Annotated in this window: 51 protein-coding genes and 1 tRNA gene (1 of these 52 cut by a window edge); 24 read left to right on the forward strand and 28 right to left on the reverse strand. The window is 67.6% G+C overall.

From position 1 onward, the window contains the following. Positions 1–75 precede the first annotated feature (75 nt). Positions 76–165 (forward strand) — tRNA-Ser (locus tag JNK84_RS10960). Between the two features lie 190 nt (positions 166–355). Here JNK84_RS10960 and JNK84_RS10965 read toward each other — a convergent pair. From JNK84_RS10965 to JNK84_RS10990, 6 genes are all read right to left on the reverse strand, one after another. After that, positions 356–1,978, reverse strand: a complete 1,623-nt coding sequence (locus tag JNK84_RS10965; protein WP_293423971.1) for an ABC-F family ATP-binding cassette domain-containing protein — start codon at positions 1,976–1,978, stop codon at positions 356–358. A 126-nt stretch (positions 1,979–2,104) separates the two neighbouring features. Further along, positions 2,105–2,872 (reverse strand): ABC transporter permease, encoded by a 768-nt coding sequence (locus JNK84_RS10970; RefSeq protein ID WP_293423973.1) that lies wholly within the window; start codon positions 2,870–2,872, stop codon positions 2,105–2,107. Next, positions 2,869–3,633 carry an ABC transporter permease gene (locus tag JNK84_RS10975; protein ID WP_367272342.1) on the reverse strand — a complete coding sequence of 255 codons (765 nt, stop codon included), beginning with the start codon at positions 3,631–3,633 and terminating at the stop codon, positions 2,869–2,871. Before JNK84_RS10975 ends, JNK84_RS10970 begins: the two co-directional genes overlap by 4 nt. Next, positions 3,633–4,430, reverse strand: a complete 798-nt coding sequence (locus JNK84_RS10980) for an ABC transporter ATP-binding protein (protein WP_293423977.1) — start codon at positions 4,428–4,430, stop codon at positions 3,633–3,635. The genes JNK84_RS10975 and JNK84_RS10980 overlap by 1 nt, the downstream gene beginning before the upstream one ends. Beyond that, a complete protein-coding gene (locus JNK84_RS10985) occupies positions 4,427–5,125 on the reverse strand; it encodes a GntR family transcriptional regulator (RefSeq protein WP_293423979.1) in 699 nt (232 codons plus the stop codon). The genes JNK84_RS10980 and JNK84_RS10985 overlap by 4 nt, the downstream gene beginning before the upstream one ends. Before the next feature lie 10 nt (positions 5,126–5,135). Then, the gene (locus JNK84_RS10990; protein WP_293423981.1) at positions 5,136–6,068 is read right to left on the reverse strand and encodes an ABC transporter substrate-binding protein; all 933 of its coding nucleotides are present in this window, start codon (positions 6,066–6,068) and stop codon (positions 5,136–5,138) included. An 81-nt stretch (positions 6,069–6,149) separates the two neighbouring features. On the opposite strand from JNK84_RS10990, the gene JNK84_RS10995 reads away from it, so the two are divergent. Next, entirely contained in the window at positions 6,150–7,139 is a 990-nt protein-coding gene (locus tag JNK84_RS10995) for a fumarylacetoacetate hydrolase family protein (protein WP_293423983.1), read from the forward strand. Between the two features lie 59 nt (positions 7,140–7,198). On the opposite strand, the gene JNK84_RS11000 is transcribed toward JNK84_RS10995, so the two are convergent. Next, positions 7,199–7,972, reverse strand: a complete 774-nt coding sequence (locus JNK84_RS11000; RefSeq protein WP_293423985.1) for a cyclase family protein — start codon at positions 7,970–7,972, stop codon at positions 7,199–7,201. A gap of 190 nt (positions 7,973–8,162) precedes the next feature. Here JNK84_RS11000 and JNK84_RS11005 point away from each other — a divergent pair, with 190 nt between their 5' ends. From JNK84_RS11005 to JNK84_RS11050, 10 genes are all read left to right on the forward strand, one after another. After that, on the forward strand, positions 8,163–8,846 hold the full coding sequence (locus tag JNK84_RS11005) for a TetR/AcrR family transcriptional regulator (RefSeq protein WP_293423987.1): 684 nt from the start codon (positions 8,163–8,165) through the stop codon (positions 8,844–8,846). Between the two features lie 314 nt (positions 8,847–9,160). Next, on the forward strand, positions 9,161–10,237 hold the full coding sequence (locus JNK84_RS11010; protein ID WP_293423989.1) for a septal ring lytic transglycosylase RlpA family protein: 1,077 nt from the start codon (positions 9,161–9,163) through the stop codon (positions 10,235–10,237). 67 nt (positions 10,238–10,304) lie between these two features. Further along, a complete protein-coding gene (locus tag JNK84_RS11015; RefSeq protein WP_293423991.1) occupies positions 10,305–11,492 on the forward strand; it encodes a D-alanyl-D-alanine carboxypeptidase family protein in 1,188 nt (395 codons plus the stop codon). Continuing rightward, complete coding sequence (gene tmk, locus JNK84_RS11020; RefSeq protein WP_441343229.1) at positions 11,450–12,154, forward strand: dTMP kinase; 705 nt, start codon at positions 11,450–11,452, stop codon at positions 12,152–12,154. Before JNK84_RS11015 ends, tmk begins: the two co-directional genes overlap by 43 nt. Continuing rightward, positions 12,151–13,200, forward strand: a complete 1,050-nt coding sequence (locus JNK84_RS11025) for a DNA polymerase III subunit delta' (RefSeq protein WP_293423995.1) — start codon at positions 12,151–12,153, stop codon at positions 13,198–13,200. Before tmk ends, JNK84_RS11025 begins: the two co-directional genes overlap by 4 nt. Positions 13,201–13,224: 24 nt before the next feature. Further along, the gene (gene metG / locus JNK84_RS11030) at positions 13,225–14,769 is read left to right on the forward strand and encodes a methionine--tRNA ligase (RefSeq protein WP_293423997.1); all 1,545 of its coding nucleotides are present in this window, start codon (positions 13,225–13,227) and stop codon (positions 14,767–14,769) included. Then, positions 14,769–15,563, forward strand: a complete 795-nt coding sequence (locus JNK84_RS11035; RefSeq protein WP_293423999.1) for a TatD family hydrolase — start codon at positions 14,769–14,771, stop codon at positions 15,561–15,563. The genes metG and JNK84_RS11035 overlap by 1 nt, the downstream gene beginning before the upstream one ends. A gap of 7 nt (positions 15,564–15,570) precedes the next feature. Continuing rightward, the gene (locus JNK84_RS11040; protein ID WP_293424001.1) at positions 15,571–16,371 is read left to right on the forward strand and encodes an MBL fold metallo-hydrolase; all 801 of its coding nucleotides are present in this window, start codon (positions 15,571–15,573) and stop codon (positions 16,369–16,371) included. Positions 16,372–16,593: 222 nt separating this feature from the next. Continuing rightward, a complete protein-coding gene (mazG, locus tag JNK84_RS11045; RefSeq protein WP_293424003.1) occupies positions 16,594–17,436 on the forward strand; it encodes a nucleoside triphosphate pyrophosphohydrolase in 843 nt (280 codons plus the stop codon). Between the two features lie 109 nt (positions 17,437–17,545). Next, on the forward strand, positions 17,546–17,950 hold the full coding sequence (locus JNK84_RS11050; protein ID WP_293424005.1) for a DoxX family protein: 405 nt from the start codon (positions 17,546–17,548) through the stop codon (positions 17,948–17,950). A 65-nt stretch (positions 17,951–18,015) separates the two neighbouring features. Here the strand turns inward: JNK84_RS11050 and hflX are convergent, their stop codons facing one another. The 8 genes from hflX to dusB form a co-directional block, all read right to left on the reverse strand. Beyond that, positions 18,016–19,386 carry a GTPase HflX gene (gene hflX / locus JNK84_RS11055; protein WP_441343230.1) on the reverse strand — a complete coding sequence of 457 codons (1,371 nt, stop codon included), beginning with the start codon at positions 19,384–19,386 and terminating at the stop codon, positions 18,016–18,018. Positions 19,387–19,418: 32 nt separating this feature from the next. Continuing rightward, a complete protein-coding gene (gene hfq / locus JNK84_RS11060; RefSeq protein WP_293424007.1) occupies positions 19,419–19,670 on the reverse strand; it encodes an RNA chaperone Hfq in 252 nt (83 codons plus the stop codon). A 160-nt stretch (positions 19,671–19,830) separates the two neighbouring features. After that, positions 19,831–20,688, reverse strand: a complete 858-nt coding sequence (locus JNK84_RS11065; RefSeq protein ID WP_293424009.1) for a D-amino-acid transaminase — start codon at positions 20,686–20,688, stop codon at positions 19,831–19,833. Between the two features lie 162 nt (positions 20,689–20,850). Beyond that, positions 20,851–22,218 carry a nitrogen assimilation response regulator NtrX gene (ntrX, locus tag JNK84_RS11070; RefSeq protein ID WP_293424011.1) on the reverse strand — a complete coding sequence of 456 codons (1,368 nt, stop codon included), beginning with the start codon at positions 22,216–22,218 and terminating at the stop codon, positions 20,851–20,853. A 14-nt stretch (positions 22,219–22,232) separates the two neighbouring features. Next, positions 22,233–24,476, reverse strand: a complete 2,244-nt coding sequence (locus tag JNK84_RS11075) for a sensor histidine kinase NtrY-like (RefSeq protein ID WP_293424013.1) — start codon at positions 24,474–24,476, stop codon at positions 22,233–22,235. Positions 24,477–24,610: 134 nt separating this feature from the next. After that, on the reverse strand, positions 24,611–26,050 hold the full coding sequence (ntrC, locus tag JNK84_RS11080) for a nitrogen regulation protein NR(I) (protein WP_293424015.1): 1,440 nt from the start codon (positions 26,048–26,050) through the stop codon (positions 24,611–24,613). An 11-nt stretch (positions 26,051–26,061) separates the two neighbouring features. After that, positions 26,062–27,186 carry a two-component system sensor histidine kinase NtrB gene (locus JNK84_RS11085; RefSeq protein ID WP_293424017.1) on the reverse strand — a complete coding sequence of 375 codons (1,125 nt, stop codon included), beginning with the start codon at positions 27,184–27,186 and terminating at the stop codon, positions 26,062–26,064. Beyond that, complete coding sequence (dusB, locus tag JNK84_RS11090; RefSeq protein ID WP_293424019.1) at positions 27,183–28,223, reverse strand: tRNA dihydrouridine synthase DusB; 1,041 nt, start codon at positions 28,221–28,223, stop codon at positions 27,183–27,185. The genes JNK84_RS11085 and dusB overlap by 4 nt, the downstream gene beginning before the upstream one ends. Before the next feature lie 148 nt (positions 28,224–28,371). On the opposite strand from dusB, the gene JNK84_RS11095 reads away from it, so the two are divergent. Both JNK84_RS11095 and JNK84_RS11100 read left to right on the forward strand, forming a co-directional pair. Continuing rightward, positions 28,372–29,565 (forward strand): bifunctional 2-C-methyl-D-erythritol 4-phosphate cytidylyltransferase/2-C-methyl-D-erythritol 2,4-cyclodiphosphate synthase, encoded by a 1,194-nt coding sequence (locus JNK84_RS11095; RefSeq protein ID WP_293424021.1) that lies wholly within the window; start codon positions 28,372–28,374, stop codon positions 29,563–29,565. Position 29,566: 1 nt separating this feature from the next. Beyond that, positions 29,567–30,076 carry a CinA family protein gene (locus JNK84_RS11100; RefSeq protein WP_441343231.1) on the forward strand — a complete coding sequence of 170 codons (510 nt, stop codon included), beginning with the start codon at positions 29,567–29,569 and terminating at the stop codon, positions 30,074–30,076. Here JNK84_RS11100 and JNK84_RS11105 read toward each other — a convergent pair. From JNK84_RS11105 to xdhA, 8 genes are all read right to left on the reverse strand, one after another. Then, entirely contained in the window at positions 30,073–30,546 is a 474-nt protein-coding gene (locus JNK84_RS11105) for a type II toxin-antitoxin system RatA family toxin (protein ID WP_293424023.1), read from the reverse strand. The two genes, JNK84_RS11100 and JNK84_RS11105, sit on opposite strands and share 4 nt — an antisense overlap. A 3-nt stretch (positions 30,547–30,549) precedes the next feature. Then, the gene (locus tag JNK84_RS11110) at positions 30,550–31,062 is read right to left on the reverse strand and encodes a DNA topology modulation protein (RefSeq protein WP_293424025.1); all 513 of its coding nucleotides are present in this window, start codon (positions 31,060–31,062) and stop codon (positions 30,550–30,552) included. 7 nt (positions 31,063–31,069) lie between these two features. Next, positions 31,070–32,029: a lipoyl synthase gene (lipA, locus tag JNK84_RS11115; protein WP_293424027.1), complete on the reverse strand. Its 960-nt coding sequence runs from the start codon at positions 32,027–32,029 to the stop codon at positions 31,070–31,072. A 117-nt stretch (positions 32,030–32,146) separates the two neighbouring features. Beyond that, positions 32,147–33,418 carry an allantoate amidohydrolase gene (locus JNK84_RS11120; protein WP_293424029.1) on the reverse strand — a complete coding sequence of 424 codons (1,272 nt, stop codon included), beginning with the start codon at positions 33,416–33,418 and terminating at the stop codon, positions 32,147–32,149. Next, positions 33,415–34,605 (reverse strand): urate hydroxylase PuuD, encoded by a 1,191-nt coding sequence (locus tag JNK84_RS11125; protein WP_293424031.1) that lies wholly within the window; start codon positions 34,603–34,605, stop codon positions 33,415–33,417. The genes JNK84_RS11120 and JNK84_RS11125 overlap by 4 nt, the downstream gene beginning before the upstream one ends. 24 nt (positions 34,606–34,629) lie before the next feature. Next, positions 34,630–35,595, reverse strand: a complete 966-nt coding sequence (gene xdhC, locus JNK84_RS11130) for a xanthine dehydrogenase accessory protein XdhC (RefSeq protein WP_293424033.1) — start codon at positions 35,593–35,595, stop codon at positions 34,630–34,632. 1 nt (position 35,596) lies between these two features. Beyond that, positions 35,597–37,912 carry a xanthine dehydrogenase molybdopterin binding subunit gene (gene xdhB / locus JNK84_RS11135; RefSeq protein ID WP_293424035.1) on the reverse strand — a complete coding sequence of 772 codons (2,316 nt, stop codon included), beginning with the start codon at positions 37,910–37,912 and terminating at the stop codon, positions 35,597–35,599. Further along, positions 37,902–39,395, reverse strand: a complete 1,494-nt coding sequence (gene xdhA / locus JNK84_RS11140) for a xanthine dehydrogenase small subunit (protein WP_293424037.1) — start codon at positions 39,393–39,395, stop codon at positions 37,902–37,904. The genes xdhB and xdhA overlap by 11 nt, the downstream gene beginning before the upstream one ends. Positions 39,396–39,604: 209 nt before the next feature. Between xdhA and JNK84_RS11145 the strand changes: the two genes are divergently transcribed. Both JNK84_RS11145 and JNK84_RS11150 read left to right on the forward strand, forming a co-directional pair. Further along, the gene (locus JNK84_RS11145; RefSeq protein ID WP_293424039.1) at positions 39,605–41,308 is read left to right on the forward strand and encodes a SulP family inorganic anion transporter; all 1,704 of its coding nucleotides are present in this window, start codon (positions 39,605–39,607) and stop codon (positions 41,306–41,308) included. 77 nt (positions 41,309–41,385) lie between these two features. After that, positions 41,386–42,609, forward strand: a complete 1,224-nt coding sequence (locus JNK84_RS11150) for a UbiH/UbiF family hydroxylase (RefSeq protein WP_293424041.1) — start codon at positions 41,386–41,388, stop codon at positions 42,607–42,609. A gap of 3 nt (positions 42,610–42,612) precedes the next feature. Here JNK84_RS11150 and JNK84_RS11155 read toward each other — a convergent pair whose 3' ends face one another. Together JNK84_RS11155 and hspQ are read right to left on the reverse strand one after the other, a co-directional pair. Then, entirely contained in the window at positions 42,613–43,602 is a 990-nt protein-coding gene (locus tag JNK84_RS11155) for an AEC family transporter (RefSeq protein WP_293424043.1), read from the reverse strand. Positions 43,603–43,672: 70 nt separating this feature from the next. After that, the gene (gene hspQ, locus JNK84_RS11160) at positions 43,673–44,005 is read right to left on the reverse strand and encodes a heat shock protein HspQ (protein ID WP_293424927.1); all 333 of its coding nucleotides are present in this window, start codon (positions 44,003–44,005) and stop codon (positions 43,673–43,675) included. 68 nt (positions 44,006–44,073) lie between these two features. Between hspQ and JNK84_RS11165 the strand changes: the two genes are divergently transcribed. Continuing rightward, positions 44,074–44,730: a cupredoxin domain-containing protein gene (locus tag JNK84_RS11165; protein WP_293424045.1), complete on the forward strand. Its 657-nt coding sequence runs from the start codon at positions 44,074–44,076 to the stop codon at positions 44,728–44,730. A gap of 4 nt (positions 44,731–44,734) precedes the next feature. Here JNK84_RS11165 and JNK84_RS11170 read toward each other — a convergent pair whose 3' ends face one another. Both JNK84_RS11170 and JNK84_RS11175 read right to left on the reverse strand, forming a co-directional pair. Then, a complete protein-coding gene (locus tag JNK84_RS11170) occupies positions 44,735–45,775 on the reverse strand; it encodes an HpcH/HpaI aldolase/citrate lyase family protein (protein WP_293424047.1) in 1,041 nt (346 codons plus the stop codon). A 167-nt stretch (positions 45,776–45,942) separates the two neighbouring features. Further along, a complete protein-coding gene (locus tag JNK84_RS11175) occupies positions 45,943–46,749 on the reverse strand; it encodes an invasion associated locus B family protein (protein WP_293424049.1) in 807 nt (268 codons plus the stop codon). 190 nt (positions 46,750–46,939) lie between these two features. On the opposite strand from JNK84_RS11175, the gene JNK84_RS11180 reads away from it, so the two are divergent. The 6 genes from JNK84_RS11180 (at position 46,940) to lexA (ending at position 53,666) form a co-directional block, all read left to right on the forward strand. Continuing rightward, positions 46,940–48,787, forward strand: coding sequence for an extracellular solute-binding protein (locus JNK84_RS11180; RefSeq protein ID WP_293424051.1), 1,848 nt, complete (start codon positions 46,940–46,942; stop codon positions 48,785–48,787). Further along, positions 48,751–50,421 (forward strand): AMP-binding protein, encoded by a 1,671-nt coding sequence (locus JNK84_RS11185; RefSeq protein WP_293424053.1) that lies wholly within the window; start codon positions 48,751–48,753, stop codon positions 50,419–50,421. Before JNK84_RS11180 ends, JNK84_RS11185 begins: the two co-directional genes overlap by 37 nt. Before the next feature lie 27 nt (positions 50,422–50,448). Continuing rightward, positions 50,449–51,114: a DsbA family oxidoreductase gene (locus JNK84_RS11190; protein ID WP_293424055.1), complete on the forward strand. Its 666-nt coding sequence runs from the start codon at positions 50,449–50,451 to the stop codon at positions 51,112–51,114. A 59-nt stretch (positions 51,115–51,173) separates the two neighbouring features. After that, positions 51,174–51,659 (forward strand): cyclic pyranopterin monophosphate synthase MoaC, encoded by a 486-nt coding sequence (gene moaC / locus JNK84_RS11195; protein ID WP_293424057.1) that lies wholly within the window; start codon positions 51,174–51,176, stop codon positions 51,657–51,659. Position 51,660: 1 nt separating this feature from the next. Next, on the forward strand, positions 51,661–52,863 hold the full coding sequence (locus JNK84_RS11200) for a molybdopterin molybdotransferase MoeA (protein ID WP_293424059.1): 1,203 nt from the start codon (positions 51,661–51,663) through the stop codon (positions 52,861–52,863). A gap of 110 nt (positions 52,864–52,973) precedes the next feature. Then, entirely contained in the window at positions 52,974–53,666 is a 693-nt protein-coding gene (gene lexA, locus JNK84_RS11205) for a transcriptional repressor LexA (protein WP_293424061.1), read from the forward strand. Here lexA and JNK84_RS11210 read toward each other — a convergent pair. Next, a complete protein-coding gene (locus JNK84_RS11210; protein ID WP_293424063.1) occupies positions 53,660–55,927 on the reverse strand; it encodes a ComEC/Rec2 family competence protein in 2,268 nt (755 codons plus the stop codon). The two genes, lexA and JNK84_RS11210, sit on opposite strands and share 7 nt — an antisense overlap. A 98-nt stretch (positions 55,928–56,025) precedes the next feature. Here JNK84_RS11210 and gltX point away from each other — a divergent pair, with 98 nt between their 5' ends. Beyond that, positions 56,026–56,857: the 5' portion of a glutamate--tRNA ligase gene (gltX, locus tag JNK84_RS11215; protein ID WP_293424065.1), read on the forward strand. The gene runs 587 nt beyond the window's last position; 832 of the gene's 1,419 nt are visible here — the first part of the coding sequence; it begins with the start codon at positions 56,026–56,028; the stop codon falls past the right edge of the window.

Raw genomic sequence — 56,857 nt, forward strand, 5'->3', positions numbered from 1 at the left:
ATCGGCGCGCGGCGACAAGCATTGCCGCTGGTTCCGCTTGTCTCCGGGCCCGAGCTTTGGCAGGAAGGCGGCACCGGAGAGGTGGCCGAGTGGTTTAAGGCAGCGGTCTTGAAAACCGCCGTGGGTTCACGCCCACCGTGAGTTCGAATCTCACCCTCTCCGCCATTTCTCTGATCTCACGCCAGTTCGCTTCGCTCACGGCTCCGATGGGGCGGCCTTTCGGCCGGTCGCGCAGTCGCGCTCCTGGCTCCGATTTCGAACTTCGGTTCGAATTCTCCGCCATTTCCTTTGTCTCACGCCAGTTCGCTTCGCTCACGGCTCCGATGGGGCGGTCGAAGCGCGGGCAGGGTGTGGGTCAGCTCCTGAGGCCGGGAGCCTCCTGCCCGGTGCGCTCGACATATTCGGTGTAGCCGCCACCATAGGCGTGAATGCCGTCCTCGGTCAGTTCTAGCACGCGGTTCGACAGCGCGGCGAGGAAATGCCGGTCGTGCGAGACGAACAGCATGGTGCCCTCGTAGTCCTTCAGCGCCTCGATCAGCATCTGCTTGGTGGCCATGTCGAGGTGGTTGGTCGGCTCGTCCAGCACGAGGAAGTTCGGGGGGTCGTAGAGCATGTGCGCCATGACGAGGCGCGCCTTCTCGCCGCCCGACAGCACGCGGCAGCGCTTTTCGACGTCGTCGCCGGAAAAGCCGAAACAGCCGGCGAGCGCGCGCAGCGAGCCCTGTCCGGCCTGCGGGAAGGAACTCTCCAGCCATTCGAACACGGTCTGCTCGCCGTCCAGAAGCTCCATGGCGTGCTGGGCGAAATAGCCGAGCTTGACGCTGGCGCCGACATTGACACTGCCAGCGTCGGCGGCGGTCGCCCCGGTGATCAGCTTCAGGAGGGTCGACTTGCCGGCGCCGTTGACGCCCATGACGCACCAGCGCTCCTTGCGGCGAATGCTGAAGTCCAGCTGGTCATAGATGGTGCGGCTACCGTAGCTCTTGCCGACGCCCTTCAGGCTGACGACGTCCTCGCCCGAGCGCGGTGCCGGCCGGAATTCGAACATCACGGTCTGGCGGCGGCGCGGCGGCTCGACGCGGTCGATCTTATCGAGCTTCTTCACCCGGCTCTGCACCTGCGCGGCGTGGGAGGCGCGCGCCTTGAACCGCTCGATGAAGGCGATCTCCTTGGCCAGCATGGCCTGCTGGCGTTCGAACTGCGCCTGCTGCTGCTTCTCGGCCAGCGCCCGCTGCTGCTCGTAGAAGGCGTAGTCGCCGGAATAGGAGGTGAGCGAACCGCCGTCGATCTCGATGATCTTGCCGACGATGCGGTTCATGAACTCGCGATCGTGCGAGGTCATCAGCAGCGCGCCCTCGTAGCCCTTCAGGAAGCTCTCGAGCCAGATCAGGCTCTCGATGTCGAGGTGGTTCGAGGGCTCGTCGAGCAGCATGGCGTCGGGGCGCATCAGCAGGATGCGGGCAAGCGCCACACGCATCTTCCAGCCACCGGAGAGAGCGCCGACATCACCTTCCATCATCTCGTGGGAGAAGCCGAGGCCGGCCAGGACCTCGCGCGCGCGGCCATCCAGCGCATAGCCGTCGAGTTCCTCGAACCGGCCCTGCACCTCGCCGTAGCGCGCGATGATTTCGTCCATCCGGTCGGCCTTATCGGGATCGGCCATGGCCGCTTCCAGCGCCTTCAGCTCGGCCGCGACCTCGCTGACGGGGCCGGCGCCCTCCATCACCTCGGCGACCGCGCTGCGGCCCGCCATGTCGCCGACATCCTGGCTGAAATAGCCGATGGTGATGCCGCGATCGACGGAAACCTGCCCCTCGTCCGGCTGTTCCTCGCCGGTGATCATGCGGAAGAGCGTGGTCTTGCCGGCGCCGTTGGGGCCGACGAGACCGATCTTCTCACCCCGCTGGAGGGCGGCCGAGGCCTCGATGAAGACGATCTGCTTGCCGTTCTGCTTACCGATGCTTTCGAGGCGAATCATAACGCGCGGGCTACCCGATGAGACTGTGTCACGGGGGGCAATACGCCATGCCGGGAGCGGGGGAAAGGGCGGGTGGGCGCCGGAATGGTGCGCCGCACCCAACAGGTCGCGGGTCAGTGATCCGTTCTAGTGCGTCTTCCTCCAGACAAGCAGCCTGCGCTCGACCTCGGCGATGATGGCCGCCGCGAGATAGCCGACCGCGCCCAGCAGGATGACGCCGGCGAAGAGATCGGGCGAGCGGAACATCCGGGCCGAGATCAGAATCCACTGACCGAGCCCGTCGAGCCCCGCGACGATCTCGCAGACGACCGACAGGATGAGCGCCACCGTCAGGCTGACGCGCATGCCGGCGAGAATGTCGGGCATGGCGGAGGGCAGGGAAATTTTCGTGACCGTTTCCAGCCGCGACAGGTTCAGGGCGCGCGCGACTTCAAGAAGGCGCGGCTCGACACCGGCATAGCCCTGGATGGTCGCCAGCAGCATGGGCCAGAGCGTACCGAAGGCGATGACGAAGATCGCCATGCCCTCGCTGAGCCCGTAGAGCGCGATCGCCACCGGAATGATGGCGGAGACGGGCAGGGGACGCAGGAATTCCAGCGACGGCGCAACGTAGAGGCGCGCACGCCGCGACGAGCCGATCAGCGAGCCGAGCACGATGGCGGCGATGGAGGCCGCGAGCCAGCCGAAGGTCATGTGCCGGAGCGTGCCGAGAAGCTTGCCGCCGAGCCCGCGATCGGTGAAGCCGTTGACCAGCGCGGCCCAGGCCCGGTCGGGTCCGGGCAGGAAGATCGGCGAGATCAGCTGTGCGTTGGCGACGAGCTGCCAGGCCATGACGAGGCTGGCCGCGAAGGCGAAACTGGCAATGCGCCAGGATATTTGCGCGAACGGCGTCATCGCATCGCCTCCGAGACAGCGGCACGGCCGAACAGGTGGCGCTGCGCGAGGAGCAAGGCGGCGTTCCAGGCGAAGCCGACAATGCCGATCCAGAGAAGGTAGCCGAGCATCACGTCCGGCCGCAGCGCCTGCTGCGCCGTCATCATGGCATGGCCGAGCCCTTGCGGGTTGATCGTGATCTCGACCGTCACGGCGACGATCAGGGCAGCGCCCGCCGCAAGCCGGAAGGCGACGAAGATCTGCGGCAGCGCCGCCGGCAGCACGATCTTGGTGACGCGCGCGAGCGGCGACAGGCGCAGCGCGCGGGCAACCTCCATGAGGCGCGGCTCGACTCCCCTGACAGCCGACCGCGTCAGGATCAGCGTCGCGAAGAGACAGGTCTTGGCGACGATCGAGAATTCCAGCGCATAGCCGAAGCCGAAGACCATCAGGCCGATGGGCAGCAGCGCGACCGACGGGATCGGCCGGATCGATTCGATCGACACTTCCAGCAGCCGGTCGAGCGGCGGCAGGAGGCCCGTCAGCACGCCGAGCAGCAGTCCGATCGACGATCCGATGCCGAGGCCGATGATCGCGCCGAGCAGGGTGTCGCGGGTCGCCAGCAGCACCGAACCGTCGGCAAGCCCCTGGACGAGAGCCATGACGGCCGCTGACGGAGGCGCCAGCGCATCGCTCGCGATCGGAAAGGCCCTGAGCCAGATCTCGAAGCCCAGCACTGCCAGAGCCGGTAGGATGAGCCCTTTCAGCCGATCCGAGGACATCACCGGTGGCCCTCCGACTTCTCGATGAAGTCGAACAGCTCGCGCCGCAGCCTGAGGAATTCGGGCTCCTCGCGGGTGGCGAGCTGGCTGCGCGGCCGCGGCAGGTCGACGTCGATCTCGATGCCGACACGGCCGGGATGCGGCAGAAGGCCGATGACCCGGTCGCCGAGATAGATCGCTTCCTCGAGGTCATGGGTGACGAAGATGATGGTGGCGCCGGAATCGGCATGCAGGGCCAATGTCTCGTCCTGCAGCGACTGGCGTGTCATGGCGTCCAGTGCGCCGAAGGGCTCGTCCATCAGCAGCGCCTTGGGCTCCTGTGCAAGACAACGTGCGATCTGCAGGCGCTGCTGCATGCCGCCGGACATCTCGGTTGGATATTTGTCGGCGTGATCGGAGAGCCCGACCTTGGCGAGGCAGGCCTCGATCCGGCCCTTGCGCTCGGCGGCCGGCACTTTGGCGGCCTCCAGAGCGAGCGCCACATTGCCGGTCGCGGTGCGCCAGGGCAGCAGCGCGCGGCCGTAGTCCTGAAAGATGATGGCGACGTCCTGGCGCGGCATGGTCATCGGCGCGCCATCGAACAGCACGGAACCCTCCGAGGGCCGGTAGAGCCCGCCGGCAAGGCGGAGCAGCGTGGTCTTGCCGCTGCCGGAGGCGCCGACGATGCACAGGATCTCGCCCTTGCGGACGGTGATCTCGATACCGTCGAGGATCGGCTTGCCGCCGAGGGTGAGGCCGACGTCGCGAAATTCGTAGAGCGACTGCCGGCCGGCCGAGTTCATTGCGCTGTCGGTCATTGGTTTCCCGTCTCGGGATAGACGTATTTGAGCGTCGAATGGATGTGGGCGACCAGTTCGGCGCGGGCCGCTTCGAAGCCGCGTTCGAGCACGCGGTCGGCGAGCCGCTGGTGGGACGCGATGAAGCGGTCGGGGTCGGAGAGCTGCTTCATCATGATCCGCCGGTAGCGATAGGCCTGGTCGTAGAGATCGGAGATTGCCTGCTTCAACCGCGCCGAGCCGGCAGCGCCGATCAACTCGGAATGAAAGGTCTTGTGGAGCTCGTCGAACTCCTCGGTGCCTTCGCCGAAGGCCGAGCCGTGGCGCGCCACGTAGCGCTTCAGCCGGTGGAAGCTTGCGAGGACCGCAGCCTCCCAGGCATCCGCGCCATTCTCGATGGACAGCCGCAGCGCCTCGGTTTCAAGGACGCAGCGGGTGTTGGTGATGTCGGCAAGATCGCTCCGCTCCAGCGGCGCGACGCGGAAGCCGCGCTGGCCGATGGCGATGATCAGATCGCGCGAGGCCAGCCGCGACAGCGCTTCCCGGACGGGCGTCGCCCCGATGCCGTAGCGCTGGACGAGGCCGACGACGCCGAGCCGCGACCCCGGTTGCAGCGATCCAGCGAGAATGTCCCGCTGGATCATCGCGATGGCCCGGTCGGTCAGCGTGTCCTGAACCGGCGCGGGATTGAGGTCGGCGGCGAGCGGACGCGCCATCGGCAGCCTCTCAGGGAAGGATGAGGGGCTCGGGGTTCGGCGTGCCCTGGAGCAGCTTCTGCTGCTTCATGACCTCGATCCACCAGCGCAGGTCGTTGGCGACGAGCGCCGGCTGCTGCCGGCTGCGCGGGACGGAGCGGACCAGCTCGATCTGCTGCTTGGTGAAATTGGCGATCGACTGGGTGGCCTTCGCGTCATCGGTATTGGCGATCTCGGCCGCCTCGCGGATCGCGGCCCGGAAGGCCGCGACGGCCTGGGGATTTTGCGTCGCCCAGGCGCGGGCCGCCGCATAGAAGATGATCGGATCGGTGCGGTTGAGTTCGGCGACGTAGCGGGCGCCAACCGTGCCGACGCCGGCCTGCACCATGCGCGCCACCGTCGGCTCGCCCGCCAGCACCACGTCCACCGCCTGCGAGCGAACGACATCCGCCATGGTCGGGAAACTGACCTCGACGAAGTTGACGCGGGCGGGATCGACGCCGCCTTCCATCAGCCACTTGACGAAGAGCACGTGCAGATAGGCGCCGAAGCCCGGCGCGCCGACCTTGCGGCCGACGAAATCGGCGGGCTTGGACAGCGTCAGACCGTTGCGAACGAAGGCGGCGACGACCGGATTGGTCACCGGCGACATGACCGAGGCGCCGGCCACTGCCACGATGGGCAGGCCGCCATCGGCCGCCTGCAGGAAGACGCTCGAGGTCGGGCCGCCGATCTGGATTGAGTTCGACAGCAGCGCCGCCGGAATGTTCGAATTGATGCCGATCAGCACCATCTCCGCCTCGATGCCGTGGCGGCGGAAAATACCCTGGTCGACCGCGATCATCGCCGAGGAGCAGTCGCTCGTCGCGGTGCAGCCGATCTTGATGCGGTGCTGGGCGCTGGCGGCGCCCGGCGCCATCAGCAGTGCGGCGGATGCCGCGAGAAAGAGTGCGAACTTCTTCATGTTGACCTCCCGAGTACGGTTGTTGACTTCAGTGTTTTATCGATATTTCATCCTTATATATTTTCCTGAGGGAGGCAAGCCGTGAAACTGGCGACCATCGTCCACCAGAATGCAGAGAAGCTCGCCGTCGTGCTTGGCGATGGCGCTGAATTTTTCGACATTGCCGCAGCGGCGCGGCGCAGCGGGCAGGGCGCCGAGTCCTTCGGGTCGATGCTCGACCTGATCGATGGCGGCGATCGCGCGCTGGACGCGGCGCGAGGCCTGATCGATGCGCGAGGCGGCGAGGCGGACCTGCGCTATCGTGCGGGCGACGTCACCCTGCTCGCCCCGCTGCCTCTTCCTCGCCAGATGCGCGACGGCATGTCCTTCCCGCAGCACATCCTCCAGAGCCCGAAGGGCAGCGCCAAGATGGCCGCCCGCGCGCGGGGCGACATGGCGGAACTGAAGCGGCTCGAAGCCGAGCCTCTGGGAGAACTGCCGGAGGTCTATCGGCAGGTGCCGATCTATTACATCACCAACCGCTTCACGGTGGGCGCGCCGGGCTCGACGGTGAACTGGCCGAAATACTCGAAGGTGATGGACTACGAGCTGGAGCTTGGCTGCATCACCAAGGGCAGGGGCGCCGATATCTCCGCGGCCAAGGCGAAGGACCACATTTTCGGCTTCACGATCTTCAACGACTTCTCGGCGCGCGACGCGCAGCGCATCGAGATGGCCGGGCGGCTCGGGCCGGCCAAGGGCAAGAGCTTCAACAACAGCAATGTCCTGGGGCCGTGGATCGTCACCTATGACGAGATCGGCGATCCCTATTCCCTGCGCATGCAGGCGCGGATCAACGGCGAGACGGTCTGCGACAATGTCAGCAAGGGCATGCTGTTCTCGTTCGAGCAGATCATCGCCCACATGTCGCAGGACGAGACGATCATGCCCGGCGAGTTCATCGGCTCCGGCACGGTCGGCAATGGCTGCGGGCTGGAGAACGGACGCCTGCTGAGCGACGGCGACCGGATCGAGCTTGAGATCGAGAAGATCGGCGTGCTCGCCAACTCGGTCCGGGTCCAGAAGGCCTGACCGGTCGTTGACGTGAACGGCGGCGGAGGTTCCGCCGCCGTTCCCGTGGCTGCAACCGTTCATTCGATGATCGCGACGGCACGGGTCCAGCCGGCCGAAGCCCGCTCGATCTTCACGGGGAAGCAGACGACCATGAAGCCGGTCGAGGGCAGCTGCTCCAGGTTGTGCAGCTTTTCGATATGGGAATAGCCGATGTGGCGGCCGGCCTTGTGGCCTTCCCAGATGAGGCTGGCATCGCCGGTCTCGGCATATTTCCGCGCCGTGTGGACGAAGGGCGCGTCCCAGCTCCAGCCATCCGTGCCGGTGACCCTGACGCCGCGTTCGAGCAGGTACATGGTGGCCTCGTAGCCCATGCCGCAGCCCGAGGCGACGTAGTCGGCCCGGCCGAACTTCTTGCCGGCGCTGGTGTTCACCACGACGATGTTGAGTGGTTTCAGCTCGTGGCCGATCCGCTTCAGCTCGGCCTCCACCTCGGCCGCGCTGACGACATGGCCGTCGGGCAGGTGACGGAAATCGAGCTTCACCGCCGGCTGGAAGCACCATTCGAGCGGCACCTCGTCGATGGTCCAGGACCGCTCGCCGCGATTCATGGTCGGGTGATAGTGCCAGGGCGCATCGAGATGGGTGCCGTTATGGGTGGACAGCGTCACGCGCTCGACCGCCCATGCCTGACCATCCGGCAGGTCCTCCGGCTTCATGCCGGGGAAGTTCGAGAGCATCCGCGCCATTCCGGCCTGATGGTCGGTGTACTCGATCGTGGGATGGCCGCCCGGCGGATCGGCCGGCACGTCGTTCTGCAGGGGAATCGAGATGTCGATCAGTTTGCGGCTCAACGCTTGTTTCCTCCGAATGCCGTGGAGCTTCATGCAGGCTCCGGTGGTGAAGAGTCGGAGGGCGTTCGCTCAAAGTCAAACGCGTGTTTGAAACATCTGTTGGCCGTCGAGCGGGCAGCCGGCCGGTCCGAGATTGTGCTGACGGGCTTCGTGGTGACAGATTGCGGCAGGCCATCACATCCGGACGGACATGCCCGCCAAGCAAACACCTGCCAACGACACCGATGCGGCCTCGCGGATGCTGCAGGCCGCGGCCGGGCTCTATGCGGAGAAGGGGATCGGCAAGGTGTCCCTGCGCGAGCTCACCGCGAGAGCCGGGGTCAACCTCGCCGCGGTCAGCTATCATTTCGGCTCGAAGGAGGGCCTCGCCGAGGCCGTCTTCGAAACCCTCTCCCGCCGGGTCAACGGCAAGCGCGTCGCCGATCTCGACGCCTATCTGGAGGCGCTCGGCACCCGCCGTCCAGCGCTCGACCGGGTCCTGTCCATCTTCGTCGCGCCCTATCTGGAGACAGGCAACGAACAGGAGGGCGTTCTCCTCGCGCGCTTCATCGTCCAGCACCGGCTTGAGCCCTCGGCGCTGACACGCAAGGTCATAAGCAAGCATTTCGACCCCATGGCCAAGCGCTTCATCGCGGCGCTCGCGCTGGCCTGTCCTCATCTCGAGGTCAGGGACATCTCCTGGCGCTACCTGTTCACGGTCAGCGCGGTGGTGCTGACGCTGACCGATACGACGAAGAACAACAGAATCGCCCGCCTGTCCGGCGGCAAGGCCGATACGTCGCGCACCGACGAGCTGCGCGTCGCGCTGCTGGATTTCCTGCGCAGCGGAATTTGGGGCGATGCGCCGAACGCCGACCGGGGCAGGCGGCGCTGACCGCGCGGCGGCCGGGTTTCCCGGGAGCGGGACGGGCGGGCGATCTTAAAGTCCGCTCAACCATGCGGGTCTTGGTGTTGGCGTCCGCCACGCTTTCGTCTCATTTGCACCGACACTGGAACGCTTCGTTAACGTCGGCTATGACAACCGGCACGAAGCGGGCCGCCGAGAGCCCGCGCTGGCATGCGGGACTTGGAGCGAGCGGCTTGACTTCAGCGGCGACGAGCGGCGGATCGCCTGCGCGCACAAGCGCAGCCACTTCCATCCATTGGCGGCGTCTCGCCACCTGCACCGCGCTGTGCGGCATCGGTGTCTTGCTCGCCGGCTGCGCCTCTCAGGACCGTGTTGCGCAGGGTTCGCCTTCCGTCGATCGCTACAATGCCCGCTACGGCGTCTCCTCCTCGCCGCGCGTTGTCGAAGAAGGCAGGCCCGTGCCGCGCGGCGGCGGCGTCTATCGCGTCGGGCGCTCCTATACCGTCGCCGGCCGCCGCTATACGCCCTACGAGAAGCGGGAAGGGCATACCGAGACCGGAATCGCCTCCTGGTACGGCCGCCAGTTCCACGGCCGCCTGACCGCCAATGGCGAAGTCTACGACATGCACACGCTGTCGGCCGCCCATCGCACCATGCCGATGCCGAGCTATGCGCGCGTCACCAATCTCACCAACGGCCATTCCCTGATCGTGCGCGTCAACGATCGCGGGCCGTTCCACGGCAACCGCGTGATCGACCTGTCGCAGCGTGCCTCCAACATGCTCGATTTCCGCGGCCGGGGCCTTGCCCGCGTGCGCGTCGAATATGTCGGCCGCGCGCCGCTGGAGGGGTCCGACGACCGCATGCTGCTGGCGACGCTGCGCACGGACGGTTCGGCCGCTCCGCGTCCGTCTATGGGCGCCGGCAACACGATGATCGCATCCGCAAGCCCGGCGGCGCCGCAGGCTGCCGCGCCGCAGGCGGCGAACGTTCCGGCTCCGGCACCCGTCCAGCAGGCCGAGGCGCCGGCCCAGGAAGCGCCGCGCGGCCTGTTCCAGCTGGCGAGCGCCACCTCGGCGCCGGCGCCGCAACCCCAGGCGGCCTCCCAGGCCATCACCATGGCGAGCGCGCCCATGCCGCAGAGCCGGCCGACCGGGATCGACGTTCTGCCGCAGACCACGGTCGTTGCCCGTGCCTCGCGCGACGTTCCGCAGGCGGCCAGCCAGAGCGTCACCGTCGTCGCCGCGCCCGCCACTCAGGCGAGCCCGCAGCCGGTCCTCGCGGCCGTGTCCTCGCGCCCGGTGGCCATGCCGACCGCGTCGGCCTATGCGCCGGCCCCGGCGCCTGCGCCCGCCATCGCGGCCATGCCGGCGAGCGGCCCCGTCCGCGCGTCGCTCGGTTTCGGCTCGCTCTACTGACCTTGCCGCGTCGCGCTTGATTTCGCCCGGCCCACGCCCCATCCATGGGGTCGAGGTGCTGCGAGTCATGATCCCTTCCGTCGCCCATCGCATCCGGACCGGCCTGATCGGCCTGCTGCTTGCCGCGGCGGCGTCGGGTGCCGGTGCGCAGGAGAATTTCCAGACGACCGTGCGCAGCGCCATCCTGTTCGACGTCGGCACGGAATCGGTGCTGTTCGAGAAGGCCGCGGACGACCTGCAACAGCCGGCCAGCCTCGCCAAGCTGATGACCCTCGCAGTGATATTCGAGGAAATGCGGCAGGGCCGGCTGACGCCCGAGCAGGAGATCGTCATCAGCGAGGATGCCTGGCGGCGCGGAGGCGCGCCCTCGCGCTCGACCTCCATGTATGCCGCGGTCAATTCGCGCGTGAAGGTGCAGGACCTCCTGCGCGGAATCATGATCCAGTCCGGCAACGACGCCGCCATCGCGCTAGCCGAGGCCGTTGCCGGCACCGAGGCCAATTTCGTGCCGCGCATGAACGACCGGGCCCGGGCGCTCGGCCTGTCGCGCTCGGTGTTCCGCAACGCCACCGGACTGCCGCACCCCGAACAGAAGATGACGGCCCGCGAGATCGCGCGGCTGACCGATCACATCATCCGCTCCTTTCCGGAGCAGTATGCGACCTATGGCGAACGCGAGTTCACCTGGGGCGGCATCCGCCAGCAGAACCGCAATCCGCTGCTCGGCACCTATTCGGGCGCCGACGGGCTGACGACGGGCTATATCGAGGAGGCGGGATTCGGCCTCGCCGGTTCGGCCGTGCAGAACAGCCAGCGGCTGGTCGTCGTGGTGCTCGGCGCGCGGTCGCTGCAGGAGCGCTCCAACGAGGCGCGCAAGCTGCTGGACTGGGGCTTCCGTTCCTTTGAACTGCGCGAACTGTTCGCCGCCGACGAGGCCCTCGGCAGCGTCCAGGTGTTCGGCGGGGCGGAGGGCTCGGTGCCGGTCAACGCCGGCAAGCTCGTCCGGCTGCTGCTGCCGCGCGGTCAGTCCGACCGCGTCTCGGCGCAAATCGTCTATCGCGGCCCGATCCGCGCGCCTGTCGCGAAGGGCGCGGAGATCGGCCGCCTGCGCGTGCTGCGCGGTTCGCAGGTCGCGCTGGAAGTGCCGGTCTATGCGGCCGCTGACGTCGCCAGTGGAACGCTGACACAACGGGCGATGCAGGGCGCGTGGGAATGGACTACGGGCTGGCTGCGCTCAGGGATCGCCCGGCCGTGAACGAGGTGAAGCCGCAGCGCGGCCGGTTCATCACGCTGGAAGGCGGGGAGGGGGCCGGCAAGTCGACACAGGCCCGCCGTCTCGCGGATTACCTGAAGTCGCGCGGGATCGACGTCGTGCTCACGCGCGAACCGGGCGGTTCACCCGGCGCGGAGATACTCCGCCACGTGCTGCTTGGCGGTGGCGCGGAAGCCTTCGGCCCCGAGACCGAGACGCTGCTGTTCGCCGCCGCGCGGCGCGACCACCTGAACGTCACCATCCTGCCGGCGCTTGCGCGCGGCGCCTGGGTCATCTGCGACCGCTTCGCCGACTCGACCCGCGTCTATCAGGGCCATGCGGGACGGGTGCCGAACGACTTCGTACTCGCCGTCGAGCGTGTCACCGTCGGCGACGACCGGCCGGACCTGACGCTGGTGCTCGACCTGCCGGCCAAGGTCGGGCTCGCGCGGGTCGCAAGCCGGGGAGGGGCGACCGACCGGTTCGAGAAGGAGGACATCGCCTTCCACAACAAGTTGCGGCAGGGCTTTCGCGCGCTGGTGCGGGCCGAACCCGACCGCTGCAAGCTGATCGACGCGTCGCAGGACGCCGACATCGTCGCCGATGAGATCCGGGCCGTCGTCGCCGGGCATTTCGGCTTCGCTGCACGGCTGGTGACCTCATGATCGAGGAAAATGCCGCAGACCGGCTGGAAGGCGCGCCGCATCCGCGCGAGCGCGAGATCCTCATCGGCCAGCAAGCCGCCGAACAGCAATTGCTCGATGCCTATCGGGGCCCGCGCATGCCCCATGCCTGGCTGATCGGCGGCCCGGGGGGGATCGGCAAGGCGACGCTGGCCTACCGTTTCGCGCGTTTCGTGCTGGCCAATCCGCGCCCCGCCGCGGTGTCGCCCGGCACGACCGATCTGTTCCTGCCGCCGGACCATCCGGTGTTCAGGCGGATGGTTGCCGGCGCCCATCCCGACCTGCTCGCACTGCGGCGCATCGCCGAGGCCGGCAAGGACAAGGTGCCGCAGGACATCCCGGTCAAGCTCGTGCGCGACATCGTCAGGTTCTTCGGATCGACCGCGGGCGACGGAGGCTGGCGCATCTGCCTCGTCGACAGCGCCGACGAACTGAACCGCCACGGCGCCAATGCCCTGCTCAAGCTGCTAGAGGAGCCGCCGGAGCGCTCGCTGTTCCTGATCGTGTCGCATATGCCCGGCCGGCTGCTGCCGACCATCCGCTCGCGCTGCCGGATGCTGACCCTGCCGGCGCTCGCCGAGAGCGACATCGTGGCCGGGCTCGGCACCTTCGAGGACATCCGCCTGCCCGACGATGAGGCGAGGCGCATCGCCGCGCGGGCGGATGGAAGTCTGCGGCGGGCGCTCGAAGCCGCGCTTGGCGGACTGGAGGAATTCGCGGCCGAGATCGAGGGCGCGATCGATGCGGCTCCGGCCATCGATCCCCTCAGGACCCATGCGATCGGCGACCGGTTGCAGCGTCGTGACGACGACGATTTCGAGGTCTTCCTGCGTACCGTGCGCGACCACCTGCACCGGCGCGTCGCTCTGGGGGCCGGCGAGGGCGCCCGCCGCCTTGCGCCCTATGCGGAGGTATGGGACAAGGTCGAGGTCGCGGCGGCGCAGGTGCGCACGTTCAATCTCGAACGCAAGCCCTTCGTCTTTCAGGTTTTCGGCTGGCTCGCCGAGGCCGGCCGGCGACGCACCTGAACCGACAAAGCCCAGCAGTCCACCATGGCGAAGCCCCGCTTCTACGTCACGACCGCCATTTCCTATCCGAACGGCGCACCGCATATCGGCCACGCCTACGAGGTCATCGCGACGGATGCCATCGCGCGATTCATGCGGGCCGACGGGCGCGACGTCTTCTTCCTGACCGGCACGGACGAGCACGGTCTGAAGATGGTGCAGACCGCCGAGCGTGAGGGGCTGTCCGCGCGCGCGCTGGCCGACCGTAACTCCGACCGGTTCCGCGCCATGGCGCAGGCGCTGGCCATCTCCAACGACGATTTCATCCGTACGACCGAGCCGCGCCACTATCGCGCGAGCCAGGCCATCTGGGACCGGATGGTCGCGGCCGGCGACATTTATCTCGGTGCCTACGAGGGCTGGTACTCGGTGCGCGACGAGGCCTTCTACGGCGAGGAGGAAACCTCCGTCGGCGCCGACGGCGTGCGCGTCGGCGGGCAGGGCACCCCGGTCGAGTGGACCAAGGAGGAGACCTACTTCTTCCGCCTGTCCAAGTATCAGGACAGGCTGCTGGCGCACTACGAGGCTCACCCCGACTTCGTCGGGCCCGATACGCGTTTCAACGAGGTGATCAGCTTCGTGAAGAGCGGCCTTGCCGATCTCTCGGTGTCGCGCACGACCTTCGACTGGGGCGTGCCGGTGCCGGGCGCGGACGGTCATGTCATGTATGTCTGGGTCGACGCGCTGACCAATTATCTCACGGCGGCGGGCTTTCCGGACGAGAGCGATCCGAAATGGCCGTTCTGGCCGGCGGATCTGCACGTCATCGGCAAGGACATCGTCCGCTTCCACGCGGTCTACTGGCCGGCCTTCCTGATGTCGGCCGGCATCGCGCTGCCGAAACGCGTCTATGGCCACGGCTTCCTGTTCAACCGCGGCGAGAAGATGTCGAAGTCGCTTGGCAATGTCGTCGACCCCTTCGCCATGGCGGAAGCCTACGGCGTCGACGCCATGCGCTATTTCCTGCTGCGCGAGGTCGCCTTCGGCAATGACGGCTCCTATTCGCACGAGGCCATCGTCGCGCGGACCAATGCGGACCTCGCCAACGATCTCGGCAATCTCGCCCAGCGCTCGCTGTCGATGATCGCCAAGAACTGCGACGGCGTGCTGCCAACCCCCGGCGCGCTCACCGCCGAGGACGAGGCGATCCTTGCCGCCGCCGCCGGCATGCTGGAAGCCTCGCGCGAGGCCATGGGCAAGCAGCAGATCCACCGCTGGCTGGAAGCGGTCTGGGCGGTCGTCGGCGAGGCGAACCGCTATTTCGCCGCGCAGGCGCCCTGGGCTTTGCGCAAGACTGATCTCGCGCGCATGGGTACGGTGCTCTACGTGACCGCCGAGGTGATCCGGCAGGCGGCGATCCTCGCCGAGCCGGCCATTCCGGTCGGCGCGCCGAAGCTGCTCGACCTGCTGGCCGTGCCGGAGGATGCCCGCGACTTCGCCGCGCTCGGCAGCCGGCTCGCGCCGGGTACCGTGCTGCCGTCGCCGCAGGGCGTTTTCCCGCGCTATGTCGAGCCGGAGGCCTCGGCCTGATGTGGGTCGACAGCCACTGCCATCTGGACTTTCCGGAGCTTGCCGCCGACCGCGCCGGGCTGATCGCCCGTGCGGTCGGGGCTGGCCTCCAGTCCATGGTGACGATCTCGACGCGCGTGAAGCGCTTCGACGCCATCCGCGAGATCGCCGAGGCGCATGACGGCATCTGGTGCTCGGTCGGCACGCACCCGCATAACGCCCATGAGGAGCTGGATGTCACAGCCGAACAGCTCGTGGTGCTGGCGGATCATCCCAAGGTCATCGCCATCGGCGAGGCCGGCCTCGACTATCACTATGACAACTCGCCGCGAGAGGCGCAGGAACAGGGCTTCCGCACGCATATCGCGGCTGCGCGCACGAGCGGCCTGCCGCTGGTCATTCATGCGCGCGAGGCCGACGAGCGGGTGGTCGAAATCCTGACCGAAGAGATGGGGAAGGGCGCGTTCACGGCGGTTCTGCACTGCTTCACCGGGTCGGAGGTGCTGGCGCGCGCCGGGGTCGATCTCGGGCTTTACGTGTCGTTCTCGGGGATCGCCACCTATCGCAGCGCCCAGAACCTGCGCGACATTGCGGCCTGGCTGCCGGCCGACCGCATCCTGGTCGAGACGGATGCGCCCTATCTCGCGCCGGGCAAGTTTCGCGGCAAGACCAACGAGCCGTCCTATGTGGTCGAGACCGGCAGGGCTGTCGCGGAGGCGCGCGGCATGACGCCCGAGACGCTGGCCGCGCAGACGACCGCGAATTTCTATCGGCTGTTCTCCAAAGCTGACCCCGGTCAGCGCCTTGCCGGCTGAGCCACCCATGGCGTTGACCGTCACGATCCTCGGCTGCGGTTCATCCGGGGGCGTGCCGCGGATCGGACAGGGCTGGGGCTCCTGTGACCCCGCCAATCCCAGGAACCGCCGCCGCCGCTGCTCGCTGCTGGTCGAGCAGACGGGTGCCGGCGGCACAACGACAGTGCTGATCGACACCGGGCCGGACCTGCGTGAACAACTGCTCGATGCCAACGTGACGCGGCTCGATGGCGTGCTCTATACCCACGACCATGCCGACCACACCCATGGCATCGACGACATCCGGCCGCTGGTCATTTCGATGCGCCGACGCATCGACGCCCATGCCGACGAACTGACGCGGGTGACGCTGTCGCAGCGCTTCGGCTATTGCTTCGCGTCGCCGCCGGGCAGCGATTATCCGCCGATCATCAACCTGCATACGTTCAGGGCTTTCGAGCCCGTGACGGTATCGGGCGATGGCGGACCGATATCCTTCATGCCGTTTCCGGTCGAGCACGGGCATGCCTACCGGGCTTTTGGATTTCGCTTTAATAATATCGTCTATTGCCCTGATATCAGTGCGATTAGCGCTCATTCCGAAAGTGTCGTTTCGGGCGCCGAGACGCTGATCCTCGACGCTTTGCGCTACACGCGGCATCCGACGCATTTCAGTGTCGATGAAGCGCTGGCGCTGATCGAGCGGACGCAACCCGCTCACGCCATCCTGACCAATCTTCACTCCGATCTCGACTATGCGACGCTGGCGGCCGCGCTGCCGGACGGAGTGGTTCCGGCCTTTGACGGAATGGTGGTCGAAGCAGCCTGACCTTGTGTGAAGGATCGGCATTCCGAGGTCAGCGACAGGTGGAGCCAGGCCAGTTACGGGCTCGCTGTGGCATGATGCGCATTCCATAATATGTCTTATGCGAATTGCGGCTGCCAGCCGGGCCGCCGCCCTCAAACGTGTGGATGGTCGCTTGCGCGCCTTGCCATGCGGCGTGGCTTGCCGCCCCCTGTCGGCATGCCGACTGACCACAAGCCCGACGCCGTGAGTCCCGAGCCCTCCGACGACATTGCCGCGCTCCTCGCCATCATGGCGAAGCTGCGTACGCCCGGCGAAGGCTGTCCCTGGGACCTCGAACAGGATTTCGCGACGATCGCGCCCTATACGATCGAGGAAGCCTATGAGGTCGCCGATGCGATCACACGTGGCGACATCTCCGATCTGAAGGACGAACTCGGCGACCTGCTGCTGCAGGTCGTCTTTCATGCGCGCATGGCCGAGGAAGCCGGTCACTTCGCCTTTCCGGACGTCGTGCGGGCCATCAGCGAGAAGATGATACGGCGGCATCCGCATGTGTTCGGCGATGCCGGCCGCTTGCCGACGCCGGCGGTGAACGCCCTATGGGCCGAGATCAAGGCCGACGAGAAACGCGCCAAGGCGGCGGAGCGCGCCCGGCTCGGCCTGCCGGTGGAACCGCCCGCCGGCGTTCTGGGCGGCGTTCCGGTCGCCCTGCCCGGGCTGACGCGCGCGCTGAAGCTTCAGCAGAAGGCTGGCGCGGTCGGCTTCGACTGGAACGATGTCGACAGCGTGCTCGACAAGATCGTCGAGGAAGCGCGGGAAATCGCCGAGGCTCGTGCCACCGACAAGGGCCGCGAGGCGCTGGCGGACGAGGTCGGCGATCTGCTGTTCGCGGCGGTCAATCTCGCGCGCCATCTGGATGTCGATCCGGAAGCGGCGCTGCGTGGCACCAATGCCAAGTTCGAGCGGCGTTTCCGCTCCATCGAGGCCACCCTTGCCGCCAAGGGCAGCAGCCCGGCCGAGGCGACGCTCGCCGAGATGGACGCACTCTGGAACGAGGCCAAGCATCGCGAGCGCGGCAGCGCCTGAACAACGCTGTAACTCCCACGCTCTGGATCAACCAACGCGTTCCGATCCAGATTCTCCATTATGCTCTGCGCTGGAAATGACTATCCCGGATCGCGAAGGAGGCAATCTGATGGATTCTTCAAGCATTTCACGGTTCAACACCACTTGCTGGGTGGGGCGCATTATCACCGGACTGGTCGTTTCCTACCTGTTGTTTGACAGTATTATCCGGATCACGAAAATGACGGCCGCCGTCCAAGGTGCCGAGCGGCTCGGATTTCCGAACAGCCTTATCGTGCTGATTGGAGTGGTCGAACTTGTTTGCATTGCGCTTTATGTCGTCCCCCGCACGGCCGTGCTTGGTGCAATTCTACTCACTGGCTATCTCGGTGGCGCATCGGCGGTTATCCTGCGTTTGGAGAACGCGTGGTTTGTTCTGCCCATCGGCCTTGGCGTAATGGTCTGGGGCGGATTGTATTTTCGCGAGCCGAGATTGCGCGCATTGATTCCGCTTCGTAGCCGGGCCCCAGAGTGACGTTTCCTCGCGCCGCTATTGGCCAATGATCAATCGACCGGCCAGTGAACTAATGCGCCATCAGCCTAGCGAGTTCCTGTCAGCCGGCGCTCGAGCTGCTGGAGTTTTGCCGGTGCGATCCGCAGCGTAATGCGGGTTTCGCCGCTCTCGAGCGCCTGCCGGCTCTCGACCTCGGTATTCTCGTGAATCCAGTTGAGCGTGCGGCCGTCGGCGGCAGGCACGGTCACGGTCATCCGCTCGTGATCAGCGCGGATCAGGTCTTCGATCGCGGCGAGCAGCTCCGGGATACCCTCCCCGGTTGCCGCCGAGACGAAGTGCGGCCGGCGGCCGTCCTCGCCGCGCGCGGCGCGGTTGCGGGCCTCCTCGCGGCCCTCCGCGTCCAGCAGATCGACCTTGTTCCAGACCTCGACCAGCGTCCGGCTCGCGGGATCGATGCCGAGATCGGCGAGGATCGTTGCGACGTCGGCGGCCTGCGCCTCCGTGTCGTCGTGGCTGACGTCACGGACATGCAGGATCACATCGGCCTCGATCACCTCCTCCAGCGTCGCGCGGAAGGCCGCGACGAGCATGGTGGGGAGATCCGAGATAAACCCGACCGTATCGGACAGGATCGCCTTGGTGCCGTTCGGCAGCCGCATCTGGCGCAGGGTCGGGTCGAGCGTCGCGAACAAGAGGTCCTGCGCCAGCACGCCGCCCGATGTCAGCGCGTTGAACAGCGTCGACTTGCCGGCATTGGTGTAGCCGACCAGCGCGATGATCGGATAAGGCACGCGCCTGCGGCTTTCGCGATGCAGACGGCGGGTGCGCGTCACCTGTTCCAGCTCGCGCTCGATCCGGGTGATGCGTTCCTGAATCATGCGGCGGTCGGCCTCGATCTGCGTCTCGCCGGGGCCGCCGAGGAAGCCGAAACCGCCGCGCTGGCGCTCAAGGTGGGTCCAGGACCGTACCAGACGGCTCTTCTGATAGCTGAGATGGGCGAGTTCGACCTGAAGCGAACCTTCCTTGGTGCGTGCGCGCCGACCGAAAATCTCAAGGATCAGGCCGGTGCGGTCGACGACCTTGGCGCTCCACGCCTTCTCGAGATTGCGCTGCTGCACAGGCGACAGAGCGGCATCGACGAAGACGAGCCCTGCCCCGTGCGCGGTGACGAGGCCGGCGATCTCGTCGACCTTGCCCTTGCCGATCAGCGTCGCCGGCCGGATCGTGCCGAGCGTGACGATGACCGCTTCCGCGACATCGAGCTCGATGGCGGCGGCCAGGCCGACCGCCTCGTCCCGCTTGGCTTCCGCCGTGCGGACGGGCAATTGCGCCTCGTCGCTGCCGCGGCCGCCTTTCGGGACGGGCACGACGACGACGACGCGGGTTGGTTCGCCGCGCGGCTCGTCGGAGCCGGCGTTATGCGATGGATCGATGATGTCAGGACGTCTGATGTCCAAATAAGGCCTCGGATGGCGAGAAGGGCCGGCGATCAGGCCCGCTCGCCCTCCCCGTCCTGCGGTTCGAACAGCTGGACCGGCGCGCCCGGCATGATGGTCGATATGGCGTGCTTATAGACCAATTGCGAGTGGCCGTCGCGCCGAAGCAGGACGCAGAAATTGTCGAACCAGGTGACGACGCCCTGCAGCTTGACGCCGTTGACGAGGAAAATCGTCAGCGGAATCTTCTGCTTGCGGACGTGGTTGAGGAAGGTGTCCTGGAGGTTCTGAGCTCGTTCCGCCATTGTCTTTTTCCGTTGTTGCCGCGGACCAGACGCCGCGAAGGTTTATTCGGCCGGCTGGCGCCAGCCTCAGGCTTGTTTTTCGGCTCGCCTATCAAGGCGCATCATGCCGCACTGCACAAGTGGCGAGTCGTCACAGGCTCGTGTGCAATCCGGCCGGGTCTCAGACGATCTCCGCAACCTCGTGGAATTTGGAGCGCAGCTCGGTGGCGATCGAGCCGGGCGCGCCATTGCCCACCGGACGGCCGTCGATCTCGACGATCGGCATGACGATCGTCGTCGCCGAGGACAGGAAGGCCTCGCGGGCGTTCTGGGCTTCCTCGATCGTGAACTTGCGCTCCTCGATCCGGACCCCTTCGCGCTTGCAAAGGTCGAACAGCGTCGTGCGGGTGATGCCCTTCAGGATGCCATTGTCGGCGAAGCGCGTGACCAGGACGCCGTCCTTGGTGATGATCCAGGCGTTGGTCGAGGAGCCCTCGGTGACGAAGCCATCCTCGTCGACCAGCCAGGCCTCATAGGCGCCGGCCTCGCGGGCCGCCTGCTTGGCAAGGCAGTTCGGCAGCAGGCCCACCGACTTGATGTCGACGCGCTCCCAGCGGTTGTCCGGCAGCGAAATCACCTTCACGCCCTTGGCGGCGCTGGCCTCGCCCTTGGAGGGATCGATGTTCTTGGCGGTGACGACCAGAGCCGGCGGCGTGCCGGGCTTCGGGAAGGCGTGATCGCGCCGGGCGACACCACGCGTCACCTGCATGTAGACCAGCCCCTCGCGGACGCGGTTGCGGCGCACGGTCTCGCGCAGGACCACGCCGAGGGGGCCGCGCGCCATCGGCAGGTCGATCCGCAGCTCGCGCAGCGAACGCTCGAGCCTGTCCACGTGGCGCGTCTCGTCGACCAGCCGGCCACCGCGCACCTCGCAGACCTCATAGACGCCGTCGGCGAACTGATAACCCCGGTCCTCGATATGTACGGCCGCCTCCCCGTGAGGAACGTAGCTGCCGTTCACATAGGCGACACGCGACATCGTCAGACACTCCCATCCCTGGCTTCCGTTGCGGGATTGCCGCGGCCGCAAGGCGAACCGGCGCGTCCACCGCACCGCAACAGCGTATGTCGCACGGTTCGCCCGTCGCGCGAACCGTGGACGGGCATCAGACGCGCAAGGCGGCCTTGCCGAAAATGCGGATCACTCGACCGCCAGGGCCTTCAGCTTTCGGTGGAGGGCCGAGCGCTCCATGCCGATAAACTCAGCAGTGCGCGAGATGTTGCCGCCGAACCTGTTGATCTGCGCGGCGAGATATTCGCGCTCGAACGCCTCGCGCGCCTCGCGCAGCGGCAGGGCCATGAGGTGCTCGCCCCCCTGCCCGGTCGGCATGGACGGCGCCGACGAGCCGACATCGGGTGGCAGCATCGACACATCGACCACCGCATCCGGATTGCCGCCGGCGAGAATCAGCACCCGCTCGATATTGTTGCGCAGCTGCCGCAGGTTGCCCGGCCAGTCGTGCGACTGGAGCACCGCCATGGCGTCGTCGCCGATCTTGCGGCGCGGCAGGCCCGAGACGGTGGCCAGCTGCTCGACGAAATGCTCGACGAGGGCCGGAATGTCCTCGCGCCGTTCGGCGAGCGAAGGCACGCGGATCGGCACGACCGCGAGGCGGTGGTAGAGATCCTCGCGGAAGCGGCCCTCGACGATATCGTTCTGGATGTCACGGGCGGTTGCCGAGATGAGGCGCACATCGACCTGAACCTTGGTCGTGCCGCCGATGCGCTGGAAGCTCTGCTCGACCAGAACGCGCAGGATGCGATTCTGCGTCTCGCGCGGCATTTCCGCGACTTCCTCGATGAACAGCGTGCCCCCGTGCGCCTCTTCCATGGCGCCGACCTTGCGGCCCTCGCCATTCATCGCCTCCGACCCGAACAGTTCGATCTCCATCCGGTCGGGCGTGATGGCGGCGGCATTGATCACGACGAAGGGGCCGCTTGCGCGCTGCGAGGCGGCGTGGATCGTGCGGGCGGTCAGTTCCTTGCCAGCGCCCGAGGCACCGAAGATCATGGTCCGGCTGTTCGTCGGCGCAACGCGCTCGATCGTCTGCCGGAGCTGGTTCATCGCAGAGGACTTGCCGACGAGGCCCGCTGCCTGGCCGGATATCTGGCGCAGCTCCTTGACCTCGCGGCGCAGGCGCGAGGTCTCGATGGCCCGTTCCGCGATCAGCACCAGACGGTCGGCCTTGAAGGGCTTCTCGATATAGTCGTAGGCGCCGCGCTTGATGGCGGAGACCGCCGTCTCGATGTTGCCGTGGCCGGAAATCATGACCACCGGCACCTCGGCGTGGCGCTCTTTCATCACGTCGAGCAGTTGCAGCCCGTCAAGCCGGGAGCCCTGCATCCAGATGTCGAGGAAAACGAGATTCGGCCTGCGCGCCTCGATGGCGGCGAGAGCCTCGTCGGAATTGCGGGCCGTGCGCGTGCGGTAGCCCTCGTCGTCGAGGATGCCCGCCACGATGTCCCGGATGTCCGCCTCGTCGTCGACTACGAGAATGTCGCCTGCCATGCTCCGCGATCCATCTATTCCGCCGCAGCGGCGGGTGCCGCGGCGAGCTTCTGGTCCTTGAAGGTGAGACGGAAATGGGCGCCGCGCTGGTGGCCCTCGGCATCGGCGGGCGCGTCGTAGAGTCCGAGGCTGCCCCCGTGTTCCTCCAGGATCTTGCCGACGATGGCGAGCCCGAGGCCCGTCCCCTTCTCACGTGTCGTAACGTAAGGCTCAAGCAGCCGATGACGGTTTTCTTTGGGCAGACCGACGCCGTTGTCGATGACGTCCACCGCGAAGAACGGCGGCGTGGCTGTCAGCCGGACGAGGATGCGGCCCTTGCCGCGCGCGTCCTCGGGGACGGCGGCGATGGCTTCGGTCGCGTTCTTGATAATGTTGGTCAGGGCCTGGCTGAGAAGCCGCCGGTCGAACGAGGCGATCCAGGCGCCGTCCGGCACCTCGGCTTCAATATCGATCTCGGGATAGCCGATGCGCATCATGAAGATGATCTGTCGCACCGTGTCGGCCACGTCCTCGGTTTCGAAGACCGGCTTCGGCATACGTGCGAAAGACGAGAACTCATCGACCATGCGGCCGATATCGCCAACCTGCCGGATGATCGTGTCGGTGCACTGGTCGAAGACCTCGCGATCCTCGGTGATGACCCGCCCGTAGCGGCGCTTCAGGCGCTCGGCGGAAAGCTGGATCGGCGTCAGCGGATTCTTGATCTCGTGGGCAATGCGCCGGGCGATGTCCGCCCAGGCCGATGTGCGCTGCGCAACGACGAGATCGGTCACGTCGTCGAGCGTCACCACCGCGCCGTGCGCGCCCGCCTCGTCGGCCTCGAGCGCGACGCGCACGACGAGCGTGCGCTCGCGACCGGCCCTCAGCAGGGTCACCTGACCCTGGACGATCGGCGCGCCGCGCTCGGCCCGGGCGATCAGGCCCGCGAGCTCGGGCACCTTCTCGGCCAGCTGCGAACCCATCAGGTCGGGCTCGCTCACCGAGAGGATATCGACGGCAAAACGGTTCAGGAGAGTGACGTTGCCGGCTTCGTCGAGACCGATGACACCGGCCGTGACGCCCGCCAGCACGGCCTCGGTGAAGCGCCGCCGGCTGTCGATCTGGTCGCGGGCGCTGATGAGGTCCTCGCGCTGGTCGCGCAGCTGCGACGTCATCTTGTTGAACGTGTCGCCGAGATTGGCGAGGTCGCCCTCGGACCGGCGGATATGGACCTCGACATTGAGATCGCCGGCCGCGACCTGATCGGCGGCGCCGATCAGGCGACGGATCGGCTGGACGAGGCGATTGGCGAAGGACAGGCCGAGATAGACCGCCGACAGCGTCACGAGGAAGGCGATCAGCGCGAACATCAGCGCGAAGGCGATCTGCAAACCGAGCCGTCGGGCCTGAATCTCCTGATATTCGAGCAGGCCCAGTTGCGAGGCGCGCAGGTGCTGGGCGATCTCCGGATTGATCTGCCGGACCACATAGATCAGCTCGTCCCCGCCGCGCTTCAGCTTCACAACCGACTCGACGAAATCGCGCTCGCCGCGCGAGGCGACGTTGGCGATGATGTCGTCCGTCTTGGCGATCTCCTCCAGCACCGCGGCGGGAACCGCGAAATCGCTCTGCATCGGCAGGTCCGCCCGCTCGACGACGGTGCCGTCGAGCCGCATGATCCGGACGACGGTGAGGCCGCGGACCATGGCCTGAGCGGTCAGGAACCGGCTGAAATCGAGTTGCGGCTGGTTGAGCGAGCGCACGCGCTCGATGTCCTGGACCAGCGCGCCGGTTTCCGCGCGCACGACATCGACCTGCTCGCGAACATAGGCTCCGACCACGTTCGCCGAGGATTCCACGGCGCGGCGCACCGTGCCGGAGAAGATGCTCTCCATGCCACGGTCGAGCGTGACAGAGGCTGCGATCGCAATGATCGCGACGGGAATCGCGGCGACGATGGCGAAGAGGCGCACCACGCGCTCGTGCAGGCGCGCGGCCGCCTGACCGGACCTGCGCGCGCGCCTGAGCATGAGGATCTCGCGCGCGATCAGCACGATCAGCGCCAGCACCAGCGCCCCATCGACCAGCAGCACGGTCAGCACCACCTCGTGGGTGGCCGCGATGGGCAGGAATCCGGTGACCAGCAGGAAGGTGATCAGGCCGAAGAACAGCGCGATACCCACCATGACCGGACCGGCGCGGCGCGACCGCAGGCCCGGCATGAATGCCGAGGTATCGACGGGATGGGCGGCCGCTTCCGGCGTCATCGTTGCGGTCATCGGGCGATCGTCTCCCGACATCCCGGCAAATGCGTGGTCAATGCCGGTCTATCGTTGAGGATTCGATGCCCTCTTACAACAGGTGTGACAGAATTGTCACGCCAGATGTCGTCACGTCAGCGAGAGCCGAATTGCTAACGCGAGGTGCGAATGACCTGAATGTCGAGGTCGCGCACCTTCTTGCGCAGGGTGTTGCGATTGACCCCCAGCAGGTCGGCGGCCTTGATCTGGTTGCCGCGCGTCGCCGCCAGTGCCGCGGAGATCAGCGGGATCTCCACTTCACGCAGCACGCGGTGGTAGAGACCGGGCGGCGGCAGGTCATCACCGAAGCCCTTGAAATAGGCGCCCATGTGCCGCTCGACCGAGGCCATCAGCGTCTCGTCGTCGCGCGGCTCCTCGCTCGCCAGAGCCGGCTCAGGCGTCGACAGCTCGTTGTCGATGATCGCCGTGGTGATGATCTCCTGCGGGTAGAGCGCAGTGAGGCGGCGGATCAGGTTCTCCAGCTCGCGCACGTTGCCGGGCCAGCGATAGCGCTTCAGCTTTTCGAGCGCGGCCTGGTCGATCTGCTTGCTGGGAAGCCCTTCCCGCTCCGCCTGCGCGAAGAAGTGGCGGACGAGGTCCGGCACGTCGTCAGAGCGTTCGCGCAGCGGCGGCAGCCGCAGCGGCACGACATTGAGGCGGAAGAACAGGTCCTCGCGGAACATGCCCTGCTGGATCTGCTGGCGCAGGTCCTTGTTGGTGGCCGCGACGATACGGACATCGGCCTTGATCGGCGTGCGGCCGCCGACCGTGGTGTATTCGCCCTGCTGGAGCACGCGCAGCAGGCGCGTCTGCGCCTCCATCGGCATGTCGCCGATCTCGTCGAGGAACAGCGTGCCGCCCTCGGCCTGTTCGAACCGGCCGGGATTGCGCGACTGCGCGCCGGTGAAGGCACCCTTCTCGTGGCCGAACAATTCGCTCTCGATCAGGTCGCGCGGAATGGCCGCCATGTTGATGGCGACGAAGGGGCCGTTGCGCCGCTTGCCGTAGTCGTGGAGAGCGCGGGCGACCAACTCCTTGCCGGTGCCGCTCTCGCCGACGATCATGACCGTCAGATCGGTCTGCATCAGGCGCGCGAGCACGCGGTAGATGTCCTGCATGGCCGGCGAGCGGCCGACCAGCGGGATCATGTCGGTGTCGACCGGCAGGGCCTTGCCCGGTTTGCCCTTCGGTTCGGACAGGGCTCGTCCGACGATGGCCACCAGCTCCTTCAGGTCGAAGGGTTTCGGCAGGTAGTCGTAGGCGCCGCGCTCGGAAGCCTTGATCGCGGTCATGAAAGTGTTCTGCGCGCTCATGACCACGACCGGCAGGTCGGGCCGCAGCTTCTTCATGCGCGGCAGCAGGTCGAAGGCGTTCTCGTCCGGCATCACCACGTCGGTGATGACGAGGTCGCCGTCGCCCTGCGCAACCCATCGCCAGAGCGTCGTAGAGTTGCCGGTGAGGCGGACATCGTAACCCGCCCGCGACAGCGCCTGATTGAGCACCGTTCGGATGGCCGCGTCGTCGTCGGCGACCAGGATGGTTCCCGTCGGCATTGTTGTCCTCGTCAGGGTGCTCTGCGACCGTTGGCGTCGACCTGCGACACGCGCGCCATGGGCAGAAGGATGCGGAAACTGGTACGGCGCGGCTGGCTGTCGCATTCGACGATGCCGCCATGATCGCCGACGATCTTGGCCACGAGCGCGAGGCCGAGGCCGGAGCCCGAACTCTTGGTCGTCACGAAGGGGTCGAACAGGTGCGGCAGCAGGTCGTCGGGGACGCCCGGTCCGTTGTCACGGACGCAGACCTCGAGTGGCAGGCCGACGCGGCTGGTCGTGCCGGGCATGGTCAGGCGGACGCCCGGCCGGAACGCCGTCGTCAGCATGATCTCGCCGTCGGCGGCGTGATCGCCGATGGCCTCGGCGGCGTTCTTCACGAGGTTGAGGAAGACCTGGATGAGCTGGTCGCGGTTGCCAAAGACGGGGGGGAGCGAGGGGTCATATTCCTCGACGAAACGGATGTGCCGCGCAAAGCCAGACTGCGACAGCTTTTTCACGTGTTCGAGAACGACATGGATGTTGACGGGTTCGCGCTCGACCGGCCGCTCGTCGGAGAAGACCTCCATCCGGTCGACCAGTTTCACGATCCGATCGGCCTCGTCGCAGATCAGGCGGGTCAGCGTCCGGTCCTGATCGTCGACCGAGGCCTCAAGGAGCTGGGCCGCGCCCCGGATGCCGGACAAGGGGTTCTTGATCTCGTGCGCCAGCATGGAGGCAAGCGCGGTGACGGAGCGCGCTGCGCCGCGATGGGTCAGCTGGCGGTCCATCTTGTCGGCGATAGTGCGCTCCTGGAGCATGACCACGACCTCACCTGCCCGCTCCGGCACCGGCGCGACATAGATGTCGACGACGCGCTCATGACCGTTGCGGGGCGTGCCGAGATCGACCTTGTACTCGTTGACCGCCGCGTGGCGGTCGCGCACCTGCTCGATGAGGGCCAGCAGCGGGCTGCCGAAGGGCACGAGATCACGCAGGGCGTGGCGGCGCAGCACGGAGATGGAGGCCTGGAAGAAAGCTTCCGCCGCAGCGTTGCCGTCGACGACCATACCCGACGCCGAGACGCCGATGACGGGGTGAGGCAGAGCGTTGAGGATCGAGTCCTGAATGTCGAGGCGTGTGGCGGCAAGCGTCATGCGGCTGCCCTCCATGCAAAGGCGTCGAAATGCGCGGCGAGGCTGCGGACGACCGCGCGCGGATCGTTCGCGGTCAGAACCTCGGCGCGGGCGGCGGAAAGCTGCGCCACCGAGGCACAGGCACTGGCGGCCGCCGTGTCCAGCGCCCAGCCGAGGTGTTTGCGCGCGTGGCGCACGCCGACGGCAATGCCGTAATGGGCAAGCTGGTTCTCATAGAGCTCGGTGGCGATGGCGAGCTGTTCGGCCAGCGCAGGGTCGGCCGGAACTGCCTCGCCGGCGAGATGGGCCCCGACCTGCGCCGGGAACCACGGGCGCCCCTGCGCCCCGCGTCCGATCATCACGGCGTCGGCACCGGATGCCGCTAGCGCCTGGCCGACTTCGTCCAGCGCGGTCACGTCGCCATTGGCGACCAGCGGAACAGAAACGGCCTCCCGCACGGCGGCAATCGCCGCCCAGTCAGCTGAGCCCTTGTAGAACTGCTGGCGCGTGCGGCCGTGAACCGTGACCAGCGCGACGCCCAGCGCTTCGGCGCGGCGGGCAAGCTCCGGCGCGTTGATCGAGCCGTGGTCCCAGCCGAGCCGCATCTTCAGCGTCACTGGGGCATCGACCGCCGCGACCGTCGCGGCGATGAGCTTCTCGGCGTGATCGAGATCCCGCATCAGGGCGGAACCGGCATAGCCGCCAGTGACCCGCTTGGCCGGGCAGCCCATATTGATGTCGATGATGTCGGCGCCAGCCGCCACGGCGACGCGGGCGCCTTCCGCCATCCAATGGGGATCGCAACCGGCGATCTGCACCACGTGCAAGGCCAGCCCCTCGCCTTCGGCGCGCAGGCGCGCTTCTTCACCGCCGGCGGCCAGATCGTCGCCAGGGACCATCTCCGAAACGGTCCAGCCGATGCCAAAACGCGCCACCATGCGCCGGAACGGCGCGTCGGTTATCCCCGACATGGGCGCGAGGGCGACAGGGCTGGCTATGCCGAAGGGACCGATCGACAACGCCTGCTGTCGCGGCGTCGTGGTCGAAAGGTGGGCCATCTGTTTGCCTATTTCATGTGCTTCCAGAAATGTGCCTACAGTTTAGACATCATTTTTCGCAATGCACAAGAGCGCGTGCGCGTCTCTCCCGCGCAAGACACGACGTGGTGAACAGGCTAGAGGTCGCCATCGACGGGGGTAGGCAGGCATGGCGGAAGCGCGAAGAGTTGCGGCGCTGATCGTCGCGGCAGGGCGCGGGACGCGCGCCGGCGGCGAAGTTCCCAAGCAATATCGGCCGCTCGGCGGCGTGCCCGTGCTGGCACGCACGATCTCGGCTTTCGTCGATCATCCGGCCATCGACATCGTCCAGGTGGTGATCGACCCGGCGGACCGACCGCGCTACGACGCTTGTCTCCTGACCTCGGCGCGAATCGCTGCGCCGGTCGGTGGCGGTGCATCGCGACAGGCATCCGTTCTGGCCGGCCTTGAGGCGCTGGCGGCGCTGGCGGCTTCGCCGGATGTCGTGCTGGTTCATGATGCCGCCCGCCCCTTTGTATCCGCCGAGCTGATCGCGCGGTCATGCGCGGCGCTTCCGTCGGGCACCGTGGCGGCGGTTCCCGGCGTGCCGCTCGCCGACACGGTGAAGCAGGTCGATGGCGTGGACCGGGTCATGGCTACGCCCGATCGCTCGTCGCTGCGCGCGATCCAGACCCCTCAGGCTTTCGATTTCGCAAGTCTTCTCGACGCGCACCGGCGCGCCGCGTCGGTTCCGGGCCTTGCCGCCACCGACGATGCCGCGGTCATGGAATGGGCGGGCCACCCGGTGGCGGTCTTTGCCGGCGATGCCGGCAACGGCAAACTGACCCTGCCGGAGGATTTCGACGCCGCCGAGCGGCGTCTCGGAGGAGTTGCGATGACCGACATCCGCACGGGCCAGGGCTATGACGTCCACGCCTTCGCTCCCGGCGACCATGTCTGGCTGGGCGGCATCCGCATTCCGCATGAATGCGGTGTCATCGCGCATTCCGACGGCGACGTGGCGCTCCATGCCGCGACGGACGCCTTGCTCGGCGCCATCGGCGACGGCGATATCGGCACGCATTTCCCGCCAAGCGACCCGCAATGGCGCGGCGCCTCCTCCGACCGCTTCCTTGCCCATGCGGCGGCTCTCGTTGCGGCGCGCGGCGGCCGGATCGGCAATATCGACCTGACGATCGTCTGCGAAGCGCCGAAGATCGGTCCGCACCGTGAAGCAATCAGGGAACGCATCGCGGCTATCGTGGGCATTTCGGTCGATCGCGTATCGATCAAGGCGACCACCAGCGAGAAGATGGGTTTCACCGGCCGGCGCGAGGGCCTTGCCGCGCTCGCCCTTGCAACCGTGATCCTGCCCGGAGGCTGACATGGACGACGAGGCGCAAAGGCTCGCCGTGCAGGTGCTGGACGCCTGCCGGGAGCGCGGGTTGATGGTCGCGACGGCGGAGAGTTGCACCGGTGGCCTTGTCGCCGCGGCGCTGACCGCCATTCCCGGCTCGTCCACGGTGGTGGAACGCGGTTTCGTCACCTACACCAACGAGGCCAAGATCGAGATGCTGGGCGTGCGGGCGGCAATGATCGATGCGGTCGGCGCCGTCTCCCCCGAGACTGCCGAGGCAATGGCATGGGGAGCGCTGACGAACTCGCGGGCCCAGATCGCCGTTTCGGTGACGGGCATTGCCGGGCCAGGCGGCGCGACGGAGACCAAGCCGGTCGGGCTCGTCCACTTCGCCGCCGCGAGCGAGGATGGCCGGCTGGCGCGCCGCGAGGAGCGCTTCGGCGATATCGGGCGGGATGAAGTTCGTCGCAGGAGCGTCATCGTCGCCCTGCACCTGCTCCTGCTGATGGCTTCCGAACAGAAGCCACAGCAAGGCTAGCTGATGGCCGCGGCCCCCTGTGCGCCAAAAACCGCGTCGGCGCGCTTCTCGAAAGCTTCCGCGAAGCGTCGGAAGGCCGCGTCGAAGACCGCGCCCATGACGAGGGCCAGCGCCCGCGACTTGAACTCGTAGTCGATGGAGAAGGACACGATCGTCCCTTCGCCCTCCGGCGCGAAGCGCCAGTGGTTCTCGAGCCGCGAGAACGGTCCGTCGATATATTCGGCGATGATGTGGAGACGAGGCCGGTCCAGCGTCACCCGGCTGGTGAAGGTCTCGCGGATGATCTTGTAGGCGACGGTCATGTCGGCGACGAGAATCTCGACGCCGTCATCGCCGGCATTGACGCGCCTGCGGACCTTCAGCTTTTCGCAGAGCGGCACGAAGAGCGGATACTTGTCGACGTCGGCGACGAGGTCGAACATCTGGTCCGGCCGATGTCTGACGCGCCGCTCGGTCTTGAACACGGGCATGGATCAGGCCCCTACCCCGGCAAGAAACAGGTCAGCCTGCCGGCGCGCAGTAAAGGTGACGAGCCGCTGGTCCGGCCTGAGGCCGCTGAGAAACGCGACATCACCGGCCCGCCGCTTCGCGCGGTAGTCCCAGATCCAGCGCAGAAAGCCGAAATCGAGTTGCTCAGGGCAGCCGGCCGCCATTTCCGGCCGGACGCGACCGTAAGACCTGACGACACGTTTGAGGGCACCGGTCAGGCAGACGCCACGCGGCAGGTCGAACCAGAACACCGCATCGGCGCGCTCCCGGCGCAGTTCGCCGGCGTGGCCCTTGTAGTTGCCGTCCATGACCCAGGACGGCTTCCCTGCTTCCTCGGCCATTTTCGCCGCGAATTCCGTCTTGTCCGGCTCGACCCAGCCAGGCTTCCAGAACAGCGCATCAAGCGAAACGAACGGCAGTCCGAGCTTATGCGCGAGCGCCATGGCGAAGGTCGACTTGCCCGAACCCGAACAGCCCATCACCAGCACGCGCTGCATGGCGCGGTCAGCGGCCGAGCTTGCTCAGGCGCGCGGCCTTGAGCCGGGCGAAATCATCGCCGGCATGGTGCGACGAGCGCGTCAGCGGGCTCGACGACACCAGCAGGAAGCCCTTGGCCATGGCGATGGTCTCGAAGCCCTTGAACTCGTCGGGCGTGACGAAGCGCACGACCTCGTGATGCTTGCGGGTCGGCTGCAGGTACTGGCCGATGGTCATGAAGTCGACTTCCGCCGAGCGGAGGTCGTCCATGAGCTGCAGCACCTCGTTCCGCTCCTCGCCGAGGCCGACCATGATGCCGGACTTAGTGAAGATGGTAGGATCGAGCTCCTTCACCCGCTGGAGCAGGCGGATGGAGTGGAAATAGCGCGCGCCGGGCCGGACCTTGAGGTACTTCGAGGGCACGGTCTCCAGATTGTGGTTGAAGACGTCGGGTCGCGCGGCGACCACCACTTCCAGCGCGCCGTCCTTGCGCAGAAAGTCCGGCGTCAGGATCTCGATCGTGGTCTTCGGCGAGCGGCGGCGGATGGCGTGGATCACGTCGGCGAAATGCTGCGCGCCGCCATCGGCGAGATCATCGCGGTCGACCGAGGTGATGACAACGTGCTCGAGGCCGAGCTTCTCAACGGCGATGGCGGTGTGCTCGGGCTCGTTGGGATCGAGCGCGCCGGGCATGCCGGTCTTCACGTTGCAGAAGGAGCAGGCCCGCGTGCAGGTGTCGCCCATGATCATGAAGGTGGCGTGCTTCTTTTCCCAGCACTCGCCGATATTCGGGCAGCCAGCCTCCTCGCAGACGGTGACGAGGCCGTTTTCCTTCACGATCCTGTGGGTCTCCGCCCATTTCGGCGAACCCGGCGCCTTGACGCGGATCCATTCCGGCTTGCGCTGGATCGGCTGGTCGGGCCGATGCGCCTTTTCCGGGTGGCGGGGGCGTGAATCCCGCTTCAGCGTGTCGATGAGGGTGGCCATGGCGGATTCCGTGGAGCGGAAGGCATCATTAGGCGTTCGGAGCCCCATTTCGCAAGGGCGAAGGGCGCGGGGCGCACGGCTGCCCTCCGCTGGAGCAGCTGACTCTCAGTCAGCGGTTCAGGCGCGTCTCTGCGGATCAAACTGCTCGACGAAGCGGATGAGAGCCGCGACCGCGAGGCCCATATCCTCGACCGTGGCCGATTCCAGGGGATTGTGGCTGATGCCGCCCCTGCAGCGGACAAAAAGCATGGCGAAATCGGTCAGATGCGCGATGGACTGGCCGTCGTGCCCGGCGCCCGAGACAAGTCGCGGCGCAGGCAGGCCGAGCGATGTCAGGCTCTCGGCGAGACCATCCGCGACCCAGGGCGCGCAGGGCGCGGTCGGACAATCGTGGTAGGTGTCGAAGGCGACCGCGCACCCGCGGGCAGCGGCGAGCGCCTCGGACCGCGTCACGAACTCCCTCAGCGCTGCCAGTCTCGGCGGGTCGGAGGCCGCGCGCAGGTCAAGGACGAACTCGACGCGGTCGGGAATGACGTTGATCGCTCCCGGCATCACCTTGGTCTGGCCGACGGTCGCGACCATGGCCGCCTCTGGATGCGTCCTGGCGATGGCCTCTGCGGCCAGCATCATCTCGGACGCGGCGAGCAGCGCGTCCTGCCGTAGCGGCATGGGCACGGTGCCGGCGTGACCGGCCATGCCGGAGACGGTGACGCGGGTGCGGTTCTGGCCGGCAATGGACGTGACCACGCCGAGCGGCTGGTCGTCGTGCTCCAGCACGGGGCCTTGCTCGATATGGATCTCGACATAGGCCAGCGCCTCGTCCTTTCGCATCGCGGCGGTGGGAATGGCGGCGGGGTCGAGCCCATAGCCGCGCATGGCCTCTTCCAGCGTCACGCCGTCGCGGTCCGCGCCGGCCAGCCAGCGTTCCTCGAAGCGGCCGGCGAGCGCGGCCGAGGATGAGAGCACGGTCGGAAAGCGCACGCCCTCCTCGTCGCCGAAGGCCAGCACATCCACCGCGAAGGGAAAGCGCCTGCCGGCGTCGCGAAAATGCTCGACGGTAAGGATGCCGGCGACCACGCCGAGCATGCCGTCGTACTTGCCGGCATTGATCACGGTGTCGATATGCGAACCGATCAGCAGGCGCGGAACGACATTCGCGCCGGGCGTCTCGCCCTCCTTCGCGTAGTGCCCGCATACGGTGCCGAGGGCGTCCTCGGCGGTCTCCATGCCGGCTTCGGCCATCCATTGGCCGACGAGATGGGCGGCGCGCTTGTGCTCGGGCGTCAGGAACCGGCGGGTCAGCCGGTCCGGCTCCTCGGAGATGGCCGCCAGTTCCTCCAGCATGGCCTCGGCGCGCCGTCCGAGGCGTTCGGTGTCGAGCGCGGTCATCGCGGGGCCGCCAGATAGGCGCCGAGCTCGGCGCGTTCGGGATCGGTCATGCGCGTCTCGTTGCCGAGCGGCATGGCGTTGGACTGGACCGCCTGCTGGGCGATCGCGGCCGCGTGACGACGCAGATCGGCGGCCGTTTCGAGCGCGACGCCCTTCGGCGGCTCGGTGAAGCCCGGATGGCTCGGGCGGCGGGCATGGCAGGTGGCGCAGTGCTTCGCGGACAGTTCGAGCGCCCGCGCCTCGCTCACCTGTCCGGCTGCGGAGACATCGAGCTTCGGCCGCTGGCTGGTGATGAAAATGGTGCAGACCAGCGCGAAGGCGGCCACCGGTACGGCCCAGCCATAACTCTGCCACTCGTCGCCGGCCTCGTGGCGGTTCAGCGTGTGCTGGACGAGGGCTCCCATGACGAGGATGAAGGCGACGATCAGCCAGCCGTGGGGATGGCTGGTCAGCATCGGATAATGGTTCGACACCATCATCAACAGGACCGGCAGCGTCAGGTAATTGTTGTGTGTCGAGCGGGTCTTGCCGATCTTGCCGTATTTCGGGTCCGGCTTGCGGCCAGCGATCAGGTCGCCGACCACGATGCGCTGGTTGGGGATGATCACCAGGAAGACATTCGCCGCCATGATCGTGCCGACGAAAACGCCGACATGGATGAAGGCGCCGCGTCCCGAGAAGACCTGGCCGAACCCCCACGCCGCGCCGACGACCATGGCGAAGACCACGACGGCCAGCAGGGCGGGACGCGCGGCCAGCGGCGACTTGCAGAGCGCGTCATAGGCGAGCCAGCCGGCGACGATGGAGCCGAGCGACAGGGCAATGGCCTGCCACGGCTGGATATCGGCCACGGTCGGATCGATCAGGAAGCCGCGGGCGTTCAGGTAGTATTGCGCGACGAGCAGGGTGAAGCCCGATACCCAGGTCAGATAGGCGGCCCATTTGTGCCACAGCAGGTCGGGCGGCAGGTTGTCGGGCGCGACCAGGTATTTCTGCACGTGATAGAAGCCGCCGCCATGGACCTCCCACGCGACGCCGTCAGCCCCGGTTTCGCCCGGCCGCTTGGCCTTCAGGCTGTAGTCCAGCGACATGAAATAGAAGCTGGTGCCGATCCAGGTGATGCCCACCGTGATGTGGAACCACCGCGACAGGAGGTTGAACCAGTCGGCGGCGAGGGCAAAGTCCATGGAAAGTCCGCTCTGGATTGACTGTCAGGCGCGCCGCCGCGCTTCCGGCCTGTTCTGCCCGATGGATCGCGCTTCGCGCAAGGCCAGGCATTCCGCCGCCACCGATGCGGCGATGACCGCCGGTTCCTTGCCGCGGATGCCACCGATGCCGATGGGGCAACGCAGGTCACCAATCCGCCCCGCAGGCAGCCCGCGCTCGGCGAGGCGGCGCGCGAATCTGGCGCGCTTCGTCGCCGAGCCGATCAGCCCGACATGAACAACGCGGGCGCTCGAAAGGGCGGCAGCGACGATCTCGAGATCCAGCGCGTGGCTGTGGGTCATGACCAGCACCTGCGATCCAGCCGGGGCATGAGCGAGAATGTCGCTCCACGGCGCGCGGGTCGCCTCGACATTGACCGGGAGCGCGGCAGGGAAGGCGTTCTCCCGCTCGTCGTTCCAGACGACGCGGAACGGCAGCGGCGCCAGAGCCATGACCAGCGCGCGCCCCACATGGCCCGCGCCGAACAGCAGGATTGCCGCCGCATGCTCGCTGAAATGCTCGACGAAATGTGCGGTCCCGGGGCGATCGACCGAAGCGTCCGCTCCGACGATGCGCCGTTCGTAGCGATCCGCGACGAGGGTCGCCTCGACAGCGAGCGGCCCGCTTCGTTCCGCCGTTGCGAGCAGACTCACCTGCGCGACATCCGTTCGGTCGAAGACCTCTATCGCCAGAGTGACCCGCCCGCCGCAGCACTGGCCGAGATCCGGGCCGAGAGACTGGTCGACGAGGCGCGCGGCACGCTCGCCCCTCGCCAGCATCGCCTGCGCCCTGGCCAGCACCTGCCATTCGAGCGTGCCGCCGCCGATGGAGCCCGAGAAGGCGCCATCCGGCCGCACGATCATGCGCGCGCCGGCTTCGCGCGGCACGGACCCTTGCGTCGCCAGCACGCTGACGAGGGCGCAGGCGCCGTACGCCTCGATCATCGCCTCGATCCGCGGCCAGACCTCCATGTCAGGAGCCTCCCGCAAGCTGCGTCTCGCAGGCGAACAGGATCGCCTCGGGCGTCGCCGGCGCGTCGAGCGCGACAGCCCGGCCCGGCCGGATCGCGTGGACCGCGTCGGCGATGGCGGAGAAGACAGAGATCGCCAGCATCAGCGGCGGCTCGCCGACCGCCTTGGACCGGTAGATCGTATCCTCACGATTGGCATTGTCGAAGAAGGCGACACGGAAATCCGCAGGCACGTCCCGCGCGGTCGGTATCTTGTAGGTCGACGGCGCATGGGTCCTGAGCCGGCCCTTCGCGTCGAAGACCAACTCCTCCATGGTCAGCCAGCCCATGCCCTGCACGAAACCGCCTTCGATCTGGCCGATATCGATGGCCGGGTTCAGCGAGCGCCCGACATCGTGAAGGATGTCGACGCGGTCCAGCGTGAACTCGCCGGTCAGCGTGTCGATGGTCACCTCCGAGCAGGAGGCGCCATAGGCGAAGTAGAAAAACGGCCTGCCGGTGCCGCTGGCCCGGTCCCAGGTGATCTTCGGCGTCGCGTAGTAGCCGGCTGCCGACAGATGGGTGCGAGCGAGATAGGCCTTCTTCACGGCCTCTCCGAAGCCCATGGCATGCTCGCCCGAAACCACCTGGTCGTTGCGGAACCGCACCGTATCGACCGGCACCTGCCAGTACCGCGCCATGAACCCAGCGAGCCGTTCCCTGATTTCAGCGGCAGCGTTGCGCGCCGCCATGCCGTTCATGTCGGTGCCGGAGGAAGCCGCGGTCGGCGACGTGTTCGGCACCTTGCCGGTATGGGTCGCGGTGATGCGCACGCGGTCGAGCGCGATGCCGAACTCCTCGGCCACGACCTGCGCCACCTTGACGAAAAGCCCCTGCCCCATTTCGGTGCCGCCATGGTTCAGATGAACCGAGCCGTCCTGATAGACATGGACCAGCGCGCCGGCCTGATTGAGAAAAGTCGTGGTGAAGGAGATACCGAACTTCACGGGCGTCAGCGCCAGACCCTTTTTCAGCACGCGCGACGCAGCGTTGAAGGCGGTGACCTCGGCGCGCCGGGCGCGGTAGTCGCAGCTGCCTTCGAGCTGGCGCATGATCTCGCCCGCGACATTGTCCTCCACGGTCATGCCAAAAGGCGTGACGTTGTGGTCGTCGGTCCCGTAGAGGTTGGCATAGCGGATATCGAGCGGATCACGGCCGGTCGCCCAGGCAATCCGGTCCATCAGATGTTCGGCGAAGACCATGCCCTGCGGCCCGCCGAACCCCCGGAACGCCGTGTTCGACACCGTGTTCGTCTTCATCCGGCGGGAATGGATAACGACGTTGGGATAGAAATAGGCATTGTCGGCGTGGAACATCGTCCGGTCGTTGATCGACGAGGACAGGTCGTGGCTGTAGCCGCAGCGGCTGGCGAACCCGACCTCGACGGCCGAAAGACGGCCTTCGGCATCATGAGCCGCGCGATAGGTCGCGAGGAAATCGTGGCGCTTGCCGGTCATGGCGAAGTCGTCGTCACGGTCGAGGCGCAGCTTGCACGGACGGCCTGTCACCTTCGCCGCCAGCGCCGCCATCGCGGCCCAATGGCTCGCCTGGCTCTCCTTGCCGCCAAAGCCGCCCCCCATGCGGCGCACCTCGACCTCGACGGCGGCATCCGGGATGCCGAGGACACGAGCGACAACGTGCTGCACCTCGCTCGGATGCTGGGTGGAGGAATGGACGGTGAACGTGCCGTCTTCCTGCGGCACCGCCAGCGCGACCTGCCCCTCCAGGTAGAAGTGCTCCTGACCGCCGATCCGCAAGGCGCCTTCCAGCGTCCTGTCGGCATTCCGCAGGATCTCGGCGCTGTCGCCGCGCCGAAACGCATAATCCGGCATGATGTCGGCATCGGCGGCGAGCGCGTCATCCACCGAGACCAGCGGGACCTCCTCGGCGATCTCGATCACCGCCTTCGCGACGGCTCGCCGCGCGGCATCGCGGGTTAGGGCGACGACCGCGAAAAGCGGCTGAAGGTGGAACTCGACGCCGTCCGTTGCGAAGAGCGGGTCGTCGCCCGCAACCGGGCTGACATCGTTGGCGGCGGGAATGTCGGCAGCGGTCAAGACAGCCACGACGCCGTCGGCGGCGCTGACCGCCCCGAGATCGAGCCGGACAATGCGGCCACGGGCCGCGGGCGAGCCTCCCGGCGCGACATGCAACGTGCCTTCGGGCTCACGGATGTCGTCGATGTAGGGCGCGGAACCCTGAACATGACGATCGGCCGCGTCGTGCTTCAGCGGCCGGTGAACATGGCGCAGCGCCCCGAGGTCACGGTCATGCCGCATGATGCGCCTCGCGAAGATGAGCGATGCGGGTTTCGTTCCGCGACCCTGCGGCGATCTCCATGATCGCCTTGCGGATCAGGTTGCCGGCGACGGTCAGACGATAGCGCGCCGAAGCGCGATGGTCGTCCATCGGCGTGAAATCCTCGCCGATCCGCGCGACAGCGGTGGTGACGGCTGCCTCGTCATCGATCGACATGCCGGTCAAGGCCGCCTCAACCGCCCCGGCGCGTTTGGGAATGCCCGCGAGCCCGCCAAACGCTATGCGCGCCGAGGCGATGCGGCGGCCCTCGAGGCCGATTTTCAGCGCGCCCATGACCGAGGAAATGTCCTGGTCGTTGCGCTTGGCGATCTTGAAGGCGCGAATGTGGTCGCCGACCTCGGGTCTCGGCACGGTGACATGGGTGACGATCTCGCCCACCGCCCGATCCTGCTTCCCGTAAGCGAGGAAAAACCGCTCCAGCGGCAGGCTGCGCGCCTGCTCTCCATGACGCAGGTGAAGCGCGGCCCCGAGCGCGATCAGCAGAGGCGGGCTGTCCCCGATGGGCGAGCCATTGGCGATGTTGCCGCCGATCGTGCCGGCCGCCCGCACCTGCGCCGAGCCGAGCCTGTCGGCCCAGATCCCGATGTCGGGATCGAAAGCAGCAAGCGCTTCCTGCGCCCCGGCATAGGTCACGGCCGCTCCAATCGTGAGGCCGTCCTTGCCTTGCTCCAGCCGAAGCAGTTCCCGCACCCGCCCGGTATGGATGATCTTCGGCAGAGCGCGGAGTTGCTTGGTGATCCAGAGCCCGACATCGGTCGCACCGCCGACCAGCGTGGCGTCGGGGTGGCGGACCGCCAGCGCGCACAGCGCATTCAGAGAGGCGGGCGCGGCGAAAAACGAGTTTTCGCTGCCGAGGAACAGGTCAGCCTCATCCGCGAGATCGCCGAGTGCGGTGGCCGTCGCGGCGGCGGCCGACACGAACCGGTCACGGGCCGGCTGGCCGCAGGCCTCGAGCGCGGCATCGACGATCGGCCGGTAGCCGGTGCACCGGCAGAGGTTGCCGGCGATTCGGGTCAGCACGGCCTCGCGGCCGCCCGTCACCGCGCCGCCGTCCTGATAGAGCGTGAACAGGCTCATGACGAAGCCCGGCGTGCAGAAGCCGCATTGCGAGCCGTGATGGTCGACCATGGCCTGCTGGACCGGGTGCAGATGCCCGCCCGTCGTCAGATCCTCGATGGTGACGAGTTCCGCGCCGTCGATCTGGCCGAGCAGCAGGATGCAGGCATTGGCGGGCTCGTAGACGAGCCTGCCCTCCTTGACCCGCCCAAGTGCGACGGTGCAGGCGCCGCAATCGCCCTCGCCGCAACCTTCCTTCGTGCCGGTCAGCCGCCTGTCGAGCCGAAGCCAGTCAAGCACCGTCGTCATCGGCGGCAGATCATCGATTTCGACGACCCTGCCCTGATGCACGAAACGGAGCGGGCGCTGGCGGGTATGCCCGGTCATGAAAGTCCTTCGCCTTCGGTCATTCGGAATCTGATTTCAGCACGGCCGCGAGCGGTTTGCACCGCGAAAGAATGGCCGGCCTGCGCGGCCTCTGCGTAGTTCCCCTGACGCGCCGGGCGCGGCCGCTTTCCTAGGCTTTCGAGGTTCCCCCGCGAGTCGCCCAACCGCCCTTGCAAGCGGGCTGGCGCGATTCAGCCACGGCCTCTGCCATGACGACAATCGCATCAGTGCAACCTTCCCTCGCCGAACTGTTCACGCCCAAGCTCGTGACGACGCTGCGCGAGGGCTACGGTTCGAGCGACCTTCGTCGCGACGCCATTGCCGGCCTGACCGTCGCGATCGTCGCCCTGCCGCTCTCCATGGCCATCGCCATCGCCTCGGGCACGACACCCGATCGCGGGCTCGTGACGGCGGTGATCGGCGGTTTCATCATTTCCGCGCTCGGCGGCTCGCGGTTCCAGATCGGCGGCCCGGCCGGCGCGTTTATCCCGCTGGTGGCGACGACGATCGCCGTCCACGGCTATGAGGGGCTTGCCATCGCGACCTTCATGGCCGGGCTGATTCTGGTGCTGATCGGCGCGCTGCGGCTTGGCACCTACATCAAGTACATTCCCTACCCCGTGACTGTCGGCTTCACCGCCGGCATCGCCGTCATCATCTTCGTCGCGCAGCTTCGCGACCTGCTCGGCCTGACGCTGGACAAGGCCGAACCGGCGGAGATGCTGCACAAGCTTCCGGTGCTCTGGAGCGCCCTTCCGAGCACCAATGTGGCCGCCATCGGCATCGCGGCTCTCGCCCTTGCCATCATTGTCGCGATCCGCCGGCTTCGCCCGGCCCTGCCCGCCCTGCTCATCGCGGTCGTGGCCGGCTCCGGTGCCGCGATCCTCTTGTCCCTGCCGGTCGAGACCATTGCGTCGCGGTTCGGCACCCTGCCGACAGGCATCTCCTATCAGGGCCTGCCGGGTCTCTCTCTCAATCGCATCCGGGAGCTGATCGTGCCGGCGATAGCGATCGCGATGCTCGGTGGCATCGAATCGCTGCTTTCGGCGGTCGTCGCCGACGGTATGACCGGCCGTCGGCACCGCTCCAATTGCGAACTGGTGGCGCAGGGCCTCGCCAACATGGCGTCGGCCCTCTGTGGCGGTATTCCCGTAACGGGGACGATTGCGCGAACAGCAACGAATGTGCGCGCTGGCGCGCGCGGTCCCATTTCCGGCATGCTCCACTCGCTGTTCCTGCTGGCCTTTCTCGTCGTCGCCGGCAACTGGATGGGCTACGTGCCGCTGGCGGTGCTTGCGGCGGTTCTCGTCGTCGTCGCGTGGGGCATGGCCGAGAAGCGCGAGTTCCTCTCGCTGCTGCGCGCATCGCGCGGTGACGCCGTGGTGCTGCTGGCGTCGTTCCTGCTCACGGTCTTCGTCGATCTTACCGCCGGAATCGGCGTTGGAATCGTGCTGGGTTCGCTGCTGTTCATGCACCGCATGGCAGAGGCCATCGAGGTCCGCACGGCGACGCGCATGGTCGAGGAGGACACGGCGGACGATCCGGCCGGGCGGCCGGCCTATGACACGCGGCGCGGGGCGGACGAGGATGTCGTGATCTACCGTCTCAGCGGCGCGTTCTTCTTCGGTGCGGCGGCGACTGTCGGCGCGGTCTTCGACCGCATCGGCCGATCGCCGAAGGTCTTCATCCTCGACATGGCCGGCGTGCCCTTCCTCGACACGACCGGGGCCTACACGCTGGAAACTGCGGTCCACAAGCTGGAACATGGCGGGACGGCGGTCATCATCGCAGGCGCGCGCGAGCCGATTGCGCGGACCCTCGCCCATTTCGGCCTCGTGGAGCCACGGATCGGGATCGCACCGACGGTCGAGGCCGCCCTCGCCACCGCCCGCCAACGATTGGCTGCCGGTTAACCCGCGGGCGGAGAGCCGGAGGAGCCGCGTCTGGAGCAGCCGCCCCGGCGGTGCTAGAAGCGCGGCGGGAGAGGACCATGGCATCGGCAACCCAAGCGGATCGTCGCGTGATCATCGTCGGCGGAGGGCCGGCGGGACTGTTCGCGGCCCTCGCGCTGAAACATGCCGGCCTCTCGCCCACCCTCGTTGCGCCGCGCATGGATGGGCCCGGCGATCCGCGCTCCAGCGCGCTGCTCGGCGGTTCGGTGCGAGCACTGGAGAGACTCGGCGTCTGGGCACGCGTGGCGGAGAAGGCCGCGCCGCTCCGCCTCATGCGGCTCGTCGACGATACCGGCGGCCTCGTACGCGCACCGCTGTTCGAGGGCCGCAGCGAGGAGATCGGCCTCGATGCTTTCGGCTACAACCTGCTCAACCGCGATCTGAACGAGGGTCTGCGCGACGCCGTCGCCGCGGCCGCCATCCCGGTCGTCGAGGACAAGGCGGTCGATGTTGCGCTGGATGCCGATGCGGCGACCGTGACGCTTGCCTCCGCCCGGTCGATCTCCGCGCCGCTGGTCGCGGGCGCCGACGGGCGCGCGTCCCTCGTTCGGGCGGCCGCAGGCATCGACGTGGTTACGACCCGCTACCCGCAGACTGCCGTGACCGCCAACTTCCATCATTCGCGTCCGCATGACGACGCCTCGACCGAATTCCATACGCCGACCGGGCCGTTCACCCTCGTGCCCCTGCCCGGCGACCGCTCGAGCCTCGTCTGCGTCGTGACGCCAGCCGAGGCGGACCGGCTTCTCGCCATGGATGACACCGCGTTCTCGCGCGAGATCGAGCGCCGCTCGCAGGCGATCCTCGGCAAGGTGAGCGTTGAGCCCGGCCGCGGCCGTTTCGATCTGTCGGCCATGACGCCACGCAGTTTCGCTGGCCGCCGCGCCGTCCTGATCGGTGAGGCCGCCCATGTCGTACCGCCCATCGGCGCGCAGGGCCTGAATCTCGGATTGCGCGATGGCGCGGCCCTCGCCGACTGTCTCTCGGACGCCATTTCCGCCGGCGCCGACATCGGAAGCCCCGATGCGCTCGCGGCCTACGACCGCGCCCGCCGCGCCGACATCGTCAGCCGTACCTTCGCCATCGATGCGCTTAACCGGTCGCTGCTGTCGCCGTTCATGCCGGTGCAGGCGTTGCGTGGCGCCGGTCTCTGGCTGATGGACCGCGTCGGGCCTGTGCGGCGCGCCTTCATGCGCGAGGGGCTGGCCCCGGCCATGGCCGAGCCGCGGCTGATGCGCGAGGCGGCTGCAGACGCCGCCTGATGCTCAGAACGGGTGGATCGGCAGCAGGCCGTTCTTCACGAGGTAGAGCACGCTGGTCAGCGTCACGACCGAGACGACGGTGCCGAGCAGGACGGCGTTCGAGGCCTCCTCGACCCAGGTGTCGTATTGCCGGGCGATGATGAAGACATTCAGCGCCGGCGGCAGGCAGGCCATCAGAGCGGCCGTGTAGATCCACGAGGTTTCGAAGCGGCCGAGCGCGGCCAGGATCACGATCACCAGAACCGGGTGAACGATCAGCTTCAGCGCGAGGATCGGCGAGATCGAGGCCGCGACCTTGGCCAGCGCCGTGAAGCTCTCCATGCGCAGCGCGACGGTCACGCCGAGCGTGAACAGGGCGACCGGCGCCGCCGCCGACTGAAGGAAGCCGAGCAGGCGGTCGAGCATTTCGGGCGGATCGAATTGGATGAAGGCGGAAATCACCCCCGCGACCGTCGCAATGATGAACGGGTGGGTGGCGATCTTCCTGGCGACCTCGGCAAGCACCGACAAGGCCGAGCGGCGCTCGGTGCCGGCCAGCGCCATGAGCAGCGGCACGAGCGAGAACAGCAGGATGTTGTCGAAGCAGAAGATGAGCGCCACCGGCACTGCTGCGTCGGGGCCGATCGTCGAGAAGGCGAGTCCCGGCCCCATATAGCCGATATTGCCGTAGGCCGCGCACACACCCGCGACCGTCGCATGCCGCATGTGGCCCTTGGAGCGAAGCATCACATAGGCGAAACCGAGCACGAAAACGATCGATGTCGCCAGCGTCGTGCCCGCCACGAACGGCACGTTGTTGAGCTTTTCCAGCGGGGTCTTGGCGAGGATGCGGAAGAACAGCGCCGGCAATGCGATGTAGATCAGGAAGAAATTCATCCAGCCGAGCCCGGATTCCGGGATCGGCGTGCCGCGCCAGGCCTTGAACCGCGCGGTCAGGAAGCCGAGCGCGATCAGGCCGAAAAACGGCATGGCGAGGTTGAGAACCTGGATCATGGCCTCATGCGCTAGCGTTGCGGCAGAGGTCCGTCAACGCGCCAGGCCACAGAACGTCCTGGCGAAGCGGCTAATGCAGGCCGGATCTGCGCGCGCGATACTCGCCCTCATCGTCGCGCTCGAAGACCTCGTCCACCTGCGGATGGCGAACCGGATCGCCGCTGGTGTCCGCCTCGAGATTCTGCTCCGAAACGTAGGCGACATATTCGCTGTCGGCGTTCTCGGCGAAGAGGTGGTAGAATGGCTGGTCCTTCTTGGGGCGTATTTCCTTCGGAATCGACTCGTACCATTCGTCCGTGTTGGAGAAGGTCGGGTCGACATCAAACACCACGCCCCGGAACGGATAGAACCGGTGGCGGACGACCTGTCCGATCTTGAACTTTGCGGTCCGCGGCTTGTCGATCACGGTATCTGGCGCCCGAATTTTGCCGGCTGATGCGAGGCCGGGGACCAAATCCCCATCGACGGACGATGTCAACCTTCGATAGGCCGGCCAGCCCCGGTTCGCCCGGCGCCGCCGGATCGCTCGTCCCCTTTCATTCCATCAGCCTCCACAAGCAGTACCCAGATGTTGACGCCGGCCCGGTGTTGAGCTCATTGTTGCAACTCATTTGCATGAGCAATGGAGGAAATCTCGTGCCTGTCGCCTCTCGATCGTCACAGCGGTCCGTTCGGCATGTTCTCGCGGCCGCGCTGCTCGCTGCATGCGCTACCTTCCAGGTTGCTCCGGCGTCGGCGGAGAGTCGCTTCTTCACCGTGCTGGCCGTCGAGCCGCGCGGCGGCGTGACCACGGATCGCGAGCCGTTCCCCGCTCAGCCCCTGCCCGGCGGCAGCGGATACGTCACCAACCCGCCGAACGCACAGGGACGCTGGGAGGTCAGCGCCTATGTCTGGCAGCCGAGCCAGATCGTTGTGAACCAGGGCGACGAGGTCACGCTCGAATTCGTCGGGATCAACGGCGCGGAACACCCGACCACGATCACCGCCTTCGGGCAGAGCTTCACACTGAAACGGGGCCACGCGCACCGCGTGACGTTTCGCGCCGACAGGGCCGGCATGTTTGGCTTCGTGTGCGGCACGCACCAGCCGTCGATGACCGGCTCGCTGGTCGTACTGCCGAAACCGTAAGCCGTCAGAGCGCGTAGCGGCTGGCGCAATCCGGGTCCTTGGACGCCACGATCTTCGCGAGATCGACGATGACCTTGGCCTGTTTCCAGGTGGCGTCGTCCTGCATCTTGCCGTCGATCATCACCGCTCCGCTGCCATCAGGCATGGCGGCAAGGATCTTCGCCGCGAAGGCGACCTCGCCCGGATCGGGTGAGAAAACCCGCTTGGCGATGTCGATCTGCGTCGGATGCAGCGTCCATGCGCCGGCGCAGCCCATCAGGAAGGCGTTGCGGAACTGGGTTTCGCAGGCCAGCGGATCCGAGAAGTCGCCAAACGGGCCGTAGAAGGCCTTGAGACCGTTGGCGGCGCAGGCATCGACCATCTTGGCCAGCGTGTAATGCCAGAGGTCCTGCTGATAGACCGCGCGCGGCGCATCGCCGGCCGCGTCCGCCACCACCTTGTACTCGGGATGGCCGCCGCCCACCCGCGTGGTCTTCATCGCGCGCGAGGCGGCGAGATCGGCAGGTCCAAGGCTCATGCCGTGCATGCGCGGCGAGGCCGAGGCGATGTCGTCGACGTTCTTGACGCCCTCGGCCGTCTCCAGAATGGCGTGGATCAGGATCGGCTTGGTCACCTGGTGCTTGGCTTCGAGCTGGGCGAGCAGCTGGTCGAGATAGTGGATGTCCCAGGCGCCCTCGACCTTCGGCAGCATGATGACGTCGAGCTTGCGGCCGACCGAACCGACGATCTCCGTAAGGTCGTCGAGAATCCAGGGTGAATTGAGCGCGTTGACGCGCGTCCACACTCCGGTCGTACCGAAGTCAGTCGCCTGAACCATCTCGATGAAGCCGCGCCGCGCCGCTTCCTTGGCGTCGAGCGGGATGGCGTCCTCGAGATTGCCCAGAACAACATCGACCGACTTCGCGAGCTCCGGCACTTTCGCGCGCACCTTCTCCATGTGCGGCGGCACGAAATGGATCATGCGCTCAAGGCGAACGGGTAGCTCGCGGAACGGCTCCGGCGCGCCGATGGCGAGCGGCTTGTAGATGTTGCGCGGCAGCTTCATGGCGCCCTCCCCTGATGCCCTCGGGTTAGCCGGTTCCGTTGCCGCGCACAATTCCGTGGAAGGGCGGATGCTGCACCGCAAACGAAGCGGGGAGCCGAGAAAAACGGCGCGGCAAAGAAAAACGGCGCGACCGAGCCGCGCCGTTCAGAAACCCGGAGGTGGAGCGATCAGCGCTGCGGCGGAGCCAGCGGAGCGGCGCCCGGGATCGGCGTCATGCCCGGCAGCGGCGTGGCGCCCGGAGCACCCGGGGCGCCCTGCTGGCGCTGCTGCTGCTCCTGCAGACGACGCTGGGCTTCCTCGCCGCGGCGCTGGAGTTCGGCCTGCAGGCGGCGCTGGCTTTCCTCATAGGCCTTCGGATCGACCGGCTGGCCGTCGTAGGAGGCAGCGAAGCCCTGCAGCGACATGCCGAGCGAGATCGCGCGGTTGTTCATGTTGACGACCTGGATGCTGAGGTTGTTCGACCGCTTCATACGGGTCAGGAAGTCCGGCTGCATCTCCATCTGCGCGAAGCAGGCGTTGGGGAGGCAGACCTCGTAGCGCATGGCCTGCGGCTGGGCGGCGCCCTGGCCGCCTTCCAGCACCACGCGGATGCCCGGCTGCAGCGACATGCCGACCGGCACAGCGATGATCAGGCGCGGACGCTCGCCCTCCAGCTCGCGGATCTGGACGGAGGCGAGCATCTGGCCGTTCTCGGCGCGCGTTTCCTGCACGACCATGCAGAGCTTCTTGGTCGTCGGCGGGGTGCGCTCGTCGGTGGGCACGTTGTCGCACAGCTTCACCCAGGGGGTCTGGATCGCAGCCATGTTGTCGTTCGTCGTCGGAGCCGCCGGCGTAGCAGCGGGGGCGGCCGGGGCCGGCTGTGCCGGACGCTGCGCCGGACGCTGCTGCTGGGCCTGGGCAAAAGCCACGGCAGGAACCAGGAACAGCGCGGCGCCGAGGCCGAGACGGACCGCGACTTTGGCGGATGCGAGCATGTACAGGCCCTTTCGATCGTGTCCGGCGCACGCTGTCGGCGGCGGGTCGGACGGGCAGGATTCGGATCGGACGCGCTCTTTCGCCGTGGAACGTGGCGACATGGTGGCGCGGCCGGAGCGTGCGCTGAATAGCCTCTCGCCGACCGGTTGAAAAGCCGGAATCGCTCCGCTTCGTGCTAGCATCCGCAGCATGGCGCGCCGCATCATGCCCCTGTTTCGCATTCTCCTCGTCGCACTGGGCGCCCTCGGGCAAGGCGCTGGTGCGGCCAAGGCGTCCGGCTGGCCGCGTGCCGAGATGCGCCCGGCCATCGCCATGCACGGGGATCCGGCCTCCGTTCCCGATCTCGCGCACCGCCGGTACGTCAATCCGGACGCGCCGAAAGGCGGTCGTCTGGTGCTCGGTGCTTCCGGCACGTTCGACACGCTCAATCCCTTCGTCGTTCGCGGCCTGCCCGTGCCGGGCGCACGGCAGTACCTGCACGAGACGCTGCTGACGCGCGGTCACGACGAACCGTTCACGCTCTACCCCCAGGTCGCCCGCGGGCTGGAGGTCCCCGACGACCGCTCCTGGGTCATCTTCCATATCGATCCCCGCGCCCGCTTCTCGGATGGCAAGCCGGTGACGGCCCACGACGTGAAGTTCTCCCATGACCTCCTGCGCACGCGCGGACGCCCGAACCACCGGACCTATTACGGCAAGGTCACAGGCGTGGATTTGATCGACGATCTGACGATCCGCTTCGATCTCGCCGGCGCCAACGATCGCGAACTGCCGATGATCCTCGGGCTCATGCCGATCCTGCCACGCCATGCAATCGATCCCGAGACCTTCGAGGAGACGACGCTGACCCCGCTCCTCGGCTCCGGGCCCTATGTCGTCGGCGAGATGCGGGCCGGCGAGAGCATCACGCTCAGGCGCAACCCCGACTGGTGGGGCCGCGACCTGCCGATCAATCGCGGACTTTTCAACGTCGACGAGATCCGTTTCGACTTCTACCGCGACAGCAACACGCTGTTCGAGGCGTTCAAGAAGGGGCTGGTCGACAGCCGCGTGGAAAGCGATCCCGGCCAATGGGCGACCGGCTACGACTTCCCCGCCATGCGCGAGGGGCGCATCACCCGCGAGACGATCCGGCAGGGCACACCGAAGGGCATTCGCGGCTTTGCCATGAATACCCGCCGCGCGATCTTCGCCGACGCGCGGGTTCGCGAGGCAATCGGACTGCTGTTCGATTTCGAATGGACCGACCGCAACCTCTATTCCGGCGGGTTCGAGCGAACACAGTCGCTGTTCGAGGGATCGGACCTCTCCGCGCGCGGACGCCCGGCGGATGAGGGCGAGCGCGCGCTCCTGGCCCGCGTCGAAGCCAATGTCCGCGAAGACATCCTCGGCGGCAGCTACAGCGTGCCGGCTTCGGACGGCACGGGAGCCGACCGGAGCCGCCTGCGCGAGGCGATCCGCCTGTTCGAGGCGGCCGGCTGGGTGCTCAAGGCCGGCGTCCTGCGCAACCGCGCGACCGACCAGCCCTTCGCCTTCGAGATGCTCGTCGCGACGCGCGAGCAGGAGCGGCTGGCGCTGACCTTCCAACGCTTTCTGCGTCGGGCCGGCATCGCCGCGACAGTCCGCAATGTCGATGCGGTCCAGTACGATCGCCGCTTGCGTGAATACGACTTCGACATGGTCGACTATCGCTGGTGGAACACGTCGCTGTCGCCGGGCAACGAACAGGCTTTCTACTGGGGGAGTGCCGCCGGCCGACAGCCGGGCAGCCGCAACCTGCCAGGCATTGCCGACCCTGCCGTGGACCGGCTGGTCGAGGCGATCGTCGAGGCGAAGACGCGCGACGATCTGGTCGCCGCAGCGCGTGCGCTCGACCGCACGATCACGTCTGGTTTCTACATGGTTCCGCTGTTCCACCAGCCGACGCAGTGGATAGCCCGCTGGAACCACGTCGGCATGCCTGCCGAATCATCGGTTTTCGGCTATCTCACCGAGACGTGGTGGCGTCGCGACGCCTCTGGGGCTGCGCAGCGGTGATTCTCAAGCGGACCAACAAGGACAAGTCGATGGCCGTCGCCGGGCGCGCCACGATCGACGGGCTGTTGCGCCGCGCCGCCGCGATCCGGCCGCACAACCCGGCCCTGCGCGACGCGCCCAACCGCCCGCTGATCATCGGCGGTCCGGTCATCAACCTGAGCTGGGGCGAACTCGACGGCATTGTCGATGCCGCCGCCGGCAGGTTGCGCGCGCTGGGCCTGCCGATCGACAGCGTGGTCGCGACCCAGTTCGCGCTGTCATCCGAGGCCGTGATCGCGCTGCTGGCCATCGCGCGGGCGGGACTGATCGCCGCGCCCGTTCCGCTCGGATGGGGCCGGCGCGAGACCGTCCAGCACCTTCAGCGGCTCGGCGTGCGGGCGATCCTCACGACCGGTCGCGCCGGACCGGTGGAGTGCGCGGACCTGATGCGCCACGCGGCCGCCGAGTGCTTCTCGGTGCGCGCCGTGCTTTCGATCGGCGGCCCGGCGCTGGACGGCGTCATGGCGCTGGACGACGTCCTCGACGCGGCCAGCGAAGCCGAGCATTTCGAAGTCGAGCGCGCCGATAATCCCGCGGACCATGTCGTCCTTGTCACCGCCGACGCGACGGCCGCGGGCCATGTCGCCGTGCCGCGCAGCCACAATGAACTGATTGCTGGCGGCCTCGCCCCCTTCGTCTCCGGCGCACCGGACGAGGGTTCGGTGATCGCGGCGACGCTTGCGCCCGACACTTTCGCCGGCCTTGCGCTGCAGGTCGTGCCCTGGCTGATGAGCGGCGGCCAGTTCGTCGCCCACCCCCCGCTGGCGCTGCGCGCGCTGATCGACGACGTTGCCGAGAGTGCGACTAGTCACCTTGTCCTTCCCGCTGCCGCGGCGGAGAGCCTCGAGCGTGCCGACCCGGAGGCTCTCGGATCGCTGCGCCATGTCACGCTGCTCGCCCGCCGCGGGCAGGAAGCTGCGGCCGCGCCGGGGGCCGGCGGCGACTTCGCCCGCGACGCCTTTCTGGCTGTCGGCGAGGCGGGCCTCATCAGGATCGCCGGACCGGACGGCGCGGTTCCGCTCGGCGCCGAGCATGACGGCCAGTCCGCAACGCTGATCGAGACGCGGATCAGCGCGGAAGGCGCCCTGATGATGCGCGGCGCCATGGTGCCGTTGAACGCGTTTCCCCCCGGGGCCGAACACGGGCGGCCGCCCTATTGGTTCACCGACGCCGACGGCTTCCGCGACACCGGCGTTCCCGCGACCGCCGGCCCGACGCCGAAGACCATGCTGCTCGCCGGAGATGCGGCGGGTGTCGTGGCCGTTGGTGGACGACGGTTTGCCGAGAGCGACCTGCATGCCGCCTATGCCGAGGCCGGCGGTGAGATCGCGCCGGTCGTGCGGGCAGACCCGCTGCTGGGCCAGCGGGTGGCGGGCGTCATCGGCGACGGGCGCGCTGTCGTCGGCCTGTCGCAGCGCCTTGCCGAAACTGGCGTAACGCCCCTCGGCGTGCCCGGCGGAGCCCGCCAGAGCGGCCCCCTGCCCTTCGAGGACACACGGCCAAAGGACACCTCACCGGGACGTGATGCGCTGGCCGACACGCAGGCCGTTCTGGAGCAGCTCCTGAGCGTGGCGAAAGCGGCGGCCCGGCGATAGGATAGGTTTTCCGCGCAGGAGACCGTCATGGCAAGCACCGCTCTCACCGTCGATGTCGTATCTGATGTCGTCTGCCCCTGGTGCTTCATCGGCAAGCGGCGGCTGGAGAAAGCCATCGCCCTCGTTCCCGACGTGGCGGTGGATGTCCACTGGCGGCCCTATCAGCTTGCGCCCGAACTGCCGCCCGAAGGCGAGCCCCGCCGCGCCTATATGATCGCCAAGTTCGGCTCGGCCGAGCGCATCGAACAGATCCACCAGCGGCTGACCGGGATCGGTGCCGAGGAAGACATCGCTTTCGACTTCGACAGGATAGCGGTTGCGCCGAACACCATGAACGCGCACCGCCTCGTGCTCTGGTCGCGTGCGGGCGGCCAGCAAGGCGCCGTCGTCGAGGCCCTGTTCCGCGCTTTCTTCGTCGAGGGGCGCAATCTCTCCGACAACGCCGTTCTGATCGAGATCGGCGCGGCCAACGGCCTCGATCCGGCACTGCTGACCGAGCTTTTCGGCTCGGATTCCGATATCGAGCGGACCCGCCGCGAAATCGCCTCCGCGCAGCGCATCGGCGTGACCGGCGTGCCGTTCTTCATCGTCGCCGGCAAGTACGGCATAGCCGGAGCCGAGGCGCCCGAGACGATCGCCGGAGCGATCCGGCAAGCCGCTGCGGAGGCCGGAGAGCCAGCGGCTGCGTCCTGACGTTCAGGCGCGCATTCGGCGGCGTTGCCGCAGCGGCGGCAACAGGCTAATCCCGCTTCATGGCTTCAGGAACACGCCTCACCCATCTCGATGCCCAAGGGCAGGCCAATATGGTCGATGTCTCGGCGAAGCCCGCGACCGAACGTGTCGCGGTCGCCGAGGGCCGCGTCGTCATGAAGCCCGAGACGCTTGCCATCGTGCAGGCCGGCGAAGCGAAGAAGGGCGACGTGCTCGGTACAGCGCGCATCGCCGGCATCATGGCGGCGAAGCGCGCCCACGAACTCATCCCGCTCTGCCATCCGTTGCTGATCAGCAAAGTGTCCGTCGAGATCGATCCGGACGAGGCCCTGCCGGGCGTTACCGTCCGGGCAACAGTCAAGGTCACCGGCCAGACAGGGGTGGAGATGGAGGCGCTGACCGCCGTCTCGGTCGCGTGCCTGACCGTCTATGACATGGTGAAGGCCGTGGACCGCGGCATGCGGATCGAGGCCATTCGCGTGATGGAGAAGGCCGGCGGCGCTTCCGGCAGCTACAGGGCGGAGTGACATGGCGGGGTTGACGCCGGTTGCAGACGCGCTCGCCAAGGTGCTGGAGGGCGCTGGCCCGCTGCCCGAGGAATGGGTTTCGATCGGCGATGCCGATGGCCGCGTTCTGTCGCGCGCGCTCGTCTCGCGCCGCACGCAACCACCGTCCGACATGTCGTCCATGGATGGTTACGCGGTGCGCGCCGCCGATCTGCCCGCGACGCTGCCCGTCGCCGGAGAGGCCGCAGCCGGTCGGCCCTTTGCCGGCTCGATGACCGGCGGCACAGCCATCCGGATTTTCACGGGCGCCGGAATCCCCGACGGAGCCGATGCTGTCGTGATCCAGGAGGACGTGTCCCGCTCAGGCGGCATGGTGACGTTTCGCGACAGGCCGGCGCCCGGCCAGTTCATTCGTCGCAAGGGCCTCGATTTCACCGAGGGCGCGCCGGCCCTCGCTGCCGGCATGCGGTTGGAGCCACGCCGCCTCGCACTCGCGGCGGCCATGAATCATGCCGCCGTGCCGGTGCATCGCCGTCCCCGCGTCGCGATTCTGTCGACCGGCGACGAACTGGTGGAACCGGGCACCGAGCCGGGACCTGGTCAGATCGTCTCCTCCAACGCCCTGGCGCTCGCCGCCATTGTCCGGCGCGAAGGGGGAGAGGCGACCCTGCTCGGCATCGTACCCGACCGACTGGACGCAACGCTGGCAGCGGTCCGGCATTCCCGTGCCGAGGGGCACGACATCCTCGTGACATCGGGCGGCGCCTCGGTCGGGGAGCACGACCTGATGCGCCAGGTGATCGCGGAGGAAGGCGCCGAGCCGTCCTTCTGGAAGATCGCGATGCGGCCGGGCAAACCGCTGATGATGGCCAATCTCTCGGGGTTGCGGCTGCTCGGCCTGCCCGGCAATCCGGTGGCCTCCTTCGTCTGCGCGACGCTGTTCCTTGGCCCCCTGTTGCGCCGCCTCGCGGGGCGCAACGACATTCTGCCAATCGAGGAAAGCGCAGCGCTGGGGATTGGTCTCGCCGCGAACGATCACCGGCAGGACTACCTGCGCGCTACATTGACCGACACGAACGGAAAACTGGTCGCGACGCCATTCCCGGTGCAGGATTCGTCGATGATCCGGGTTCTGGCCGAAGCCGAGGCGCTGATCGTGCGCGCGCCCCACGCGAGCGCGGCTCAGGCGGGCGAGCCCTGCCGCATCATTCGTCTCGCGCGCTGATCGCAGACTTCACGAAATTTCAATGCTTGCGGAACACATAAAGAACGGATAGTGACCGTTCATGGTCTGTTCGACGCGAGTCGGGCCTGTCGCGACGAGGGGCGAATCCGATGCTGACACGCAAGCAACACGAACTTCTCCGGTTCATCCAGGAGCGCCTCAAGGAGAGCGGCGTGCCGCCGTCCTTCGACGAGATGAAGGAGGCGCTGGACCTGAAGTCGAAATCCGGCATCCATCGTCTCATCACGGCGCTGGAAGAACGCGGCTTTATCCGCCGCCTGCCCAACCGCGCGCGGGCGCTGGAAGTGATCAAGCAGCCCGAACAGTCGGCGGGCCCGCAGCGTGGCAAGTTCTCGCCAAGCGTCATCGAAGGTTCACTGGGGCGCGCGCGCCCCGCGCCGTCGGACGATGAGACCGTCATGCCGGTCGCCGTGCCGCTGATGGGGCGCATCGCCGCCGGCGTGCCGCGCGAGGCGATCGAGCACCGTACAGCGACGGTTTCGGTGCCGCCGGAAATGCTGACGCGCGGCGAGCATTACGCACTCGAGGTGCGCGGCGATTCGATGATCGAAGCCGGCATCCTTGAGGGCGATCTTGCCCTCATCCGCCGGGGCGAGGCAGCCGAGACCGGCGACATCATCGTCGCGCTGATCGACGACGAGGAGGCGACGCTGAAGCGCCTGCGCAAGCGTGGCACGTCGATCGCCCTCGAAGCGGCGAACCCTGCCTATGAAACGCGGGTTCTCGGTCCGGACCGCGTGCGTATCCAGGGCAAGCTCATCGGCCTCATCCGCCGCTACTGATCGGTGTCGGCCGGCGGCTCTGCCTCGTCATCGGTTGCCGGTTGAGCCGGCTGTGACGATTGGCTCCCTGCCGCTGGTTGCAGCAGTGATACGGGCGCCCCGGCTGGCCGTGGTCGGAACCATGGACGCGTGCCGGATGCGGCACGCGCGGTTTCGACCCGGTAGCCGTCGCCCTCCCGAAACAGGCGGACCGCTCCGGTCCAGGCCAGGGCACGCGTGTCGATGATGAGCGCCCGGCAGTTGGCTGGCAGGGCGAAGCGCGTGACGACGATGCGCGCCTCGCGGCAGTCATCCGCGACCGCTTCAGGTTGTCGCGGAACCGCGATCCGACCACCCTCAGGCAGCGGCATGGCGCAGCCAAGCGCGTCGCAGCGCACGCCGGCCATCAGCGAATTGTCGGAGGCGATCCGCGCGTCACCGTCGGATGACAGCCAGCGCTGCACCGTGAAGCGATTGCCGCGCGGCGAGACGACGCGCATGCGCCCGTCGGCGCCGCGGGCCGCCACGGTGAAGCCCTCGGCGTCGATCATGATCGACGGCCTTGCGGCGCCCGGAACCAGCGCCATGCCGAACGCGAACAGCGGCACGCCGAACCAGCGCAGCGGCGTCGACAGGGCTGCCATCAGGATGAACCCGGCCGACATCAGCCCAAGCGCCGACGGTCCGAACGAAGGCACGACGGTTTTGCCTCCAGGCCAGGATGCGACCCATTCCGCGATCTTGATGAACAGCTCGACGCCCAGACCCGCCAGCGCCCAGACCGGTCGATCCCAGCCGAACGGCCAGAGCAGCAGCGCGAGAATCTCCAGCGGCATGACGAAGAATTCGATGATCGGCGCGCCGAGGAGGTTGCCGGGCACGCCGTAGAACTGGATCGCATTGAAGTGGTAGGCCGAATAGGGCGTCGTCGCGAGCGAGGCGACGAAGGAACTCATGGCGAGGCCCGCGACGCCGTTCGTCACGAGCAGCAGCGCGCGACCGGCGCTGACGCCGCCGTCCGCATGGCGCTCGGCCCAGGGTCGCAGCATCGTGTAGCCCGAGACCAGTGCCAGCGTCGCCGCGAAAGACATCTGGAAGCTCGGTCCGAGCAGGCTTTCCGGCAGCAGGATGAGCACCGCGAGGGCCGCGAGCGCCAGCGTCCGGAGCGTCAACGCGCCGCGATCGAGCATCACGCCGATCAGCACGACGGCGATCATCAGCCAGGAACGCTGCGTCGCGACTTCGGCGCCCGAGATGACGAGATAGGCCGTGGAGGCCAGAAGCGCCGCGAAGGCCGCCCACGCCTTGACGCGCCGCCTGAGAGCAAGTGCCGGCACCAGCGCCAATCCGCCGCGCACCACCGCGAAGATCAGCGCGGCGACAAGCGCCATGTGAAATCCCGAGATCGACAGGATGTGGTAGAGGCCGGCCGCGCGCATCGCCTCGTTGAGGCCCTCGGGTATGCCGTCCCGCTTGCCGCTGACCAGCGCATCGGCGATGGCGCCGGCATGGCCGGGGATCGCGGCTCGAATCCGCTCGCTGATCGCCGAGCGTAGCCGATCCAGCGTGGCGCGCATCCTGACACCCAGTGGAGCGTCGCCGGCTTCGGCCGGCGTGACGCGTCCAACGGCGAATCCGGTTGCACCCACTCCGGCGAAATAGGCATCGCGGCCGAAGTCGAAGAGGCCCGGCGCTGCCGGATCGGCGGGCGGTCGAAGGCGCCCCGAGAAGACAACGGCCTGCCCGACTTTCGCGCCGGTCGCGGTTCGGCTGGTGACCCGAATGCGCGACGGCAGCTGCGCCAGAGCCGGTTCCGCCGAAATCGGGGCCAGCGTCAGCCGGTCGCCGTTCTCGCGCCTTTCAACCACCTCGACCCATGCAGTGATCCGCACGAAAGCGGTTTCGGTGCCGAGCACCGTATGGGCCAGCCATTGCGTGCGCAGGGCGGCGACGCCAAATCCGGCGGCCATCGCCGCAAGGCCGACAACACCGAGGAACGCCCAGTGATACTCCCGAAGGCGCATCGCCAGCAGCCCGAGACCGATCGCGGCGAGAGCTGGCGCCCACAGCGTCGGCTCGTCAGGCGCGCCGAAATAGATGAGGATTCCAATGCCGAAGGCCACGGGCAGGAACAGGAAGGCCCTGCCGCGCTCCACCTCCAGAGCCAGCCAGCCGGCAAGCCGTTCGCGTGCCTCGGCGTAGGCAAGGCCGGCGCGCCCGGTCGCCGCCGGCCGCCCGGCCGTTCCCAGCACTGCCGCGATGGCCCTCGCCCGCCCCCGCAACCGACGCTCCCCAAGCCGCGCGCGCCGTGCTACAGGCACGCGCTTTCCGGCTCCCAGCCTAAGGTCTGCCGGCCCCTCCTGTCGTCTTCGGAAGAATCATGACGGTCGTCACCCGTTTCGCCCCCTCCCCGACGGGCTTCCTGCATATCGGCGGCGCGCGCACCGCCCTGTTCAACTGGCTGTATGCGAAGAAGACCGGCGGCCAGATGCTGCTGCGCATCGAGGATACCGACCGCCAGCGCTCGACCACCGAGGCGATCGGCGCGATCATCGATGGCCTTACCTGGCTCGGTCTCGAATGGGATGGGCAGACGATCTACCAGTTCGCCCGCGCCGAACGACATGCCGAGGTTGCCCGCCAGCTCCTCGCCGAGGGCAAGGCGTACTATTGCTACGCAACGCCCGAGGAGCTGGAGGAGATGCGCGCGCTCGCCATGAAGGAGGGCCGTCCGCCGCGTTATGACGGCCGCTGGCGCGACCGCGACCCGTCCGAAGCGCCCGCGGGCGTCAAGCCGGTGATCCGCCTGAAGGCGCGGCAGGATGGCGAGACGGTGGTCAATGACGAGGTCCAGGGCCGCGTGGTGATCCCGAACAAGGATCTCGACGACCTCATCCTGCTGCGCTCGGACGGAACGCCGACCTATATGCATGCCGTTGTCGTCGACGACCACGACATGGGTATTACCCACATCATCCGTGGCGTCGATCATCTCACCAATGCGGCGCGCCAGACCCAGATCTACGAGGCGCTGGGCTGGTCGGTGCCGTCCATGTCGCATATCCCGCTGATCCACGGACCGGACGGCGCCAAGCTCTCCAAGCGCCACGGCGCGCTCGGCGTCGAGCAGTACCGGGCTCTGGGCTACCTCCCGGAGGCGCTGCGCAACTATCTCGTCCGCCTCGGCTGGAGCCAGGGCGACAAGGAGTTCT

This window comes from Phreatobacter sp. (assembly GCF_016793595.1).
Lineage (GTDB): Bacteria > Pseudomonadota > Alphaproteobacteria > Rhizobiales > Phreatobacteraceae > Phreatobacter.

Bases quoted from the DNA above. Each gene is read 5' to 3' on its own strand.
- JNK84_RS11120 (WP_293424029.1), bottom strand. From the start codon at position 33,418: ATGACCGCGCTCGACACCGAACGCCTCGGACGGCGCGCCGAGGCCATG.
- lexA (WP_293424061.1), top strand. From the start codon at position 52,974: ATGCTGACACGCAAGCAACACGAACTTCTCCGGTTCATCCAGGAGCGC.
- JNK84_RS10965 (WP_293423971.1), bottom strand. From the start codon at position 1,978: ATGATTCGCCTCGAAAGCATCGGTAAGCAGAACGGCAAGCAGATCGTC.
- JNK84_RS11170 (WP_293424047.1), bottom strand. From the start codon at position 45,775: ATGAAGCTGCCGCGCAACATCTACAAGCCGCTCGCCATCGGCGCGCCG.
- JNK84_RS10980 (WP_293423977.1), bottom strand. From the start codon at position 4,430: ATGACCGACAGCGCAATGAACTCGGCCGGCCGGCAGTCGCTCTACGAA.
- xdhB (WP_293424035.1), bottom strand. From the start codon at position 37,912: ATGCGGCATGACCGTGACCTCGGGGCGCTGCGCCATGTTCACCGGCCG.
- xdhC (WP_293424033.1), bottom strand. From the start codon at position 35,595: ATGGAGGTCTGGCCGCGGATCGAGGCGATGATCGAGGCGTACGGCGCC.
- JNK84_RS11085 (WP_293424017.1), bottom strand. From the start codon at position 27,186: ATGACGCTTGCCGCCACACGCCTCGACATTCAGGACTCGATCCTCAAC.
- JNK84_RS11025 (WP_293423995.1), top strand. From the start codon at position 12,151: ATGATCGAGGAAAATGCCGCAGACCGGCTGGAAGGCGCGCCGCATCCG.
- tmk (WP_441343229.1), top strand. From the start codon at position 11,450: ATGGACTACGGGCTGGCTGCGCTCAGGGATCGCCCGGCCGTGAACGAG.
- JNK84_RS10990 (WP_293423981.1), bottom strand. From the start codon at position 6,068: ATGAAGAAGTTCGCACTCTTTCTCGCGGCATCCGCCGCACTGCTGATG.
- hfq (WP_293424007.1), bottom strand. From the start codon at position 19,670: ATGGCGGAACGAGCTCAGAACCTCCAGGACACCTTCCTCAACCACGTC.
- JNK84_RS11165 (WP_293424045.1), top strand. From the start codon at position 44,074: ATGTCAACCTTCGATAGGCCGGCCAGCCCCGGTTCGCCCGGCGCCGCC.
- JNK84_RS10970 (WP_293423973.1), bottom strand. From the start codon at position 2,872: ATGACGCCGTTCGCGCAAATATCCTGGCGCATTGCCAGTTTCGCCTTC.
- JNK84_RS11155 (WP_293424043.1), bottom strand. From the start codon at position 43,602: ATGATCCAGGTTCTCAACCTCGCCATGCCGTTTTTCGGCCTGATCGCG.
- JNK84_RS11145 (WP_293424039.1), top strand. From the start codon at position 39,605: ATGACGACAATCGCATCAGTGCAACCTTCCCTCGCCGAACTGTTCACG.
- JNK84_RS11100 (WP_441343231.1), top strand. From the start codon at position 29,567: ATGGACGACGAGGCGCAAAGGCTCGCCGTGCAGGTGCTGGACGCCTGC.
- xdhA (WP_293424037.1), bottom strand. From the start codon at position 39,395: ATGACCGGGCATACCCGCCAGCGCCCGCTCCGTTTCGTGCATCAGGGC.
- JNK84_RS11200 (WP_293424059.1), top strand. From the start codon at position 51,661: ATGGCGGGGTTGACGCCGGTTGCAGACGCGCTCGCCAAGGTGCTGGAG.
- JNK84_RS11065 (WP_293424009.1), bottom strand. From the start codon at position 20,688: ATGTCGCGTGTCGCCTATGTGAACGGCAGCTACGTTCCTCACGGGGAG.
- JNK84_RS10975 (WP_367272342.1), bottom strand. From the start codon at position 3,633: ATGTCCTCGGATCGGCTGAAAGGGCTCATCCTACCGGCTCTGGCAGTG.
- JNK84_RS11110 (WP_293424025.1), bottom strand. From the start codon at position 31,062: ATGCAGCGCGTGCTGGTGATGGGCTGTTCGGGTTCGGGCAAGTCGACC.
- ntrC (WP_293424015.1), bottom strand. From the start codon at position 26,050: ATGCCGACGGGAACCATCCTGGTCGCCGACGACGACGCGGCCATCCGA.
- JNK84_RS11125 (WP_293424031.1), bottom strand. From the start codon at position 34,605: ATGGACTTTGCCCTCGCCGCCGACTGGTTCAACCTCCTGTCGCGGTGG.
- JNK84_RS11175 (WP_293424049.1), bottom strand. From the start codon at position 46,749: ATGCTCGCATCCGCCAAAGTCGCGGTCCGTCTCGGCCTCGGCGCCGCG.
- lipA (WP_293424027.1), bottom strand. From the start codon at position 32,029: ATGGCCACCCTCATCGACACGCTGAAGCGGGATTCACGCCCCCGCCAC.
- JNK84_RS10985 (WP_293423979.1), bottom strand. From the start codon at position 5,125: ATGGCGCGTCCGCTCGCCGCCGACCTCAATCCCGCGCCGGTTCAGGAC.
- dusB (WP_293424019.1), bottom strand. From the start codon at position 28,223: ATGGCCCACCTTTCGACCACGACGCCGCGACAGCAGGCGTTGTCGATC.
- JNK84_RS11005 (WP_293423987.1), top strand. From the start codon at position 8,163: ATGCCCGCCAAGCAAACACCTGCCAACGACACCGATGCGGCCTCGCGG.
- JNK84_RS11150 (WP_293424041.1), top strand. From the start codon at position 41,386: ATGGCATCGGCAACCCAAGCGGATCGTCGCGTGATCATCGTCGGCGGA.
- JNK84_RS11105 (WP_293424023.1), bottom strand. From the start codon at position 30,546: ATGCCCGTGTTCAAGACCGAGCGGCGCGTCAGACATCGGCCGGACCAG.
- ntrX (WP_293424011.1), bottom strand. From the start codon at position 22,218: ATGGCAGGCGACATTCTCGTAGTCGACGACGAGGCGGACATCCGGGAC.
- JNK84_RS11050 (WP_293424005.1), top strand. From the start codon at position 17,546: ATGGATTCTTCAAGCATTTCACGGTTCAACACCACTTGCTGGGTGGGG.
- JNK84_RS11095 (WP_293424021.1), top strand. From the start codon at position 28,372: ATGGCGGAAGCGCGAAGAGTTGCGGCGCTGATCGTCGCGGCAGGGCGC.
- moaC (WP_293424057.1), top strand. From the start codon at position 51,174: ATGGCTTCAGGAACACGCCTCACCCATCTCGATGCCCAAGGGCAGGCC.
- JNK84_RS11075 (WP_293424013.1), bottom strand. From the start codon at position 24,476: ATGACCGCAACGATGACGCCGGAAGCGGCCGCCCATCCCGTCGATACC.
- JNK84_RS11190 (WP_293424055.1), top strand. From the start codon at position 50,449: ATGGCAAGCACCGCTCTCACCGTCGATGTCGTATCTGATGTCGTCTGC.
- JNK84_RS11180 (WP_293424051.1), top strand. From the start codon at position 46,940: ATGGCGCGCCGCATCATGCCCCTGTTTCGCATTCTCCTCGTCGCACTG.
- metG (WP_293423997.1), top strand. From the start codon at position 13,225: ATGGCGAAGCCCCGCTTCTACGTCACGACCGCCATTTCCTATCCGAAC.
- JNK84_RS11015 (WP_293423991.1), top strand. From the start codon at position 10,305: ATGATCCCTTCCGTCGCCCATCGCATCCGGACCGGCCTGATCGGCCTG.
- JNK84_RS11040 (WP_293424001.1), top strand. From the start codon at position 15,571: ATGGCGTTGACCGTCACGATCCTCGGCTGCGGTTCATCCGGGGGCGTG.
- JNK84_RS11035 (WP_293423999.1), top strand. From the start codon at position 14,769: ATGTGGGTCGACAGCCACTGCCATCTGGACTTTCCGGAGCTTGCCGCC.